Below are 53,937 nucleotides of genomic sequence, written 5' to 3'. Positions count from 1 at the left end.
GGCGGCAGAAGCGGTTCCATCTGCTCCCAAATCTCATCTGGCAAACGCCAGCCATCGTCTTGCTTCAGCATGCCCATGATAGTTCTCCTGATCATGGGCTTAGACTCAAAAATGCGTCAGATGTCCCCCTGGATGAGCTCTACTGGGATACGCTCTTAGTACCAAAATCCCAGCAAGAAGCGGTAGCGGACGGGGCGTTCTCTTTATCCATGACTCGTTAGGTGTCGAGTGTCGGCTGGACGGGAAGGTGGCAACGAGGCGACCATGTTAACGACGTGGCGAGAACGCTCGAGCCGGGAACGGTGATCGCGAATTTCATGCTCAAGGATGGCAGATGGTTTATCCGAGCGCCCACGGATACCATGCTGCGCTATTCATCGGAGGGGAGTCGTACAGTGGAGGCAAGGCAATGCCCATCCGGATGTTCGATCAGTGGCGCGGCAAATGGCCCAGCTTTGCCACAGCCCGCAGGGAACATCGGGTTAATCGGGATGCATTGGATTCTGTTCTGTACGCCTGCTTGATTTACCTTTTGACGCAAGATTTTTGTCGTTCGTATGGCTAACGCTACTAGGCGTCCAAACAGTCCCGATGGCGATCTTGGCAAGCTTCTTCTTGCGGCCGTACCACAGGTTGACCACCCCGCGGGAAACGAACACCGCCGAGAACATCGAGGTCAGGATGCCCAGGCAGTGCACGATGGCGAAGCCGCGCACCGGACCCGAGCCAAACACCAGCAGCGCCAGGCCGACGATCAGCGTGGTCACGTTCGAGTCCAGGATGGTAGCCCATGCGCGCTCGAAACCGGCCGCGATCGCCGCCTGCGGCGTGTTCCCGTTGCGCAGTTCCTCGCGGATGCGCTCGTTGATCAGCACGTTCGAGTCGATCGCCATACCGAGCGCCAGCGCGATTGCCGCGATACCCGGCAGGGTCAGCGTCGCCTGCAGGCGCGACAGGATGGCCAGCAGGAACAGCAGGTTGCAGGCCAGCGCCACCACGCTGAAGAAGCCGAACAGCCGGTAGTAGACGATCGTGAAGACCGCAATCGCGACGAAGCCCCACATGGTCGAGTGCAGGCCTTTCGCGATGTTTTCGGCGCCCAACTGCGGGCCGACCACCCGTTCCTCGACGAAGTCCATCGGCGCCGATAACGCGCCGGCACGCAGCAGCAGGGCTAGCTCGGCTGCTTTCTCAGGCGTGCCCAGGCCGGTGATCTGGAAGCGTGATCCCAATTCAGTCGTGATGGTCGCGTTTGACAGCACCGTGTACTTGCCCTTTTCCTTTAAGAGCACGGCCATTTGCTTACCGACACGCGAGCGTGTCGCTTCGCGCATCTTGCGGCCGCCGTCGCCGTTCAGGTCCAGGAGGACGATAGGTTGCTGATTCTGGTCGAAGCTGGCGGAAGCGCTGGAGATGTAATCTCCCGTCAGGAAAGTATCTTTTGATACAACAGCAGGAGCGCCAGGACCTTGGGAAAATAGTTCCGAGTTCAGCGGAATCGTCGAGGTCGATTCGGTGCCGCGGGTGACCGAATCGTCGACCATGCGGAATTCCAGGGTCGCGGTGCGGCCGATGATGTCCTTCGCATGGGCCACATCTTGCTCGCCCGGCAGCTCGACCACGATGCGGTCCTTGCCCTGCTGCTGGATCACCGGCTCATTCACGCCCAGCTCGTTGATGCGCTTGCCGAGGGTGCTGATGTTCTGCTTCACGCCGTCTTCCACCATGCGCTGCAGCGCCTCCGGCTTGAGGGTGACGATCAGCTTCATGTCGGTGCCGTCGGCGGCGTCCGCGAATTGCAGGTCGGGGTTCTGGCGCGCCAGCACGTTGCGCGCTTGGTCGCGGGCGGCGGCATCGCGGAAGCTGATCACGACGCGCTCGCCGACGCGGTCGATGCCGGCGTGGCGCACGTTCGCCTCGCGCAGCTGGCTGCGCGCCGCGGCCTGGATCGCCTTGATGCGGGTTTCCGCAACCGCCCTGGTGTCCACCTGCAGCAGGAAGTGCACGCCGCCGCGCAGGTCCAGGCCGAGGTTCATCGGCAGGGCGCGCAGCTTCTGCATCCACAGCGGGGTGTTCTTGGACAGGTTGACCGTGACGATGTAGTCCGGGTCGGTCGGGTCGCGGTTCAGGTCGCGCTCGAGCGCCGCCTTGGCCTTGAACTGGGCGTCCGGCGTGGCGAAGCGGGCGCGCACGGCGGTGCTGTCGCCGGCGCCTTCCAGCACCACGTCCTCGGCCGGGATGCCGTCGCGCTTGAGCGAGTCGGCCACCTGGGTGACGGTGCCGCTGTTGATGCGCACCGTTTGCTTGCCGGTCGTAACCTGCAGCGCCGGCGAGTCCCCGAAATAGTTAGGCGCCGTGTACAGCAGGCCCAGCAGCACTGTCACGAGGATCAGAATGTATTTCCACAATGGATAACGATTCATGTTCTCAACCTTGTTAAGCGATCGTGTAAGTCTCTACAGTTGACCGATCTTGGTCCTTCGACTCAGCATAGCAGCTTGCTTTCCCGAAAAATTCACAGACTGTCACGAAAAGTTGCTGTCGACCCATTGCGGACATCCGCAGGGACGCCGCAGCCCAATCGTAGAATTCCGTGCTACCGCGCGTACGATTCGAGGTAGCCACAATTCGTACAACGGAAAGTTCGCACGTTATATGTCACCTTGCCTTTGATAGTCATCCTCCCTAGGAATGACTTTTCATCAGGGCTACCCGACACCCAGACTTCCGATGACAAGTCGTTGTAATGACCCTTCTCCAGCAAAAATCCTTCTTCCATACTTGAATGGCATTTTGCACACTCATAAGACATACACGTTTTCCTTTAGCATCTTCAAATCGCTCGTGGTCGAACGACTGCTTCTGGCCGAACTCCGCTGTTCAGCCCAGAATCACATTTAGTCGAGCCGCAAAAACCATGAGTGGCATGACAGGCAGCACCGAACCAAAAACGGTCACGCAGCCACCGATAACGCATCCTTGCCTGCTTCCAAACCTCAGGTTTTTGCCTGTTGACCACAATCGCCCGCGAAGCGAGACTGGTAATCGCGCGGCAGGACGCCCAGTTGTGCCACGAACGCGCGCCGCAAGTTGTATGCAGTGCCATGGCCGCTCTCGCGCGCAGCTTGCTTGACCGTCATCGCCGGTTGTTCGAGCAGCAGGCAGGCGGCTTCCATGCGTAAGCGCGCGAGGAGCTGGGCCGGTGTCAGGTCAGCCTCCTCCCGCAATTTGCGATGCAGCGATCGCACGGACAGTGTGCACGCCATCGCCATCATGCCGACGTCGATTTTTTGTGCCAAACGTGGACGAAGCCAGGCAGTCAGCTGCGCAGCGACGCCGCGCGGACGCGATTGCGCCAGCAGCTCGGCGCTGAACTGACGCTGGCCGCCAGGACGCTTCAGGAAAAGCACCATGCGCTTGGCGACCGCCAACGCCACCTCGCGCCCCAGATCTTCTTCGACCAGGCTGAGCGTGAGATCCATGCCTGCACTGATTCCGGCCGAGGTATAGAACTTGCCGTCGCGGACGTGCAAAGCGTCGTTCTGCACAAGCAAGGATGGGTGCTCGCTGCGCAGCGCCGCGATGTCGGCCCAATGCGTGACCGCGCGCCGTCCTGCGAGCAGTCCTGCCCGCGCGAGCACGAAGCTCCCCGTGCAAACGGCGCAGCAGCGTGCGGCCGCGTTACCGGCTTGCCGAACCCAATCCAGCATGGCGCGCTCGTCGGGATGGCCACAGGATGGCAGATCCTCAACCCGGCCGCCGGCCACGATCACGGTTGCCCCGGCCAGGTTCTGGCTCGGCAACGGATCGGCGACAAGGTTCACGCCGGACGAAGATACGACGGCGCCGCCACGGACGGCGACGAGATGAATGCGATATGGAAGCGGCAGGCCGGCATCACGCGCTTCGTCGTTTGCCGTGGAAAACACCTGGATCGGACCGGTTGCATCCAACAGCAGGAAATTCGGGAAAACCAGCAGCCACACATCGATCGCTGCAGCGGGGATGCCAATGCCTTGTGATACAGAATGTCTGCTCATATTGGCAGATATTCATCCATAACTGACATTTGTGTCAAACGCATCGCAATTAATATCGACGCTATTGGTCTGGTCAGAAATCATCCTTAGGAAAAGAGCCATATGAAGTTTTTGCTGCGCCTTACGCTGCCGCTTCTATTACTCGGCCCAAGCGCCCACGCCATCGTCATACGTCACGATCAACCGGATGCGCGCTACCGCGTCGACACGCAAACCATTCCGGTGCTGGTCGATCTGCCCGACGAAGGCCATGGCACCCTCATCGCCCCGCGCTGGGTGATTACCGCCGCGCATGCGGTCGGCATGATGCAGTCCATGCCCGAAGAACACTTCGTGATCATTCATGGAACGAAGCGCGCGGTGAGCCGCATTGTCGTCTATCCCGATTACCCTGCTTCGCGAGACGCTTGGCGAGCGCTGTTCAAGCAAGTCAAAACCGCAAGGCCCGATGCATTTGTCCACCAATACATGGCGGCCATGGCTGCCATGCACGACATTGCCCTTCTGGAACTCGCAGAGCCCGTCAATGATGTTACGCCCATGCCCATCGATCGTGGTCACGCCAGGGTTGGCATGGTGGCGACGTTGTACGGCGCTGGCGCCACAGGCACCGATCTCACCGGCGCCGCGGACAATGCGAGCCATCGCACGCGATTGCGGCGCGCGCAGGATCGCCTGACTCGGACCGATGGCGCCTGGCTACGTTACGTGTTCGATTGCAGCGCCAACGCACCACCGCTCAGCGGCGCCACGGCGGGCGGCGATAGCGGCGGTCCGGTCACCATTGATGTGGACGGGCGCACCTATTTGGCAGGTGTCATCCATGGCCTGGATGGAACAGCCGAGGAAGTAAAAGATATTGTTCAGCAAATGCAGGACGGCACCTTCCGCATGGGGATATGCGGACAGCAGTTTGCGGCCGCACGAGTGGGCTTTTATGCGGAATGGATCGATCAGACGATAGCCGGTCATTGACGTCGCATGGCAATGACAGGTCGCTGGGAACAGCCTCGACCGAAGGGCCGCTCCTGGCCGAACTCGGCCGACCCAGACAGACGCTCATCGCTCTTGGCCGAATTTTGTCGGTCAGACGTGCGGTCTGAACAGGCCATGGTCTCCCCCAAACGACTCCCGTTTTAGTCACTTCGACCCGCCACGACGGACGCGCCGCAATGCAAGTCCGAAGACAGTCAGGCTGACTGCCAGTGCTGGCACCAAAGTCACGACGAGGTTGCCATCTGGTGTGGACCATGACACCACACCAGCTGTTATGAAGGCAGCGATAGACCCGAGGAGGATGGCTACGACTGGCAACTTGGGTGACAAGCGTTCGCCCTGATCCTCATTATTCACAGCCTTGTCCTCCAACATGTTCCAGGTGGCCGCTTCTGGCCCAGGCCGTGTAAAAACAAAGGCAGAACGCTGGGCCTCTAGAACCTGGTTGAGATTAGTTTCAGCACGCGACGGGCGCCCCAGTCGCGCCACACCTTCTTCTCAGTCTTCCGGCAAGGTGATCAAAATAATTGCCCGGAGTGGGCCATATAGTCGCAGAAAAAGGGCATACGCCCTGATCGCATCCATAACCGCCGCGATCCCGAGCAGTGCCATCAAGCGCTTGAGGTTATAGGCAAGCACGTGCAGGCTCATCTCGGTCTTCACGCGTTCCAAACCCTTCGTCAAGAAGTGCGCCGAACCCATCCACGCTTTGATCGTTCCGTACGGATGCTCGACCGTGGAACGCCGAATTCGCATGGCGTCAGGGCTTTGTTCAAGACGCGTCTGCATAGAGTCAAGTACGGCCTGGTGCTCCCAGCGCGTTACCCGTCTATTCGGGCTTGGCGTGCACTTTTCCTTGAGCAGGCACCCTTGGCAATTCGAGCTCCAGTACCGGTGGTTTGTCATGCCTTTCTCGACAGTCGCAAAACGCCAGATCAGTGCCTGGCCTGCCGGACAACGGTACTCGTTCTTTTGCGGATCATAAATGAAATCCGCCTTGTCGAACCGCCCGTCGGCCTTGGCGCCCGAGGTCTTCGTCGGTGGCACCAGGGCGAAGATTCCGGCCTCGTGACAGGCGAGGATTTCCTCACCCTTGAAGTAGCCACGGTCGGCAATAGCGGTCAATATCGGTGTGCCGATGACCGTGCGTGCCTTCTTGGCCATCCCGGACAGTTGATCGCGATCGCTGCCGTTGTTTGTCACATCGTGTTCGACGATCAAATGATGTCTGGTGTCGACCGCGGTTTGGACGTTGTAGCCGACGATTCCGCTGCCCCGTGTCATCATCGAGCGAGCATCCGGATCGGTCAGCGAAATCTGCGTTTCCCCTGTCTTTTCAAGCTTCGCTTCAATTTCCCGGAGCTTGACCATCTGCTCCTTCAACGACGCAATTTTGTCGTTGAGGCGGACAGTTTTTGCTTGTTTGGCAGTAGGTTCCTGCCGGTCGGCCGTGTCGAGCTCTGCCAGGTAGCGAGTGATGTTGGCCTCGATCTCCTCCATCCGGCGCTTGAGCTTGGCGTCAGTGAAGTTACGATCGCTGCTGTTGACGGCCTTGAACTTGCTGCCGTCGATTGCGACCACCGCATCCGAAAACAATTCGAGCTGCTGGCACACCACAACGAACTGACGGCAGACATTACGAATGCCCTTGCCGTTGTCCTTGCGGAAGTTCGCTATCGTCTTGAAGTCGGGGCGCAGGCGCTGCGTCAGCCACATCAGTTCGACGTTGCGCTGGGCTTCCCGCTCAAGCCGCCGGCTCGACTGGATACGATTGAGATAGCCGTAAACGTAGAGCTTCAGAAGCACGGCCGGGTGGTAAGCGGGTCGGCCCGTTTTCGCCGGGTGCACGCGTTTGAAGCCAAGGCCGGCAAGGTCCAACTCTTCCACGAAAACATCGACGACACGTACCGGATTGTCTGCCGCCACGTAGTCGTCCAGGAGCTCGGGCAACAGCGTCCCCTGTCCTCGATCCTCGCCTTCGATAAAGCGCTTCATGTCGCATCCGTATTGATGAGATACTGGCTCAACGTTTACTGGGTCGGTTCCGCTTACCTGAGCCTATGTTTTTACACAGCCTGGGCCGATAGCGGACGATCAATATGGCTCAGTGTACGAGCTTGTTGTTGACAGGACAAGTCGGACGGCGCCGGCAGCTCTTGGTTGTTGTGGCGGACCTTATTGGTTTGTGGCGGACTTTATGAGCGCGCCACATCAGCCTAAGCCACATCAGCCTAATGTTGGCGGTTTTTGCCTCGTCTAGCGCGACCGCCATCGAACCACGCATGCGCGAACACCTGGCGCTCCCTGGACGAAATCGCTTGTACAAGGATGTAATTTCAAAGGTCCGATATTGTCACATTTGCACTATATTTCGTTGCATACTTCGCAAGTTGTAAAAACGTGACGGGCGTTTCCGTGCTAGTTGCCAAGCCTTAACTGTTATACTGACGCCCCCGCGCCCGTGGCCCAGAAGGCCGCGCGCGACAGCAGACTGGTAAGCCTTACGATGATCGACAACCTGGCCGCAACCGCCGCCGACCCCCATTCTCCGGTGCAAGACGAGATCGACCCGCTGCAGGCCCACTTTCAGGAGGGCGTGGCGCCGGACGAGGTCGAGCAGGTGTACCACCTCAAGCGTGCGCAGCCCATGCTGCAGGCGTTCACGGCGCTGTTCCACGGCTCGCAGGACGGCGTCATCGTGCGCCTGCTCGTGCTGCGCGAACTGGCGTCCGACGCGATGGACTCGGCGTTTTCGCGCGCCGACATCAACACGAAATTCGCCTACCTGATCCCGGAAAGCCTGGAGACGGTGCTCGGCCGCCTCCGCAGCCACGGCCTGCTCGCCTGGGACAACCCGGCCGCCGTCTACCGCATCACGCCGCTGGCGCGCAACGTGCTGGCCGCGCTCGACACCTTGCTGGCGCTCGGCAAGCCGGAAGAGGACGAGGCCGAGATGGGCTTCCTGCTGTCGCAGGTGGCGGGCGCCCAGGCCGTCGGCGGGGTCACCGTCGACCAGTTGAAGCACCTGCTGGGCCGCCTCGTCGAATTGCACGAGGAATTCCGCGACGCCATCGCGTCCGGTTCCGAATTCCGCCTGCGCGCCTCGCAGGCGAAGTGGCACATGGCGTGCGACTGGGTCGAGAAGGGCTCCGTGATCCTGCGCGCCATCACGTCCGACGAGCGTGCCGATTCGGCCACGCACCGGGCCGCGCAGGCGATCGGCCGCGCCCAGTCGCAGCTGCTCAACATGCAGGGGATGTTCTCGCGCGCGCTGAACCAGATCGAACGCCAGCGCGTGCACCTGGGCCAGTCGGGCCTGTCGACGACGGACATCAAGCGCTGGCTGCTCGCGCACGACGACCTCGCGCGCCTGGCCGAGGATGCGATCGACCGTCCGGTCGTCCCGCTGTTCGCGACGCCGGCCGAGATGATCGACGTGGCCGAGACGGAGCTCATGATGGAGCGCGCCGTGAACGTGGCGCCGACCGGCCTGCCGAGCGGCGAGGACGCGGCCATGACCATCAACGACAATCCGGCGATGCAGGCGGAGCTGGACGACTGGATCCGGCGCCTGGCCGATTTTGCCAACCTGGACAACTTCCCCGTCATGGCCGAGGGCGCGCCACGGAGCGTGCCGATCGAGGAATCGCTGCTGCCGGCCAGCTTCGCCGTCGCGTCGTACCGTGCCTCGCTGCTACCGCTGCTGGGCGACCCGGCCGAAGCGAACCTGCAGGGCCCGACCGCCGACCTGGCGCGCCTGCCCGTGCGCTTCGACTCGGCCGACGAACTGGTGCCGCTGGACGATCCGCATATCGCGGCGATCTCGCGCGCGACCCTCTCACTGAATCTCGATCTACCGAGTACTCCGGAAAGCAAGACGCAAGATGAATGACGATGCACAAATCCTGATCGCGCGACTGCTCACGCACCAGACGCTGCGCCGTGACGACAAGATGGTCAAGCGCGCGCTGTCCGACGACCTGTTCCGCACTGAGCTCGACAAGCGCCTGCTCGAATGCGGCCTGAAGCTGCTCGACAACGTGTACGCCGACCACGTGACGCTGGCCCTGCACCGCAACGTCGAACCGAAGATCTTCGGCGCCAAGGACATCTGGCAGAACAATAATTTCGGCCTCACGCGCGACGGCGTGGCGCTGCTCGTCGTGCTGTGGGCGCAGATCATCCTGCCCAAGCGCCAGCGCCAGGAAACGCACCAGGCCATCGACGTCGACCAGTCCGACATGTTCGACAAGGACAATCCGATCCCGCGCGCCGAGGATACCTCGATCGGCATCTCGTACACGACGCTGCTCGCGGACTTCGGCGACAAGCTGGGCAAGAAGACCCGCATGGACATGAACCTGGGCCTGTTGTCGAAGCTCGGCTTCATCGAGCGCCGCGGCGACGTGATCCTGGAAGGTCCGCTGCTGGACCTCTTGATGGACACCGACGTGCTCAAGGAACGCATCATCAACGGCGCGCTGGCCGACGTGTTCAAGCGCGCGCCGCTGGCCGCCGCGCCGCGCCGCCACGTCAGCGAAGCCGCCAACGACGAGCCGCAGGAAGCGCCCGAGGCCGCCGCCGCCGCCGACACCGACATCGATACGCCCCAAGCCTAAGATACCCGCATGTTCCACATCAAATCACTCGAGCTGGTCCACTGGGACTACTGGCAGCGCATCAAGAACATCCCGCTCGACGCCAAGATCATCACCATCGCCGGCCAGAACGGCTCCGGCAAGACGACCTTGCTGGACGCGCTGCGCACCTTGTTCGGCCTCGATTGCTCGATGGGCCGCACCTATAAACACTACGCGCGCCACTCGGGCCAGCAGAGCGCCTGGCTGCGCGCCGTCGTCGACAACAAGCCGGTCGGCCGCCAGCTGTCGAACCGGCCGTTCCGCCACTCCGGCTTCTTCAGCGACGACGAAGTCACGCTGTTCTGCCAGGTGCAGAAGAACGGCGGCGACTGGAAGCGCCAATACCTGATGCGGCCCGGGAATATCCAGATCGAGGAAGTGACGGAAGCCACCGACTGGCTCGGCGTCGAGAACTACCGCAAGCGCCTCGCGTCGGCCGGTCTGTCGCCGGCGATGTCGAAGGTCCTCGCGCTGGAGCAGGGCGAGACGGATAAACTGTGCGAATACGCGCCGCGCCAGCTGCTGGATCTCGTGTTCCAGGTGTTCGGCGACAAGGAAGTGCTGGACGCGTACGACGAAGCGAAGCGCCACCAGCGCGACACCGAGGCGGAACTCAAGCGCTTCGAGGCCGAGCTGGAAACCTCGCGCATCAACCTGGAAGGCCTGCGCCTGCGCGTGGCCAACTACCATCAGTGGGAAGACCTCAACAAGGAACGCCGCGCCCTCGTCGAGGAAGTGTTGCCGAGCCTCGAATACCACGAGGCGCGCGAAAAGGCCGCGAACGTCAGCCGCGCGCTGCGCGAGGCGAAGAAGCCGCTGATGCAGGCCGACAGTCTTCTGAGCGAAAAGCGCAACGCGCTGGCCGCGCAGCAGCGCGCGCTGACCGAAGCGCAGCAGCAGGAAGTGAAGCTCGAACAGGAAGCCAATGAACTGGCGGGCCGCCTGACGCAGGTGAACGCCAAGCTGAAACCGCTGGAAAGCCTGCTCGAACAAAAGGAACGCCTGAATAAACTGGCGGCCGATGCCGGCGCGGACATCGCGGAAGTGGCGAGCCAGCTGGAAGCGAAAGAGGCGGAACTGGCGAAGAAGAAGGCCGAGCGCGAGGCGCTGGCGACCAGGATCGCCGGTGAACTGGCGACGATCAGCGCGCTGCAGGGCAAGACGACGATGCCCGAGCCGGAAGCCCAGCGCCAGATGCGCCGCGCGCTGCGCGACGCGGGCATCCCGCACGCCATGCTGTCGGACATCGTCGAAGTAACGGATCCGAAATGGCAGGGCGCGGTCGAGGGCGTGCTGGGCGGCTACGCGTCGGTCGTGCTGCTGGAGCGCGCGAAGGACGCGCCGGCCGCGTATAAACTCGCGGAGAAGGAGCGCTACCGCCACTTCATCGTGCCCGACTGCGTCGACGCCCCCGTCGTGAAGGACGACACCTTGCTGTCCGTCGTGCGCTTCTCGTCGAAGGCGCCGTCCTGGCTGATCGACCAGCTGGAGCGCATCGAGCGCGTGGAGTCCGTCGACGCCGGTTTCAAGAGCGACGCGGACGAGTGGATCACGCCGGACGCGTACCACCGCGAACGCCGCGGCGGCCGCTCGCTGTTCGTGGAGCCGTCGCGCTACCGCTTCGGCGCGGCGGGCAAGACGCAGCGCCTGGAAGCCATCCAGAAGGCGCTGCCGTCGCTGGAGGCGCAGGAAGACACGTTGACGCTGGCGATCAGCAAGCTGGCGGCGGAAGTGTCGGCGCTGCGCGTGCGCATCGCCGGCGTGGACGCGGCGAAGGAACTGTCCGCGCGCCAGGCCGAGTTCGAGGAAGCGACCCGCGCGCTGGAACCGCTGAAGGCCGAACGCCTGCAGGTCGGCGCGCGCCTGGGCGAGCTGCAGGTCCTGATCAAGAACGCGACCGTCACGCGCACGCGTGCCGACACCGTCTGGCAGAACGCCCGCATGGCGCTGTCGGAAGCGGAAGCGGGCATGCGCCTGAACAACCGCCGCGTGATCGAGCAGCGCAGCGAGCACGCGCGCGAGCTGCTCACGTTGCGCCGCTCGTGGCGCCACGTGCCGAAGTCGTGGCGCAGCGCGCAGCAGCGCGCGGCCCTCGTCGCGACGCACCAGAACGCGCACCAGGTCAAGCTGCGCATGAATTCCCTCGACGCGTCGCTGGCGCGCAGCGACTGGGAGCAGGACCCGACCGTCATCGACCAGTACGGGCGCCTGAACGACCAGCTGTCCGGCCGCCAGGTCGAGACGGAGGAGCGCCGCTACCAGAACAACCGCGCGATCGAGGCGACGGACAATGCGCGCGGCGCCTACATCGAGCGCCTGCGCTACACGATCAAGACCTATTCGAAGAACATCCGGGAGCTGGGCGAGCTGGCGAACATCGACGTCTCGGTCGACCCGGTCCGGCTGGAGAACGACGACGTGCAGCTGGCGCAGGCCGGCCTGCACGTGCGCTTCAAGTTCGACGGCAAGGGCCAGATCGGCATGAACGACGGCGAGGCGTCGGGCGGCCAGCAGGTCATGAAGTCGCTCGTGCTGCTCATCGGCCTGTTGAAATCGGAAGAGGGCTCCGGCGGCTTCGTGTTCATCGACGAACCGTTCGCCCACCTGGACATCCGCAATATCCAGCTGGTCGGCGAGTTCCTGAAAAACACCGACGCGCAATACCTCATGACGACGCCGCTGACGCACAACACGGACGTCTACGATCCGTCCGACCTCACGCTCATCACGAGCAAGAAGAAGAAGGACGTGCAGTGGGCGCAGCCGATCTTCGTGCTGCAGCGACGGCAGCAGGACGATCCAGACGCGAAGGCGGCTTGATCCGCGTCCGGCCCCGATGAAAAACGGCCGGCGTCCGCGAGGGCGCCGGCCGTTCGTTCATGCGCGCCCGACTCAGGCCGTCGGCAGCGTCAGGTGCCCGTTCGCGCTGTTGACGAAGGCGTGCGCCACGTCGATCGCGCCCACGATCTTGACGACGTAGTCGGCGCCGTCGATCGTGCCGTCGGCATTCGCGTCGACGACGAGAAAGTTCACGTCCTGCGTGCCCGTGCCCGTGCCGAAGTCGACGAACGCCGCCTCCACGGTGCCCACGTGGAAGCTGTGGCCGACCGCCGTGTTGATGAGGCCCAGCAGCGCCGTCCCCGTTTCCGTTCCCGTGAGCGCCGTCTGGCTCGCCAGCGTGTAAAAGCCGGCGATGCTGGCCGCGCCGAAGTCGAACACCTGGTTGTGCGCGGCGGTTCCCGTCGCGTTCACGGTGATGGTATCGAAGCCGGAGGCGAGGGTATCGCCCGCCACGACGGTCGATTCCTGCGCGGCGCGGTAGACGAAGGTGCTGCCGCCGGCCGTGGCGGTGATCGTGTCCGCGCCGGCGCCGCCGTAGATCGCGCTGGTCACGTGGAAGTCCGAATTGTCCGCCGTGCCGAGGGCGGTGATCTGGTCGTTGCCGTCGTAGCCCCAGACGTACTGGCCCTGCAGCGTGTCCGCGCCGGCCGTGCCCAGGGCGTAGGTGATGCCGTTGTCGGTATGGACGTCCGCGCTCGGGCCGACGCCGAGCGTGCCTTGCACGGCCGTGGCCTGCACGCCGAACGTGACCGTGCCGGCGGTGGCCTCGCCGATCTGCACCGACGCATTGCTGCCGTCGGTCAGGTAGACGTGCGCGGCCTGCATGCTGGTCAGGGAGATGCCCGTATCCATCGCCTGCGCCGAGTACGCGACGAACGGGCCGTCGATGATCACCGGCTTCGTGTAGGTGGCGAGGCCGCCCAGCGACGTGACGCTCACCGCGATGCCGGGGTCCGAACCGGACAGGTCGACATCGTGCAGCGTGACCGTCCTCGCCGTCGTGTCGACGGTGGCGCCCGGCGCCGCGACGAAGGCGGTGTCGCCGATCTGGACGGCGACGCCGGCGCCTGCGGCTATGGTGCCGGTATAGGTGAAGACCAGGTCGGCCTTGGTCGACGTCGTCTGGGTGCTGCCCTGGGCGCCGCCCGCGATGTGGTCGAAGGCCAGGCCCTGCGCGGGTGGGGCGCTCTCCAGCGTGTACGGCATGTCGGTGACGGCGCTGACGTTGCCGGCGGCGTCGACGACGCGAACCTGCAGCGTGTGCTGGCCATTGGCGATCCAGGCCGTCGCGTGGCCGCCGGCGTCCGGCGCGGCGCCGGGCACCCAGTTGGTGCCGTCGTCCGTGTACTGCCACGTCGCGCCGGCCTCGATGCCGCTGACCTGGATCTGGCCGGAATAGGTCACGTGGTCGGTGGCGCTCGCGCCCGTGTCGTTCACGAAGGCGACCGTCGGGGCGGCGGGCGCGGTCTTGTCCATGTCGACTTCGAGCGCGTTCGTCGTGCCCGTGTTGCCCGCGAGGTCGGTGACGACGTAGCGGATGAAGTGGGTGCCGTCGGCCAGCGGGTCGGAGTCCTTGGCGTCGGTCCAGGTGCCGTCCGCGCCCGTGTCCGACACCTGGAAGCCGACGCTGGCGGCGTTCTTCGCGCCGTACAGGTTGACCCAGTAGTTGTCCGTGTTGGTCAGGAGGCTGGTCGCGGCCAGGTCCTTGCCGTCCGCGCCCTGGAACGCGAGCCGCGCGTTCACCGACGTGAGGACCGTGTAGTCGAGCGAACCGACACTGAACGTCTCGGCACCGTTGACCTGGTCGAACGCGCGCACCAGCAGGCTGTGGGCGCCCGCGCCGAGGTCCGGCAGGACCACGCCGTCGGTGGTCGCGGCGGGACCCGCGGTCCAGGTCTGGCCGGCGTCCGTGCTGTACGACCAGACGGCCGTCGCATCCAGGCCGCCGACCTTGACCTGGCCGTTGCTGGTGATGTGGTCGGTGGCGCTCGCGCCGGTGTCCTGGACGAGCTGCACGGCCGGGGCGCCGGACAGCGCGTGGTCCATCACGATCGTGAGCGCGTTCGTCGGGGCCGTGTTGCCGGCCGCGTCGGTGACGACGTAGCGGATGAAGTGGGTGCCGTCGGCCAGCGGGTCGGAGTCCTTGGCGTCGGTCCAGGTGCCGTCCGCGCCCGTGTCCGACACCTGGAAGCCGACGGCCGCGGCACCTTTCGCGCCGTGCAGGTTGACCCAGTAGCCGTCCGTGTTGGTGGTGAGGCTGGTGACCGTCAGGTCGGTGCCGTCGGGGCCCTGGAAGGCGAGCTTCGGCGCGAACGACGTCTTCAGCGTGAACTGGAGCGAGCTGACGGCACTGACGTTGCCGGCCGCGTCGGTGCTGCGCACCTGCAGCGTCTGGGCGCCGGTCACGGTGCTGTCGAACATCGCGAACCCGCTGGCGTTGGCGGCCGGGCCCGTGTGCCAGGCCTTGCCGTCGTAGCTGTATTCCCACGTCGCTCCGGCTTCCAGGCCGCTGACCTTGATCTGGCCATCGTTGGTGATGTGGTCGGTGGCGCTGATGCCGGTATCGGCGACCAGTGCGACCTTGGGTGTGGCGGGCGGGGTGGTATCGGCGGGCGGCGGGTTGGTGATGGCGCTCACCGCGGTCAATCCACCCTGGTCCGCGGCCTTGGCGACGTCATGCAGGCTGGCGCCGGCCGGCAGGGTGTCGACGAGGCCGGCCATGCCGCCGCCATGTTTCAGCGTCGCGAGCTGGCCGGCATCGCCGGCCGCGGCCTTGCCCACGCTGGCCAGCGCCTCGACCATCGCGACCGGATCGGCCTTGCCGTTGGACGAGGCGAGCAGCGTCGTCAGATTGCCGCTGTCGGCGAGGGCGGTGATGACGTCCGGGTTGTCGTGGGCCGTCTGGACGAGCGATTTGGTGGCCGTGATCAGCGACTGGAGGTCGGCCGCGCTCGTCGTGGGCGTGATCGCGGCGATCAGGACGCGCGCGGCTTCGACGGCGGCGTTGCCGTCGTAGGCCACGCCCGAGGCCGCTACATCGGCGGTGAACTGGGCCGCGGCTTGCTGGCGCAGGGTCGACAGTTGCGCGTCCGTGTTCTGGGCGGCGTTCAGGATCGCGATGGCGGCATCGGCGATGGTCATCGCACCGGTCTCGATGGCCTTCGTCCAGTAAGCGAGGCCGGCCTGGTCGGGGGCGCGGTTGAACAATTGCTGGTAGATATCGGCGATGCGATCGCTCGCGGTGGCGTTGCCGAACCGGGCCGTCGCTTCGGCGGATGTCGAGAACCCATCGATGATCGTGCTGAAGTCGCCGTTGTTGTGCGCGAGCACCTGCGACCAGTACGCCAGGCCCGTGGGATCGGCAGGACGGCCGTAATACGCGAGGTAGAAAGAATTGACGGCGGCGTCGTAATTGGTTGCCATGAAATAGTTCCTTGGTGTGGGCGGAAGACCGCTTATTTCCGCATGGAACTAAAACTATAGCATTGTGGAAATTAAAATTAACTTGAGGAAACTTAATATTGGCAAGATGTGGTTTTTCGTACATATCGCCGATCGTGCCGGTCCGGACAAGACCTGACCGGCGACCACGCGGGGAAGCAGCCCGCGCCCGACATCAGCCGGGCAGATCCTGGCGCAGGAATTGCGCGAGCGTGTTGCCGAAACCGTCCGGCGCGAACTGCGGTCCCGTTTCGACGTCGAGGATGCGGTCCGAATTCCAGCAGCGGCCGACGGCGAGTCCGGTGTTGGCCACCCCCTGGACGTTGAGGCCCGTACCGGCGAGCGAGTACGTGGCCTCCTCGACCGGATACAGCGCCGCCAGTTTCAGGTCGAGATCCCGGGTCAGGCCGCCCAGCAGGTCCATCATGCCGCTACGCAAGCCGATGACGGAGCGGCAATCCTGCGCGACGAAATTGATCAGCTCATCCTGTTTCAGCTTGACCGTGCGCATGCCGCGCGTATCCCAGTCGATGAAGGTCGAGTCCATGACCGGATTGAGTCCGTGGCGGTCGAGGTGGTCGTAGATGCCGTACCAGAATTCCGGCGCGAGGGGCCGGGCCGTGGTGGCGGCCGGCATGATCAGCGCATGGCCGGTGCCGCGCTGTTGCATCGACCGCCTGTTGGCCGCCAGTTCCGGGGCGTGAGCGATGTTCAACGGTTTCAGTTCGGCATTCAGCGGCAGTTCGAGGGCAAAGGCATACGATTCCGCCAGCGTGATCCGGCCTTGGCGGACCAGCTCGGTGTTCAGCCGGCCGTTGCCGATGACGTCGGTCCACACGACGTAAGGACACCCGGGTGTCAGGGAAGAAATCTCGAGCAGCTCTTCGTACAGGTCCTGGTACATGTCCGGAATATGGATCACGAAATCGGCGGCATCCGGAAAGTATTTGTGCATCCACATCTTGCTGTCCTTGAGCACCAGGCAGATCTTGTACCGGGAACGCAGCAGGCGCAGGAGGCCGAGCGTGTACGTGTGCTCGCCAAAATTCCCCCACGGGAAAACCAATACATAATCCTCGGCCTGCAGTCCGCTGCCGATCAGGGTCTTTTTCAGCGTCAGCAGCAGGTCGAGGGCTTGGTCCCTCCTGAGTTTGTGCATCGTACGGTACATTCGTTTCCCTTCAAATTTCGTTCGATAAGTGCACGTCGACGGATTGCAGGCCCGCGTCGCGTTCCAGATTGACGCTGTGCGCGGTCACCAGCCCGCCCGGTTTCCTGTCGTTGACGAGGACGCGTTCGCCTTTGGGCAGGTCATACAGGATCCGATCGTAGCGTAATCCGAATGCGCGCAGCGCCGCGGCCGTCTGCTCGGCTTCGTTGCTCATGCGCGCACTGAGGAGGATGATGCAGTCGTGCTCCGGGATGGCATCCCAGAATTCCTTCACGCCGGGCAGCAGCTGGTCCGGCCCGGTCTTGTGGCCGTTGTGCAGGAAAATCGTACCGTCGATGTCGATCAGCCAGGTATGGGGCAGGCAACTGAGGGTCAGCCGGGTCATAGGCGCGCCATGCCGCTTTCCAGCCAGTACAGGCCCAGGTAGAACGAGCCGATGACGGAATCGATGTCGTCTTTTACGTAGCCCGACAGGGCCAGCCAGATCAGACCGTGCAGGATTTCGATCCGCGCTTTGTCTTCGCCAAAATAGTCCGCAAAAATCTCGTGGGCCGTCTTCGAGAAATTCGTCTCGTCCATCAGGATCTCCACGGTTTCGTCGTCGACGTGGAGCTTGAATTTGCGGCGGTTGAATGCGTCGTAGCCGCCGACGGCCGAATAATAAACCTTGGCGAAGTCGTACCAGGCGTCGCCGAATACCCCCGGCTTGGCAAAATAGCCGCGCGGGTCGATGAACCAGACACGCAGCTTGTCGTCGACGAGCGTATTCGAGAACGTGGCGTCGCCGTGGATCGGCACGAACCGGGACGGCTGCAGCCGGGGCAAGAGCGACTCAAGAATGCCCGCATATTTCTCCGAAAAGAAGTTGCGGCACTTCTTGCCGTTGACGGTCATCGCGGCATGTTCGTAGCCGGGAATGATGCTGGCGACGCTGTGCACCCGGTCGAGCGTCTTCGAAATATAGACTTCCTTCACATCGTCCTGGTTCGCATCGATGGATGCCGTGTCGTGCAGGGCGATCAGGGAATCCAGGTAATCGGCCAGCACTGCGCGCTTTTCCCGCTCCGTCAGGTCGTTCATTTCGAAGGCATGTTGGCCGCGGATGCGTTCCATGACGAGCGGTTCGGTCGACATGATTTTCGGAATCCGGCGGAAGCCGAGCCGCTGCGCTTCCTCGTACCATCTGACTTCGTTATGGTGGACTTTTGCGTAGGCCGGATCGACGACGATTTTGCGGACGACGTCGCCCTCGATGTCGACCTGGTTGAAGAAACGGCAGAATCCCGCGCGGTCGTTGTTTTCCTCGATCGAGGAAAAGTCGCCCAGTTCTTCCAGCTGCGAGACGTCGAACAGCTCGAAGTCCGTGATGTTCGCGGCGAACCACTTGACGAATTCGCCGCCCTTGGGCGGTTGCGGCATCAGCGCTGCTTGCTTGAAATAGAACAGGCCGGGGATGCCGCTCACGGTCGAGGTGACCTCATGCAACTGCCCTTCGGGTGTCGCGGACCAGCGGCAGGTGAATGCGGAGGTCGTGGCGACGACGGGATGGTCCACTTCCGGCCAGTCGGGCTTGGCGCCGAGAATCAGGTCGCTCCAGGTCAGCATCAGCGGCAGTTCGGGGTCGGTCTGTTCCAGGGCGGCGGCGATACCGGACGCCGTGCCTTTTTCATCCGAACGAATCAACGTGTAATCGACGCCGGGCGGATTCACCTTCAGATATTTGACCAACTGGTCGAACGCGTAATCGCCGATCACGAAGAACTTGGCGTCGCGATACTTGTCGAACAAATGATACAAAAGCGGCTTGCCGCGTACCGAGACCAGGCATTTCGGCTTGTTCCACGTGTGATGCCGTAACCGGCTGCCGCGGCCGCCGGCCTGCACGATGATTTGGAGAGGGTGAGGGGTCATGCGGATTCCTTTACGACGAACAGGCATGTGCGGGGGCGTCCACATGGCGGCGCCGGCCCGTGACGCATCGGTCGATTCGGTAGCGCAGCTGATATGCGCCGGGCCTTCTGGACCGCCGTCATTCTGACCGCCTTGTCCCGAAACTGCAATAGCTGGTTGTTTCTCAAGAAATGGCGCCCGTGAAGATGATCACGACAGCGGATGCTCGCTCGCCGTTTCGCGGCCAGCCTGCAGGGACGTGGCCTCAGGCGCGCCGGTCCGATGGTCCCCCTGCGTCATCCGGCCCTGCAGCGCCTGGCACGCCGACTCCGCGATCGCGCGCCATTGCTCGCGCCGGACCATGGCACGCTTGCGGTGCTTGGACGGCATCTCGGCCAGCGGTTTCATGTAGAAGGGCAAGGTGATATGCCAGGCGCGGCCGGGCAGCTCGCGGCCGCCGAGGATGCGCCAGAAGCCGTCGTAGGCGTTGGCAAAGTGTTTTTCGTCGGACGGATCGTAGGCGCAGTGCCAGGCCGACTTGACGGCCATCACCTGCCCCATGCCCAGGGCCTGCGCGATCCCCTGCAAGGCGGCAAAGCAGAAGAAGCCGGGCGTGGTGACGAGCGGCGAGTTGCCCGGGAAGGCGCGCCGGAAGGCGTCGACCGCGTCGAGCGCACCAGTGCGGGGGCCCTGGTTGCGGGCGATGAAGGGCAGCATCCCGGGCCCGCCCGGCGCCGCGGTGCCGGCGAAGCGCTCGTCGACCCAGCTGAAGGACAGGCGATGCACGCACTTGCCGTCGGCCAGCAGGGACAGCGTCAGGTCGCCTTCCGCATTCAGGCGCTGCGCCATGCCGAGCCGGACTTCGACCCGGCCGCCGTCCGCCTCGTGGCACCACAGCACGAGACCGCCGTCGCGGTAGACGGCGTGCTTGTACGTTGCGTCGAACGTGGCGTCCTCGAAGCGGTAATGCGTGAGGACGCAGCGCACGCGCTGGCGCAGCGACAGGCCCTTGGCGAGATAGTTCCGGTGGCTCAGGTGGTGAAACACGTCGTCGTGGACCTGGGTCACGTAGTTGCGGTAGACGTCCATCGCGAGCAATTCCAGATGGGCGCGGCGGAACAGCAGCACGCGCAGGCTGCGCGCGATGCAGGCCGCCCAGGATGCGAACGGGTAATGGCGCCGCGCCATCCAATGGCGGGTGAGGAGGGTAAGGACCATGCGTGCTCCAGATGGGTGACTGGAGCCACGGAATACACGTCAATACGTGCGCGGCCCCGGCGGCCATTCTCCGCACGGTTATGCATGACGTATTGGAGGTGCGACAAATGCCGGCGGCGTGGCGCGACGGACGGTCGACCTATGCGATGTGGATCAAGATTTCGAGATGCCGGCCGCACGCGGTGCGCGTCCGGCGGTCGAATCACATGTCGCCGATTTCCTTGCGCATGCGCTGGCGCCAGCGCATCAGGCCGACCGAGAAGGTGGCGAAATACGCGGCCGTCAAGCCCAGGCACAGCATGGTGACGGGGCTGTCCGTGAAGCGCGGGTTAGGCCGGTTGCTGCCCTGGTTCATATAGATCTCGATGCCCAGGTAGATCACGCGCGCCACGAGCACCATGGCGACGAGGACACCCATGCGCGAGGGCGGCGTGAAGAAATAGCCTTCGGGCGTGTCTTCGAAACGCGTGCGGCGCAAGCCGTAGCTGCCGAGGGCGATGCCGGCGATGGCGCCGGCGGCCAGCGCGGCCAGCTGGAACGGCCGGTCGCCGAGTTCCGTGCCGGGGACGAGGACCATCGCGGCGAACACGATCACGCCCGTGTAGTGGCGCGACACGATCGAGCGCTGGCGCGTCATCTGGTTCTTGAGGCGCGAATAGATGCGCCAGACGAGCAGGGGGACGAGGGCGATGAGGGCGAGGGTGGTCAGACTCATGCGATGCGAATCACGGGTTCGTTGCGGCCGGTGCGGTGCGGCGGCGCCAGGAGAGCAGGCCGAACGCAAAACTCATGTAATAGCCGGCCAATACGCCGAAGATGACGAGGGTCAGCGGGCTCGACACGAACTCGCGGTGCTCGAACGAGCCCAGCGTGTAGAGCTCGTAGGCGCGCCAGGCCATGCGGCCCATGAACAGCAGGGCCACCGCGAGCCCGATCGGTGCGTGCGGGGTGAAGAAGAAGTCGGCGCCCACCTGTTCGAAGCGCGTCTTGCCGATCGCGATCCGGCCCAGCACGGCGCCGACGGGCAGTCCGGCCGCCATGCCCGCGAGGGCGATCGGATTCGTCTTGATGCTGACGACGGTCAGGAGCACGAGCAGCAGCGGAAAGAAGACGAGGGTCGTGCGGTGACGCCACGTCTTCGACCGCTGGCGGGTCGTCAGGCGCTTGACGCGGCTGACGATGCGCCACAGCACGAGCGGCGCGAGAACGACAACGACGGGAGCTGGCAACATGAGTTTCCTTGGGGTTCTTTCTGTCGAATCCGCCATTGTAATCCAGGCGCGCGTCGACATACCGCTGCCCATGGTAATGTTTTGGCATCTTCAGCAGGAGCCTCCCATGATTCCAGACCTGATCGCGACGCGGCGTACGATCCGGCACGACGCCCACCGTGCTCCCGATCCCGCACCCGTCGAAGAACCGCCGCCCGACCCGTTCGAGAATTCCGATCCGCACCAGCCGCCGATCCGCACGCCGCAGAACGACGAGCCGCCCATCGATCCGAATCCGAGCATCCTGCACTGACGCAGGTTGGGCGCCGGCCCAGCGGAGCACGCTAAGCCAGCAAGGCCGCGTGTTCCTGCAGCATGGCGGCCAGCAACTCCGCCATCAAGGTCACGCGTGGCGCACGGCGCACGTCCGGATGCACTGCCAGCCACAACGGGCGGCTCAGCACCTGGCCGTGTTCCGGATGCAGCACCAGCATCGGATCGCCGCGACCGAGGAAGTGCGGCAGCACGGCGACGCCCAGACCGGCGCGGCATGCGGCCAGCATGGCGGCCGCGTCGTTGGTCCAGAACGCATAGGGCCGGCCGGCCACGAATTTCGCCAGCCATTTCTGCTGGGGCGTGTCCTTCATCGCCTCGCCGTGGCCGATGAATTCCCATTCCTGCGCGGGCCGCTCGAACCAGCCGGGCGCCGCGTACAGGCCGTAGCCGGTCTGGGCCAGCGGCCGGGCCGCGAGGCCGTCCTGGCTTGGCCGCGCCATGCGCAGCGCCAGGTCGGCCTCGCGCCGGTACAGGTCGGCCTGGCGCACCTCTCCGATGATCTCCAGCGCGATCGCGGGCCAGCGCGCGCGCAATGCGGCCAGGCGCGGCACGAGGAAGGCGCTGGCGAAGACCGGCGGCGCCGACAGCCGCACCACGCCCCGCAACGTGGACGCGCCCGCGCCGGCGCGGGCAAACGCGAGCGCCTCGTCCTCGACGCGGCGCGCCTGGGCCAGCAATTCCTCGCCTTCCGCGGTCAGTATCCAATTCTTCGGCAGACGGTCGAACAGGCGCACGCCCAGGCGCGTCTCGAGCATGCCGATGCGGCGCGCGACGGTCGAATGCTCGACGCGCAGCACGCGCGCCGTCGCGCTCAGCTTGCCCTGGCGCGCCAGTTCGACGAAATAACGGATGTCGTCCCAGTCGAGGGTGCCGGCGTCGGGCTGACTTATGGATTTTTGCACGGTCATTGGCGATTTTTTGGGATTTCGGGCGATTTTTGATCAATCTACCATGGGAGCCTCTTACACCACGAACATCGGGAGAATGAAATGGACGAATTGATCGAACACGTGCGCATCCACCGCCAGGGCGGCGCCGACGAACTGGAAGTCGAGCGGATCGCGCTCGCGCCGCCGGGGCCCGGCGAAGTGCGCGTGCGCCAGCAGGCCGTCGGCGTGAATTTCGTCGACGTGTATCACCGCAACGGGCTGTATCCGCTGGCGCAGCTGCCGGCCACGCTGGGCGTCGAGGGGGCGGGCGTCGTCGAGGCGCTGGGGCCGGGCGTGAGCGGATTCGCGCCGGGCCAGCGCGTCGCGTACACGGGGCTGATCGGCGGCTACGCGGCGGTGCGCAACGTACCGCTCGAGCGCCTCGTCGCCGTGCCGGACGACGTGGACCTGGACGCAATCGCCGGCGGCCTGCTGCGCGGGCTCACGGCGCACATGCTGTTCGCGCACGTGCGCCAGCTTCGCCCCGGCGACACCGTCCTCGTGCATGCCGCCGCCGGCGGTCTCGGGCTCGTGCTGACCCAGTGGGCGAGCGCGCTCGGCGCGCGCGTGATCGGCACCGTCGGCAGCCGCGACAAGGCGGCGCTCGCGCTGGCGCACGGCGCCGAACGGGTCGTGTTGTATCGCGACGAAGATTTCGTGGCGGCGGCGCGCGACTTCGGCGGCGGCCGCGGCGTCGACTTTGCCATCGACGGCATCGGCGGCGCGACCCTGCTGCGCACCTTCGACGCCGTGCGGCCCTACGGCATGGCGGCCAGCGTCGGCCAGGCCGGCGGCAGCATCGAGCCGGTCGACCTGATGCAGATCGGACGGACGCGCGGGATCGCGTTCTCCCGCCCGAGCGTGATGCAGTTCATGACCGAGCCCGGCCTGTACCACGAGGGTGCGCAGGCCACGCTGGCGCGGCTGGCCGCGGGGCTGCGGGTGCCGGTCGGCCTGGACCTGCCGCTCGCGCGCGCGGCCGAGGCGCATGCCGCGATGGAGGCGGGGCGGACGAGCGGCGCCGTGCTGCTGCGGCCCGATACGGGTCGTTCAAAAAACGCTTGACCAACGCATAACCGGCTGGTTATGATTAAACCCATAGCCAACCGGTTATAAATAGCCATGACAGAAGCCCACGATATTCTTTTCCGGACACTCGGCGACCCCACGCGGCGCGCCATTTTCGAGTCGCTGTGCCGCGACGGCGAGCAGACGGTCGGCGCCCTCACGGCGCGGGCCGGCATCTCGCAGCCGGCCGTGTCCAAGCATCTGGGCCTCCTGAAGCAGGCCGGGCTCGTGCGCGATCGGCATGAAGGACGCCAGACGCATTACACTGCACAGCTCGGCGCGCTCGCACCGCTGACCGATTGGACGACGCAAATGGCCCGGTTCTGGGAGAGCCGGTTCGATGACCTGGAAGACCTGTTGAAAAGGATGGACCAATGAACGATACCTCGCTCCAAACGCGCACCGTCACCGTCGAACGTGAATTTGCCCACGCCCCGGAAAAGATCTGGCGCGCACTGACCCAGCCTCACCTCATCGAGGCGTGGCTGATGAAGAACGATTTCGTGCCTGCCCTGAACCACCGCTTCAAGCTCAGCGGCGACTGGGGTTCCGTCGATTGCGAGGTGCTGGAGATCGAGCCGAACCGGTCGTTGTCCTACACGTGGGCCGCGATGGGCCTCGACAGCGTCGTCACCTGGACCCTGACCCCGACGGGCGCGGGCACGCACCTCAAGGTGGAACAGACGGGCTTCCAGCCGGGCCAGGATGCGGCCTACAATGGTGCAAAATATGGCTGGAACAAATTCACCACCGCCCTCGACGAGGTGCTGGCGAAGCTCGACGATTAAGCCAAAGGAGGCGACATGAAGCAGGAGAATGCGTCCACGGACATGCCGGCGTCCGCCCTGATCGACCGGCGCATTGCCGACCTGGGCGACTGGCGCGGCGATACGCTGGCCCGGGTCCGGGCACTCATCAAGGAAGCGGTGCCGGGCGTCGTCGAAGAGTGGAAGTGGATGGGCACGCCCGTGTGGAACAGCCAGGGTATCCTCTGCACGGGCGAGTCGTACAAATCGCACGTGAAGCTGACCTTCCTGAAAGGCGCGTCGCTGGACGATCCCTCCGGCCTGTTCAACTCCAGCCTGGACGGCAACGCCCGGCGCGCCATCGACATCCACGAAGGCGAGCAGCTCGATGCCACCGCGTTCCGTGCGCTCATCCGCGCCGCGGCGGCCCTCAACGCGGCCGCCAAAGCGAAGCCGAAACGCGCGAAAGCCGCCGCCTGAATTCGGGGTCAGAGCACTTTTTCGCGCAAATTCGGGGTCAGAGCACTTTCTCGAGAAATGTCTTGGCGAATTCGTCAGCGCGGGCCGGAGCCTTGGTCTGCGCTGAGCACGTGGACGTTCGCTACTTCCCGCAGGGGCAGGAACACGCGTTATCGCGACCAAGAATCGAGCAAGGTTCCAACGGAAATTGCGCGAAAATGTGCTCTGACCCCCGAATTTTCGACAATATGTGCTCTGACCCCGAATTTTGGGGTCAGTCGAACGACCAGGAATACAGGATGTCCAGCGCCGTGTTCGTGCCGGTCTGCAGTTGCAGGGTGATGCGCGGATTGATTTTGTAGCGCACGCGCACGATGCTCGACGCGGTGGCGGCGCCCTGTTCGAAGCTCAGGTACAGGCGCGACGAGATGCGCTTGCCGACCGTCACCACCGTGTTTTCCAGTCCGGACGCCTGGCCGGCGCCCTGGCGCACGCCCAGTTCGTCGACGCCCAGCGAGTTCGCCAGCTTGCTCGTGATGCCGCCCGTGCCGCCTTTGCCGCCCAGCAGGGCGCCGGCGGCCGCGCTCAGGACGTCGGCTTCGTTGCCCGTCGTCGCTTCCATGCCGTGGCCCAGCACCAACCATGAGAGCTTGTCGCTGTCGGACACGTTCGGCGTCGACACGAGCTTCGCCGTCGGCGACAGCGCCGTGCCGCGCACCTGCACGCCCGCCTGGACGTTCGTCTCGCTCAGCTGGTCGCCTGCCGGGGGCTTGCGCACGGCGAGGATATCCAGCGACGGGTTGTCGTACGGACCGCTGAACGTGATCACGCCGCGCTCGATCGCCAGGCGCTGGCCGTACGCGGCATACGTGCCGCTGACGGTGCGCACGGTGCCGTTGATGTGCGGCGGACGGGCGCCTACCTTCTGCACCTGGACGGCGCCCGCCAGGTAGGCGTCGACGCCCATGCCGCGCAGGTGGAAGTCGTCGCCCAGGTCGGCCGTCAGGTCGATCGTCAGCGGCACCGCCGCTTCCTTCCTGGCCTGCGCCGGCGCGGCGTTGCCGCGGCCCAGCACGATCACGTCGTCCGAGATCGTGGGACGGTCCTGCGGGGCCAGTTCGACGAGGGCGCGGTCGGCCTTGAAATTGCCTTCGACCCGGAACTGGTGCGCGTCGCGCACGACGCTGGCCTGGCCGCTGAGGACGACGGTGCGGTCCGGCCGCGACAGGGCTTCCAGCTTGTCCGCGACGAGGTTCAGGTTCATCGTCGCCTCGCCGCCGGCAAAGCGCACGAAGCCGGACGCCGTCGCGTGGCCGCTGTTGCCTTCCAGGGCCAGGCGCTGCAACTGGAGCTCGTCGCCGGCGAGCACGGCGCGCAACTGGCCGTTGCGCAGGCGCACGCCCTGGTCCGGCCAGCGCACCGCCAGGCCGTCGCCCTCGATGCTGCCGTTGAGGGTGGGCGCGCCGACCGTGCCCGTGCCGTTGATGGCCAGGCGCAGCGCGCCGTCCACCTCCAGGCCCGGCTGGCCGAGCAGCGGCGACATCCAGGCGAGCGAAGCGAGGTTCGCGCTGGCCGTCAGCTTGAGCGGGCTGTCGTTGTCGACGCGGCCCTGCAGCAGTTGCGCGGTGGCGTCCACGCGGGCGTTGCCGACGCGCGCGCCGTCCACCGCGAACTGCGCGCGCAGGGCGCCGCCGCCGACGTCCGCGCGCAGGTCGAGCTGGCGCAGGCCCAGCGCCACGGGCGTGACGTCGCCCGCGATCAGGTCGCCCTTTTCGCGGAACACGTGCACGCTGCCGTTCAGTGCGGGCACGGCGCCGGGGACAGTCGGCGCGCGCAGGTCGATGGCCCATTGCGCGCCCAGGGTCAAGTCGCCGCGCAGGTTGTCGCGCACGGCATCCGACGCTTGCCCGAGGTAGCTGACCGGCACCCCGCTGGCGCTGCCGCGCGTGTTCCAGCGCGGGCCGGTCTTGACCAGCGAGTCGATCGTGACGGCGCCGGCCGGCAGCTTGATCGTCGCGCCGTTGAACGCGATCTGCTCGGGCTTCGCCAGGCCGGCGAGACCCGTGCCGGGCGCGCCCGCGATGCGCAGCGGCGTGGGCGCGGCGAGCGTCATGGCGTAGCGGCCGCTGTTCTTCAGCGTGTCGACGGTGCCGTTCCACGTATTGCCCGACAAGCCGCCGTGCACGGCCAGCGCGGCGTCGAACGTGTCGCCGCGCGCGGACGCCTGGATGGTGTGCGCGCCGCGCGTGCCCGTCGACGTCAGCCGCGCCGCGGCGATGTGCGTCGTGTTGACGTTGCCTTGCTTGTCCGTCGTGCTGCTCGTGTAGTCGGTCACGGCGACGTCCAGCGCGAGCGGATCGGCGGCGCCGCGGCCCGCGCCGAGCTTGGCGGTGGCATGCAACTGCTTGACCGATTGCGTGCCCATGGCGCGGATGTTCTGGCCGTCGATGGATGCCGTCAGCGACGGCATGTCCATCGTGCCGGACAGCGTGCCGGACCCGCGCAGCACGCCGCCGAAGTCCGGGCCGAGGGCCGCCAGCTGCGGCGCGTCGATGCGCCAGTCCAGGGTTTCATGGCCGCTGCCGAAGGCGCCGCGCGCGGCGACGACGTTGCCGCCCAGGTGCAGGTCGACGTCGGCGTTCGCTACGTGGCGCTTGTCCGCGGCCAGCTTCGCATGGCCCCACAGCGGCGATTTCGACAAGGTGGAATCCTGCAGCGCCAGGTCGACGGCGCCTCCCATGTTCGCGCCCGTGCGGCCGCTGGCGGTGAAGCTGCCGTTGATGCTGCCGGCCAGCGGCGAGCCGAAGGCGGCCGGGTTCAGGCGCTGCATGTCGCCCTGCGCCTTGACTTCGACGACGCGCGCGCCCGCGCTGCCCGCCAGCCAGGCCTCGCCGCTCGCGTGCACGGAACCGTTGTCCTGCTTGCGCTCGCGCGGCACCCAGCCGAGGCCGCGCGCGTCGACGTCGAACGTCGTGCGCGGCGCCTGCATCGTGCCGGTGACGACGCCGCTCGCGAGCACGGCGCCATACAGGCCGCCGCGCAGGGCGGAGAGGTCGTTGCCGTCGACCTTCCATGCGAGTTGCTCGCCCGGCTTGCCGAACGCGCCGTGCAGGTCGACCGTGTTCCGGCCGAGCGCCAGCGCGGCGTCGACGTCGTGCACGTGGACGGCGTTCGCATCGAGCTTGCCGTGGCCGGACAGCGGCTGGCCGAACAGCCGGCTCGGACGCAACGCGAAGTCGGCCGCCACCTTCCACTGCGGCGCCAGCGCGCCGGCCGCGTTGATCTCGGCATTGATGTCGGCCTGCGGGAACGCGCCGAAATCGGCCGGATCGAAGCGGCTCGCGACAAGCGCCGCCTTGAACGGCTTGTTGTCCTTGAGGTGGGCGCTGCCCGTCACGCGCACGCTGCTCTTGCCGGCCGACAGGCGCGCGTCGCGCACCGTGAGCACGTCGTTGGCCAGCGCGGCCTGCGCGGCCAGGCGCATGCCGGCGTCCGCCAGGTTCACGTCCAGCGTCTGCGTGTCCTTCGTGTTCGCGACTTTCAGGTCGCCCGCGATCTTCGTCGGCTTCATGCTGCCGTAGACCTGGTGCAGGTCGAAGCGGTCGGTGTGCAGCGCGAATTGCGCGGTGCCGATGCCCTGTTCGTCCGGGCCGCGCTGCACGCTGCCGCTGCCCGTGAAGCGGCCGGCGGCGCCCACGTCGATCAGCACGTCCGTGATGCGCATGGCCGTCAGGCTGCCGCCCAGCCGGCCGCGCAGCGCGCGCAGCGGCAGGCGTTGCTGGTCGAGCGTGCCCACGGCGCCGTCGTTCGTCAGGTCGACGGTGCCGGCGATGTTGCGGTTCGCGTCGAGCCGCACCGCCACGGCCAGGCTCAGGTCCGCGCTCGGCAGGGTGGGGCTGAAGAAGCCGGGGTCGATGTTCCGCGCATCGAGCGTGAAGGCCTGCAGCGGGATGTCCGCGAACGGCGCCATCACGATCTGCGCCTTGCCCTGCGCGCGCGCGGCCTGGCCGGTGGCGTCGATGACCGTCTTCTGCAGGTCGCCGCCGGCATGCAGCGTCAAGTGCGCGCCGAGGCTGGGCGGTTCGCCGGGTTGCGCCGGCGCGGCGCTCTGCGCTTGCGCCAGGCTCGCGTCCGCATCGAGCTTGTACGGCAGCGTGTTGGCGATCGCCCCCTTCGCTGAGACCTGTCCCCAGGGCGTGCTGGCGGCCGCGTAGTCGAGCTTCCACTGCTGCTTGTCGCCGTGCAGGCGGGCGCGGATGGCGTCGATTTCCGTCGTCGCGCCCTTGTTCACGAACAGGGCTTTGTCCAGGCGCGCATCGTCCACCGCCACCTTGAACGGCGGCGCGAGGCGCGCGGGCATCGTCATCGGTTGCTGCGACGGCTTGAGCGTTTCCACGCGCAGCAGCCGCGCATGGAGCTTGTCGATTTCGACGCCGCGCGACAGGTATTGCCAGGGCTTCCAGTCGATGTCGATGTCGTCGGCCGTCATGACCGACGTCTCGGTGCGGTACACGGCGTGGCCGATGTGCATGTGGCCGTACAGCGAACCCGTGACGCCGGACAGCTGCAGCTTGCCGCCGCTGGCATTCGCGACGCGCCGGGCGATCGTCTGCAACGTCGTCTCGCGCCCCAGGTACCAGACGGCGCCGCCCAGCACGACGCCGACGACGACCACGCCGATGGCGACGCGGCGCGGCCAGCGGCGCGGGTGCGCGGGTTCGGGCGCGGGGGAAGGTGTTGGCTGGTCGGCTTCCATCAGAACGTGAATCCCAGTGAGAAGTGCAGACGGACTTTATGCACGGCCTTGCCGTAGGCGACGTCGACGTTGATCGGGCCGACGGGGCTGCGCCAGCGCGCGCCGACGCCGTAGCCGACCTTCGGTTTCAGGTCGTGGAAATTGTCGCCCGCGTTGCCGACGTCGTAGAACACGGCCACGCCCCATGGCGGCTTGAACCAGTAATCGTATTCGGCGCTGCCGGTGAGCAGGTAGCGGCCGCCCGTGATGGCGGAACCGACCGGCACGCCCAGTTGCTGGTAGCCGTAGCCGCGCACGGACTGGTCGCCGCCGGCGCGGAACAGGAACGTGGACGGCACGCCGTTCTTGTCCCTGGAACCGACGGCGCCGAATTCGCCGCGCACGATCAGGGTGCCGGCCTCGCCGACCGGCTTGTAGGCGAGGCCGCGCGTGTAGATGCGCACGAATTTTTCGTCCGTCAGCACGGGTAAAAAGGCGCCGCCGACTTGCGCGTTGACGATGTAGCCGCGGGTCGGCTGCACGAGGCTGTCCAGGTGGCGCTTCGTGATCGAGAACGTCAGCGGCAGGCTTTTCACGCGCGTCGTCGGCAGGTCGTCGATGGTTATTTGTTCGGTCAGCGCTTCCAGGGTCAGCGTCTTTTCCAGCAGCGGCGAGCCCCATGCGCGCTTGGCGTGGACGCTCGTCGTGCGCGTGATCTGGCCGTTGGCGTCGAGACGGTCGTAGCCGGCGCCGAAGCTGTTGTTGTAGCCGCCCGTGGTCGTGGGCAGGTAGAAATCGGCGCGTGCGGCCTGGTGCTTCTGCTCGTACAGCACATTGCTCTTCAGGCGCTTGCCGAACACGTTCAGGTTATCGTACTCGGCTTGCGCACGGGCACCCGTGTTGGTCGAGTAACCGAGGCCGAGCGCCACGTTCTTGCGCTTGTTCTCGGTGACGCGCACAAGTACGGGCAGCACCGCCGGAGGACTGGGCGGCTGCGGCGTCGCGCCCTCGTTCTCCTTGAGGTCCTTGACCTGCGACGCGATCACGGACGACATGTCGGCGCTCACCTCCACGCTGCTGAAATAACCCGTGTCCTGCAGGCGGCCCTGCAGCGCCTGCAGCGCGGCCTCGTTGTATTCGTCGCCGGGGGCGATGGTGTTCAGGTTCGTGATGACGCTGGCCGGATACCGCTTCAGGCCCTGGATATCGAGGCGGCCGAAGCGCGCCTCCGGACCGCTGTCGATGACGACCTTGAGCAGGGCGCGGTGCGTGTCCGGATCGACGGTGGCGGTCGATTCGAGCAACTGGGCGCGCGGAAAGCGCGACTGCGCCACGTGGCGCACGAGGCCGCGCTTGGCCGCCTCCCAGTCCGCCGTGCGGAAGCGCGCGCCGACGGGCAGGGTCCAGCGGTTGCGCAGGGCCGCCGCGTCGATCGGGGCGCTGCCCTTGTCGAACGGGACGAAGCCGCGCAGCTCGATGTCGACGTCGCCCACCACGACGGGCTCGCCCGGCGCGACGTCGATCAGGACCAGCGGCTTGTTGCCGGACGTGTCGAGGTCGGCGGACACCTTCGGCGAGTAGTAGCCCTCGGTGGCGATCAGGGTCTTGATCTGTTCTGGGGCCGCGCGCACGAGGCGCAGCAGCTGTTCCCGGTCGACGCGCGGGTTGCCGCGCCAGCGCATCAGGTCGAGGTTGTCGTCCAGCAGTTCGCGCAGCTGGCGCGGCGCGTCGATGCGTACATCGTAGTCGACGGCGCCGGACGGCGCTTGCGCTTCCGGTGCCGGCGGTGCCGGCTGATCCTGCGCGGCCGCGACCGGGGCGAGGCACAGCGCGTTCACGATCAGCACGATTTGTGCCAAAATTCGTGATCGCGCCGGCGCCATCGCCGTGCATGGGTCGGGTCGTGCGGAAATCATGTCGCTCCATTCGTCAATATGCCGGCCACATCTTAACTGATTGTCAAATGTGGTGGCGGACGACTCGGCCGCTAATTACCTCAGGAAACTCAACATGCACAATCCCGATACCGCGCTCGTCCTGTTCAGCGGCGGACAAGATTCCACGACCTGCCTGGCGTGGGCCCTGCAACGCTACGAGCGCGTCGAGACCATCGGCTTCGACTACGGCCAGCGCCACGCGATCGAACTGGACGTGCGCGCGCCCGTGCTCGCCAGGATGCGCGCGCTGTCGGCCGCCTGGGAGCAGCGCCTGGGCGAGGACCACCTGATCGACCTGTCGCTGATCGCGCGCATTTCCGACACGGCGCTGACGAGCAACGTCGAGATCCAGATGCAGGCCAACGGCTTGCCGAACACCTTCGTTCCCGGCCGCAACCTGCTGTTCATGACGGTGGCGGCGACGGTCGCGTACCGCCGCGGCCTGACCGTGCTCGTGGGCGGCATGTGCGAGACGGATTTCTCCGGCTACCCGGATTGCCGCGACGACACCATGAAGGCGCTGCAGGTGGCATTGAACCTGGGCATGGCCACCCGGCTGAAGGTCGAAACGCCGCTGATGTGGATCGACAAGAAGCAGACCTGGGAACTGGCCGAGCAATGCGGCGGAGAAGCGCTGGTCGACCTGATCCGCTTCGAGACCCACACCTGCTACCTGGGCGAGCGCGGCGCGCCGCATGCCTGGGGCCACGGCTGCGGCAAGTGCCCCGCGTGCGAGCTGCGCGCGCGCGGCTACGAGCAATACGCCCGGGCGCGCGCGGGCGCTTGACGTCCTCTCGATCGCCATGCGCCTCGCCCTGCTGACCGACCTGCACGCGAACCGCGAGGCCGTCGAGGCCTGCCTCGCGCACGCGCAGCAGCAGCGCGTCGACCAGTACGCGTTCACGGGCGACTTCGTCGGCTACGGCGCCGATCCGGCCTGGGTCGTGTGCACGGTGATGGACTACGTGGCGCACGGCGCCGTGGCGGTGCGGGGCAACCACGATCACGCCGTCACGCAGCCGGCGCGCCCGCAGATGCATGCGGAAGCGCGCGAAGTCATCGCCTGGACCGGCGGCCAGCTGGACGCCGGGCAACTGGCCTTCCTGGCCGCGCTGCCGCTGACGCACAAGAACGGCAACGCGTATTTCGTGCACGCCAGCGCGCACGCACCCGAGCGGTGGGAATACGTCACGGACCTCGACGCGGCCGAGCGCAGCATCCGCGCCAGCGGCAGCCGCATCGTGTTCTCCGGCCACGTGCATGCGCCGGCGCTGTACCGCCGCGCCGACGACGGCCGCATGGGCCGCCACGTGCCGGCGGCCGGCGAGGCCGTCCGCCTGCAGCCGCAGCACCAGTATCTCGTGCTGCCCGGTGCCGTGGGGCAGCCGCGCGACCAGAACAACGCGGCATGCTATGCGATCTTCGACGACGCGGCGCGGGAAATCCAGTATTTCCGGGTGCCGTACGACCACGGCGCGGCCGCGCGCAAGGTCATCGCGGCCGGCTTGCCGATCGTGTTTGCCATGCGCTTGATCGAGGGAATTTGACGGAACGGCAGAGTTGACAGCCGGTCGGGATTGCCGTATTTTTCGGACAACCATGAGACTGACCCGTTCCTGCCGTTGGCACGCCGCCGTGATCGCGTTGATCAGCATGCTGTTCATGCAGCTTGCCGTCGCCGCCTACGCGTGCCCGCAGTCGACGGTCGCTTCCCCGAACGAGGGGGGCCAGGCGATGGAAATGGCCGATGGCCAGGTGATGTCCGGTTGCGAGAAACCCGACCCCGTCCAGCCGGCCTTGTGCCATGCGCACGGCCAGGCCGGCAAGCAATCGCTCGACAAGCCCGAATCCCCGCCCGTCCACCCGTTCAGCGCGGTCGGACTGGCCATTCCCCTGTACGCTGTCACCACCTGCGACATCCCCGCCGGCGCACCCGCCGATGGCGTGTCGCTGTCGCGCACCACCGCGCCGCCTCTCGCCATCCGGAACTGCTGCTTCCGTATTTGACACTCCCGATTGCTTCCTTCGCCATCGGTGCGCAGCGTGCGCACACGGTGCGGTTTTACGCAATCTGGAGATCCCATGTTCCTTCGTTTTACCGCGCCCGCGGCCGGGCGCACACTCGTCCTTGACGCCGTCGGACGGCGCCTGGCGACGGCCTCCGCGCTGCTCGCCATGGCCGCCTGGGCGCATATTGCGCTCGCCGCCGATGGCCCATTGTCGCTCGCCGAGGCGCAGCGCCTTGCCGTCGCGCGGTCGCGCCAGCTCGCCGCCCAGGATGCGGCGGTGGATGCCTCGCGCGACCTCGCGGTGGCGGCGCGCCAGCTGCCCGATCCGGTCCTGAAGATCGGCGTCAACAACCTGCCGGTCAACGGCCCCGAGCGTTACCGTCTTGCCGACGATGCCATGACCACGCGGCAGGTCGGTGTCATGCAGGCATTCACCGGTTCCGACAAACGCCGCTTGCGGGCCGAACGGTTCGAGCGGGAGGCGGACAAGGCGATGGCGGAAAAAGACCGCTTGACCGCCGACATCGAACGCCGCACCGCCGCCGCCTGGCTCGATCGTTACTACGCCGAAGCGATGGTCCGCGTGCTTGCCGAGCAGCGCGCCCAGGCGCAACTGGCGGTCGAAGCGGCCGAAGGCGCGTATCGCGGCGGGCGCGGCGCCCAGGCGGACATCCTGGCCGCCCGCACGGCCGTCGGCATGATCGACGACCGCGCCAGTGAATTGGACCGCAAGCTGCGCAATGCGAACGTCCGCCTCGAGCGCTGGATCGGCGCCGCCGCCGGGCAGCCGCTGGCCGACAGGCCGGACATCGACACGGTCCGGTTCGACCTGGCCGCGCTCGATACCGCCGGCTTGCGCGGCCACCTCGACCACCACCCGGAGATCGCGGTGCTGGGCAAGCAGGAACAGATCGCGCAGACCGAGGCCGACCTGGCCAAGGCCAACGAGAAAGCGGATTGGTCGGTCGAAGTCAATTACCTGCGCCGCGGCGCGCGCTTTGCCGACATGGTCTCGGTCGGCGTCTCGGTCCCGTTGCAGTGGGATCGGCGGCACCGGCAGGACCGCGAGCTGGCCGCGAAGCTGGCCGCCGTGGAGCAGGCGAAGGACGAGCGCGACGAGATGCTGCGCGCCCATGTCGCCGATACGCGCGCGCTGATCAACGAATGGCAGAACGACCGCGAGCGGCGCGGGCGCTACGAGCGCGAGCTGATCCCGCTGGCCGTCGAACGGAGCGCCGCGGTCCTGGCCGCCTACCGGGGCGGCAAGGGCGGCATCGGCGAGGTGCTGGCCGCGCGCCGCGACGAAATCGACCTGCGCCTGCGGGCGCTCCAGCTGGAAGCGGCCACCGCCCAGCTTTGGGAGCAACTCAACTACCTGTTCCCATCCACGCATTCGATGTCCCGGCGGGACGCCACGGAGCACAAATGAAAACGACAATGATGGTGGCCCTGCTGGCCGCCGGCGTCGCCGTCGCGGGCGGCTATGGCCTCTACCGGGCCGGGATGCACGAGGGCATGGCGATGGCCAGGCCCGGCCCGGCGCCGGCCAAGGCCAAATCCACTGAGCGCAAGGTGCTGTACTGGCATGACCCGATGGTGCCGGGCCAGCATTTCGACAAGCCGGGCAAGTCGCCGTTCATGGACATGCAATTGGTCCCCGTGTATGCGGACGACACGCCCGATGGGGGCGGCGTCGCCATCAGCCAGGGCATGCGGCAGAACCTGGGCATCCGCACGGCGCAAGTCGAGCAAGGCACGCTCGGCACGACCGTGGAAGCGGTCGGGAACGTCGCCTACAACGAGCGCGACCTCGCGCTGGTCCAGGCGCGCGCCAACGGCTACGTCGAAAAATTGTACGTGCGCGCCCCGCTCGATCCGGTCAGGAAGGGCCAGCCGCTGGCGCAACTGTATGTGCCGGACTGGGTCGCCGCGCAGGAAGACTATCTGGCGGTCAAGCGCATGGGGCAGGGCGCCGGCGCCGCCGGACTGCTCGACGCGGCGCGCCAGCGCATGCGCCTCGCGGGCATGAACGACGAGCAGATCCGCCTGGTCGAAACCACCGGCCGCGCGCATCCGCGCCTGACCGTGACGGCGCCGATCGGCGGCGTCGTCGCCGAACTGGGCGCCCGCGAGGGCATGACCGTGATGAACGGGGCGCCGCTGTTTCGCATCAACGGCTTGCGCACGGTGTGGGTGAATGCCGAACTGCCGGAGAACGTCGCGGCGCTGGTGCGCCCCGGCACGAAGGTCGAAGCGCGCACCCCGGCGCTGCCGGGCATCACGTTCAGCGGGCAGGTGGGGGCGATCCTGCCCGAGATCAGTCCCGACACGCGTACCATCAAGGCCCGCATCGAGCTGGCGAATCCGACCGGCGCGCTCGTGCCGGGCATGTTCGCCACCGTCGACCTGCGTCCTGCCGCCGGCGGCGAGGTGTTGCTGGTGCCCAGCGAAGCCGTGATCCAGACCGGCCGGCGCAGCCTCGTGATCGTCGAGCAGGGCGACGGGCGCTTCCGGCCGGTCGAGGTCGAACTCGGGGCGGAAGCGAACGGGCGCACCGAAGTGCGCAAGGGCTTGCAGGCCGGGCAGAAAGTCGTGGCGTCCGGGCAGTTCCTGATCGATTCGGAAGCGAGCCTGAAAGGCATGGAAGAACGCATGGGCGGCAACGCGGCGCCATCCGCGCCGGCGGCCGCGCAGACGCACCACGGCGTCGGCAAGGTCGAAAGCATCGCCAAGGACGAGGTCACGATTTCGCACGGGCCGATCGCGTCGCTGCAGTGGCCGGCGATGACGATGGGCTTCAAGCTGCCGCCGTCCGGCTTGCCGAACGCGGTCCGCGTGGGCGCCAAGGTGGCGTTCGACATCCGCGATACCGGCGACGGCAGCTATGGCATCGTCCGCATCGTCCCGGCCGGAGGCACGCAATGATCGCGCGCCTCATCCGCTGGTCGATCGCGAACCGCTTCCTGGTGCTGCTGGCGACCGTGATGCTCACCGGCTGGGGCGTCTGGGCGCTGGCGCGCACGCCCGTGGACGCCTTGCCCGACCTCTCCGACGTGCAGGTCATCATCCGCACCAGCTATCCGGGCCAGGCGCCGCAGATCGTCGAAAACCAGGTCACGTACCCGCTCACCACGACCATGCTGTCGGTGCCCGGCGCCAAGACGGTGCGCGGCTATTCGTTCTTCGGCGACTCCTTCGTCTACGTGCTGTTCGACGACGGGACCGACCCGTACTGGGCCCGTTCGCGCGTGCTCGAATACATGAACCAGGTCGCGTCGCGCCTGCCGCCCCAGGCCAGGACCTCGCTCGGGCCGGATGCGACGGGCGTGGGCTGGGTGTACGAATACGCGCTCGTCGACCGCAGCGGCACGCACGACCTGGCGCAACTGCGGGCCTTGCAGGACTGGTTCCTGAAGTACGAACTCAAGACGGTGCCGAACGTGTCGGAAGTGGCGAGCATCGGCGGCATGGTCAGGCAGTACCAGATCGTGCTCGACCCGGACAAGCTGCGCGCGTACGGCATCACGCACGGCAAGGTCATCGAGGCCGTGCGCAAGGCCAACCAGGAAGCCGGCGGCGCCGTGCTCGAACTGGGCGAAGCCGAGTACATGGTGCGCGCGTCCGGCTACCTGGCGTCGCTGGACGACTTCCGCAAGATCCCGCTGGCGGCGTCCGGCGCCGGCGTGCCCGTGCTGCTGGGCGACGTGGCGCGCATCCAGGTGGGGCCCGAGATGCGCCGTGGGATCGCCGAGCTGAATGGCGAGGGCGAGGTGGCCGGCGGCGTGATCGTCATGCGCTCCGGTAAAAACGCGCTGGAGACCATCGACGCGGTGAAGGCCAAGCTGGCCCGGTTGAAGGCGAGCCTGCCGGCCGGCGTCGAGATCGTGCCGACCTACGACCGCTCGGCGCTGATCGAGGACGCCGTCGGCAACCTGCGGCACAAGCTGGTCGAGGAATTCATCGTCGTGGCGGTGGTCTGCGCGTTGTTCCTGTTCCACTCCCGTTCGGCGCTGGTGGCGATCGTGTCGCTGCCGCTGGGCGTGCTGGCCGCGTACATCGTCATGGTCTACCAGGGCGTGAATGCGAACATCATGTCGCTCGGCGGCATCGCGATCGCGGTCGGGGCCATGGTCGACGGGGCGGTGGTCATGATCGAGAACGCGCACAAGCACATCGAGGCCTGGCACCACGCCCATCCCGGCCGCCGGCTGGCCGGGGATGAGCACTGGCGGGTGGTGGGCGACGCGGCGGCCGAAGTCGGCCCGGCCCTGTTCCTGTCGTTGTTGATCATCGTGCTGTCGTTCGTGCCCGTGTTCACGCTCGAAGCCCAGGAAGGGCGCTTGTTCGCGCCGCTCGCCTTCACCAAGTCGTACGCGATGGCGGCGGCGGCGGCGCTGGCCGTCACGCTGGTGCCGGTGCTGATGGGCTATCTGATCCGGGGCCGCATCCCGGACGAGCAGAGCAATCCGATCAACCGCCTGCTGATCGCCGCCTATCGTCCGCTGCTCGAACGCGTGTTTCGGTATCCGAAGGCGGCGCTGCTGGTGGCCGTGCTGGTGGCCGGCGCGTCCGCCTGGCCGCTGTCCCGGCTGGGCGGCGAGTTCATGCCGCCGATGAACGAAGGCGACCTGCTCTACATGCCGTCGGCCCTGCCGGGCCTGTCCGTCGGCAAGGCGGCCCAGTTGCTGCAGCAGACCGACCGCCTGATCAAGACGGTGCCCGAAGTGCAGACCGTGTTCGGCAAGGCCGGCCGCGCCGACACCGCGACCGACCCGGCCCCGCTGGAAATGTTCGAGACGACGATCCAGTTCAAGCCGCGCGACCAGTGGCGCCCCGGCATGACGCCCGAGAAGCTGGTGACGGAGCTGGACCGCGCGGTCAAGGTGCCGGGGCTGTCGAACGTCTGGGTGCAGCCGATCCGCAACCGCATCGACATGCTCGCCACGGGCATCAAGAGCCCCGTCGGCGTCAAGGTGGCCGGCGCCAGTCTCGACGAGATCGACCGCATCACGGCCGCCGTCGAACACGCCGTCAAGCAGGTGCCCGGCGTGTCGTCCGCGCTGGCCGAACGGCTGACGGGCGGGCGCTATGTCGACGTCCGGATCGACCGGACGCAGGCCGCGCGCTACGGCATGAACATCGCCGACGTGCAGAGCGTGGTGGCGGCGGCCATCGGCGGCGACAACATCGGCGAGACGGTCGAGGGCCTGCAGCGCTTCCCGATCAACCTGCGCTATCCGCGCGAGATCCGCGATTCGCTCGACAACCTGCGCCGACTGCCGATCCTGACCGACCGCGGCGGCCAGATCCGGCTGGGCGACGTGGCGACGATCGCCATTGCCGACGGGCCGCCGATGCTCCGGTCCGAGAATGCGCGCCTGTCCGGCTGGGTGTACGTCGACATCCGCGGGCGCGACCTCGTCTCCGTGGTGCACGACATGCAACGGGCGGTGGCGCAGGAGGTCAAGCTGCCGCCGGGTTACTCGCTGTCGTGGTCGGGCCAGTTCGAATACATGGAGCGCGCGGCGGCCCGGTTGAAGATCGTCGTGCCGGCCACGCTGCTCATCATCTTCGTGCTGCTGTACGTGACCTTCGGCCGCGTCGACGAGGCGGCGCTGGTCATGGCGACGCTGCCGTTCGCGCTGGCCGGCGGCATCTGGCTGATGTGGGCGCTCGGCTATCACTTGTCGGTCGCGAGCGGCATCGGCTTCATCGCGCTCGCGGGCGTGTCGGCCGAATTCGGCGTGATCATGCTGTTGTACCTGAAGCGGGCGTGGGAGCCGTGCGTGGACGCCGGCCGCACCACGCGCGCCGACCTGCTCGACGCGATCCGCGAAGGCGCCGTCCTGCGCGTGCGCCCGAAGGCGATGACGGTGGCCGTCATCATCGCCGGCCTCGTCCCGATCATGGTCGGCGCGGGCACGGGTTCCGAAGTGATGCAGCGGATCGCCGCGCCGATGGTCGGCGGCATGATCACGGCGCCGCTGCTGTCGATGTTCGTCGTGCCCGCCGCCTATCTGCTGCTGCGCAAGCCGAAGGCCGCCGAACCCAGAACCACCGCTCCAAGCAGCACTTTGACTTTAACCCACCAGGAGGACTTATCATGAAATCTCTGAACGCAGCAATCATCACCCTGGCGCTGGCCGCCGCGGCACCCGTCTTTGCCCAATCGGGCGCCATGCACGGCATGGGCATGCAAGGCATGGGCATGGACAAGGCCCCCGCCAAGGGCGGCCAGGCCACCGTGCACGAGGCGACCGGCGTCGTGAAAAGCGTCGACGCGGCCGCCGGCAAGGTCACGCTGGCGCACGGGCCGGTCAAGACCCTCAACTGGCCGGCGATGACGATGACCTTCGGCGTCAAGGACAAGCGCCTGCTGGACAAGCTCGGCGCCGGCCAGCACGTCCACGTCGGATTCGTGAAGCAGGGCGCCGCCTACGTCGTCACGTCGGTGCAATAAGACGGGCGGGGGCGCCGCCCCCGCAATGCGTTACACCGGTTGCTGCATGATGCGATGCTTGCGCGACCGGCTCACCAGGTACCACACGATCGCGACCGGCACCAGCAGCGGCAGCAGCAGCGGCGAAATCATCAGCGCGAGCACGCAGGCGCCGATGGCCAGGCCGCCGATGCACAGGATGCCCACGCCGGCGAACACCAGCGCCAGCACGCCGCCCACGAACAGCATGATCACCCCGGCCAGCAGGATGCCGCCGCCCGCGAAGACCGTCGCCAGCACCGCGCCCAGCGGCCCACCGATCTCGTCGCCGTCGAAGCTGACGACGCTGTCGCCGAACGTGAAGACGTTCCAGGCGAGCAGGGCGAACAGGAACAGGATGATGATGGCGGCGGTCTTTTTCATGATGGGTCCTCTGGATGTCTGGTTGATCGGGTCATGTCGTTGTCGGCATGGTCGTACTGTATCCAACCGTCCCGGGCGGCTCCACCGGACTGCGACAGGCTGCATGTTTCGGGGGCCGGAGGGTTGCTTGCGGCGACGAACGGCGCTGGTCCAACCAGGCGCCTATTCCTCTTCGTCGTCGAACCGGCTGCGCACGTAATCGATGTGCGTCTGCATCGCCGTGCGCGCCTCTTCCGGGCGCCGGGCGCAGATCGCGTCGCAGACCGTCCGGTGCTGCAGCAACAGGATTTCCGACACCGATTCGTTCAGCTCGCGCAAGCCGTCGACGTTGCGGATGATGTGCTCGCGCATCATCTTCGTGATGCTGCTGTGCAGGTGCAGGAACATGCTGTTGCGCGAGGCCTGGGCGATCGCCTCGTGCAGTTCGACGTCGATGCGCGATTCGCCCGACAGGTTGCCTTGGCGGCGCGCCTGGTCGAGCCGGGCCATCGCGCCGCGGATGCGCTCGATGTCCTCGTCCGTGGCGCGCAAGGCGGCGAAATAGGCGGTGGCGCCTTCCAGCACCCGGCGGAATTCCAGGATGTCGGCGCGCCGCGCGGGGCTGTCGGCGATCAACTGGCCCCACGGCGACGGCGCGCCCGTGCGCAACTGGTCGGACACGAACACGCCGCTGCGCGGCCGGATGTGCACGAGGCCGCGCGCCCCCAGCTGCTGGATCGCCTCGCGCACCGTGTTGCGCGACACCCCGTAACGTTCCGCCAGCTCGCGCTCCGACGGCAGCTTCGAATTGGCCGGGAAACTGCCTTCAAGCAATGCTTCTTCCAGCCTGCGCGTGACCGACGCGACGCGCCCGCCGGACTGCCGGCTCCATGTGACCACGTCTTCTCCTTCTCTGGCCCAACCAGTTTGTCGTCCATACAGAATACTGGAAATATCTGCCGGCCAGAAGAAAAAAACCTCGACTATTCCGGAGACATTGCATGACTCGTAACGTGTATCTGTTCGGCACCTGTGTCATCGACCTGTTCATGCCGCAGGCCGGGCTCGACGCCGTGCGCGTGCTGGAAGCGGCCGGCGTCACGGTCCACTATCCGCGCGGGCAAAGCTGCTGCGGGCAGCCCGCGTGGAGCAGCGGCAATCCGGACGAGGCGCGGGCCGTCGCGCGCGCCCAGCTGGACCTGTTTCCCGAGCCCTGGCCCATCGTCGTGCCTTCGGGATCGTGCGCCGGCATGATGTGCAAGCACTGGCCGGAATTGTTCCGCGACGACCCGGTCCTCGGCGCGCGGGCGCGGGCCGTGGCAGCACGCGTGGTCGAATTCGCCGCCTACCTGTTGCACGAACTGCGGTGGACGATGCCCGCCGAGGCGGCCGCGCCGTCCGAGAGCGTCGTCCTGCACACGTCCTGCTCCGCGCGGCGCGAGATGGGCACGCGCGCCCATGGCGTGGCGCTGATCGACGCGGTGCCCGGCGTGACGCGCGTGGAGCACGAGCGCGAATCCGAATGCTGCGGCTTCGGCGGCTCGTTCTCGATCAAGCACGCGGACATTTCCGGCGCGATGGTCAACGACAAGGTCGCGTCCATGCGCGCGACGGGATGCCGCCGCGTGGTGTCGGCCGATTGCGCGTGCCTGCTCAATATCGGCCACGCCGCGCGGCACCAGGAGGCGCCGCTCGAGGTGGAGCACCTGGCCAGCTTCCTGTGGCGCCGGATGGGCGGCGCGGGAGAGCCGGCATGACGGCGCGCGACCGCATCCTGGGCCGCCTGCGCGCGGCCGGCGCGCGCGCGGCGGACGCCGGCGATCTCGAACGCCGCATCGACGCCCATTTCGGCGCCCGCCGCGAGGATCCGCCGCCGGCGGCGGACGTACTGGCCGGGCGCATGCAGGCCGCGCTCGAGGCGGTGCGCGCGCAGGCGTGGTGCGTCGGTGCCGACGCGTGGCCCGCGCTGCTGGCGCAGCGGATCGCCGAGGCGGGCGTGCGCCGCATCGTCGTCGACGCGGTGAGCCCGGAAGGCCGCGCGCTGCGCGCCGCGCTGCCGGACGGCGTCGAGGCGCTCGCGTTCGAACGGCCGCTGGAAGACTGGAAGGAAGAATTGTTCGGCACCGTCGATGCCGGCTTCACCGTCGCCCGTTCCGGCATCGCCGCCACCGGCACGCTGGTGCTCGCGCCCGATGCGAACGCGCCGCGCACCGTGTCGCTGGTGCCGCCGCTGCACATCGCGCTCGTCTACGCGCACACCTTGCACGCCGACCTGCACCAGGCGCTGCACGTGGAGCGCTGGCAGGACGGCATGCCCACGAACCTGGTGCTGGCGACGGGCCCGTCGAAGACGTCCGACATCCAGCAGACCCTGGCCTTCGGCGCGCACGGTCCGCGCTGGACGTGGGTCGTGATCGTCACCGACGCCGGCGACGCCGAGGAGGCAGCATGAGCACGTCCCCATTGCAATTCGTGCCGCCGCAGGATTTTCACGCGCGCAGCCGCGCCGCGCTCGACGATGCCCAGCTGCGCCAGAGTTTTCGCGGCGCGATGAGCTTCCTGCAGGACAAGCGGCGCAGCCAGTTCGGCGACGACGACGAGCTCCAGCGCCTGCGCGACCTCGGCGAGGCCGTGCGCAAGAACGCGCTGGCCAAGCTGCCCGCGCTGCTCGAACGCTTGGAAGCGCAACTGACCGCGGCCGGCGCGCACGTCCACTGGGCCGGCACGCCGGAGGAGGCGAACGCGATCATCCACGGCATCGCGACCGGCCGCGGCGCCAGGCGCATCGTCAAGGGCAAGTCGATGGCGAGCGAGGAGATCGAGCTCAATCACTACCTCGAACAGCGCGGCCTCGCGTGCCTGGAATCGGACATGGGCGAATACATCGTCCAGCTGGCGGGCGAAAAGCCGTCGCACATCGTGATGCCCGCGATTCACAAGACCCGCGCCGACATCGGCGCCCTGTTCGCCGAGCACATTCCGGGCACGGACTACACGGAAGACGTCGACCTGCTGATCCAGACCGGCCGCCGCACCCTGCGCAATGCCTTCGTCGCGGCCGACATCGGCCTGTCGGGCGTCAACTTCGCCGCCGCCGACACGGGCACACTGTGGCTCGTCGAGAACGAGGGCAACGGCCGGCTGTCGACCACCGTGCCGGACGTGCACATCGCCATCATGGGCATCGAAAAAGTCGTGGAAAAGCTGGAGCACATCGTGCCGCTTGCGAGCCTGCTGACGCGGTCCGCCACCGGGCAGGCCGTGACGACGTATTTCAACCTGATCTCGGGCCCGCGCCGCACGGGTGAACTGGACGGGCCGCGCGAACTGCACCTCGTCCTGCTCGACAACGGCCGCACCCAGGCCTATGCCGACGAGGAGCTGCGCGCCACGCTGCAATGCATCCGCTGCGGCGCCTGCATGAATCACTGCCCCGTCTACGGCCGCATCGGCGGGCATGCGTACGGCACCACGTATCCGGGACCGATCGGCGCGATCCTGTCGCCGCATTTGCTGGGCCTCGAATCGACGGCGGATCTCGCCACGGCGTCGAGCCTGTGCGGCGCGTGCGGCGACGTCTGCCCCGTGCGGATCCCGATCCCGCAACTGCTCGTGCGCCTGCGCACGGAGGCCAACCGCAACCCCCACGCCGAGGTCGAGCATCCGCTGCGCGGGCAGGGCGCCAAGTACAGCCGCGGCGAGCGGCTCGTCTGGCGCTTCTGGCGCGGCGCGTTCGGCCGGCCCGCCGTCTACCGCCTGTTCCGCTGGGCCGCCACGCGGCTGCGCGGGATGGCCCCGAAGGACCAGCTCGGCTGGACGAAGTACCGCACCCCGCTCCAGCCGGCGCCGCGCAGCCTGGCGGACCTGCTGCGCGAGCGGGGGCAGCCCCAATAAGAGCGTACTCCAGTAGGCGCGAACGGGTAGGGTGGGCACCCCGTGCCCACCATGCGTTCGCGGACCGGCTTGCGTTTGGTGGGCACGCATTTCATGCCCCCGGCATGAAATGCCCCACCCTACTGGGGTAGGTTCCAAGAAAACATAAAAATTCAATCAATCAAGGAGACGCAACATGGTATGGCAACAGATTTATGATCCGTTCGGCAGCATGGCCCTGTCCACCTTGCTGGCCGCGGTGCCGGTGGTGGTGATGCTGGCCGCGCTCGGGCTCTTCCACATCAAGGCGCACATCGCGGCCGCGCTCGGCCTGGGCGCGGCCCTGCTCGTCGCCGTCCTCGGCTACCACATGCCCGTCGCGATGGCGGGCAAGGCCGCGCTGTTCGGCGGCTTCACGGGCCTGCTGCCGATCGGCTGGATCGTCCTCAACATCATCTTCCTGCAGCAGTTGTGCGAGCAGAACGGCAGCTTCAAGGTGCTGCAGGCGTCGCTGTCCGGCATCACGGACGACCGCCGGCTGCAGCTGCTGTTGATCGCGTTCTGCTTCGGCGCGTTCTTCGAGGGCGCGGCCGGCTTCGGCACGCCGGTCGCCGTGACGGCCGGTATCCTGATCGGGCTCGGGTTCTCGCCGCTGGCCGCGTCCGGCCTGTCGCTGATCGCGAACACGGCGCCGGTGGCGTTCGGCGCGCTCGGCACGCCCGTGATCACGCTGGCCAAGGTGCACGGCTACGACCTGATGGAAGTGACGGCCATGATCGGCCGCCAGCTGCCGTTCTTTTCGCTGCTGGTGCCGTTCTGGCTGATCTGGGCGTTCGCCGGCCGCAAGGCGATGTGGGACATCTGGCCCGCGGTCCTCGTGACGGGCGTGTCGTTCGCGATCCCGCAATACCTGGTGTCGAACTTCATCGGGCCGGAACTGGTGGACATCATCGCTGCCCTCGTGTCGATGGCATCGCTGATCCTGTTCCTGCGCGTGTGGCAACCGAAGACCGTCTGGACCTCGGCCAGCCTGAAGGGCCGCGAACCGGAAGGCGCGACCGGTAAGGCCGGGCGGCCCGCCGCCGCCGCGCAGTATTCGCGCGGGGAGATCGTGCGCGCCTGGACGCCCTGGATCATCCTCACCGTGTTCGTCTTCGTCTGGGGCCTGCCGCCCGTGAAGAATTATTTCAACGGCCTGTTCGCGCCCAAATTCCCGATGGACGGCTTGCACAACCTGATCGTGCGCGTGCCGCCGGTGGTCGCCAAGCCGAGCCCCGAGAGTGCCGTGTACGTGCTCAACCTGTTGTCGGCGACCGGCACCGGGATCCTGCTGTCGGCCGTCGCCGGCGCGCTGTTCATGCGTTACGGCGTGGGCGCGATCGTACGCACGTTCTTCCGCACCCTGTGGCTGGTGCGCTATTCGCTGCTGACCATCGTGTTGATGCTGGCCCTGGGCACGCTCACGCGCTATTCCGGTTCCGACACGACGCTCGGCCTCGCGTTCGCCAACACCGGCGCCCTGTACCCGTTCTTCGGCACCTTGATGGGCTGGCTGGGCGTGGCGATGACCGGGTCGGACACCGCGTCGAACGTGCTGTTCGGCGGCATGCAGAAGGTGGCGGCGCAGCAGCTCGGCCTGGCGCCCAACCTGATGGGCGCCGCGAACAGTTCCGGCGGCGTGATGGGCAAGATGATCGATGCCCAATCCATCGTCGTCGCCTCCACGGCCACGCGCTGGGTCAACCACGAAGGCGACATCCTGCGCTTCGTTTTCTTTCACTCGCTCTCACTGGCCGCGCTGGTCGGTGTCATGGTCACGCTGCAGGCGTACGTGTGGCCGTTTACTTTGCTGGTCATCCGATGAATGCTTCCACGTCTCCTGAAACCCGGGCCGCCGGCAAGAGCGAAGCGCTGGCCGCGCTTTTGGCCGTCCTACCCGACCGCTGCGTGCTGTGGGACCCCGAACAGACGCGCGCCTACGAATGCGACGGCCTCGCCGCCTACCGCCAGATGCCGATGATCGTGCTGCTGCCGGAGAACGAGGCGCAGATCGTCGCCGCCATCGCCGTCTGCCGGCAACTGGACCTGCCGATCGTGCCGCGCGGCGCCGGCACCGGCCTGTCCGGCGGCGCCATGCCGATCGCCGGCGGCGTCGTCCTCTCCACCGCGCGCCTGAACCGCATCGTCAAGCTGGACCCGACTGCCCGCACGGCCGTCGTGCAGCCGGGCGTGCGCAACCTCGCGATCTCGGAAGCGGCCGCGCCGCACGGCTTGTATTACGCGCCCGATCCGTCGTCGCAGATCGCGTGCACGATCGGCGGCAACGTCGCCGAGAACTCCGGCGGCGTGCACTGCCTGAAATACGGCCTGACCGTGCACAACGTGCTGCGCGTGCGCATGGTGACGACGCTTGGGGACATCGTCGAACTGGGCGGCGAGGCGCTGGACGCGCCGGGCCTCGACCTGCTGGCCGTCGCGATCGGATCGGAAGGCATGCTGGGCGTCGTCACGGAAGTCACGGTCAAGCTGGTCCCGAAGCCGCGCGTGGCGCGCGTCGTGATGGCGTCGTTCGACGACATCGTGAAGGCCGGCGACGCCGTCGCCAGCGTGATCGCGGCCGGCATCATCCCGGCCGGCCTGGAGATGATGGACCGGCTGTCGACGCAGGTCGCGGAGGAATTCGTGCACGCGGGTTACGACACGCAGGCGGCCGCGGTCCTGCTGTGCGAATCCGACGGCATTCCCGAGGAAGTCGACGAAGAGATCGCGCGCATGAGCGAGGTGCTCAGCCAGTGCGGCGCGACGGCGCTGGCCGTGTCGCGCGACGAGGCGGAGCGCCTGCGTTTCTGGTCCGGCCGCAAGAACGCATTCCCGGCCGTCGGCCGCATCTCGCCGGACTACTACTGCATGGACGGCACGATCCCGCGCAAGCATCTGGCCCACGTGCTGCAGCGGATCGAACAGATGGAACAAAAGTATGGCCTGCGCTGCGCCAACGTGTTCCACGCCGGCGACGGCAACCTGCACCCGTTGATCATGTTCGATGCCAACGTGCCGGGCGAATTCCACCGCGCCGAGCAGTTCGGCGCCGACATCCTCGCGCTGTGCGTGGAAGTCGGCGGCACGATCACGGGAGAGCACGGCGTCGGCATCGAGAAGATCGATTCGATGTGCGTGCAGTTCTCGCGCGCCGAGCTGGATGCCTTCCTTGACGTCAAGCGCGCGTTCGACCCGGCCGGCATCCTCAATCCCGACAAGGCGATCCCCACCTTGCACCGCTGCGCCGAATCCGGCCGCATGCACGTGCAGCGCGGGCAGATGCCGTTTCCCAACCTCTCGCGCTTTTGACGATGACGACGACACTACAGGAATTCAGCGACCGCATCGTGCAGGCCGCCGCCACACGCACGCCGTTGTGTATCCGCGGCGGCGGCAGCAAGGACTGGTACGGCCAGGACGTGCAGGGCACGGTGCTCGACACCACCGCCTACCGCGGCATCACGGACTACGAACCGACGGAACTCGTGGTCAGCGCGCGCTGCGGCACGCCGCTGGCCGAGATCGAGGCGCACCTGGCGCAGCACGGCCAGATGCTCGCCTTCGAGCCGCCGCACTTCGGCCCCGGCGCCACCATTGGCGGCACGGTCGCCGCCGGGTTGTCCGGGCCGCGCCGCCAGGCGGCGGGCGCCGTGCGCGACTTCGTGCTCGGTGCCGTGCTGGTGGACGGGCAGGGGCAGGTGCTCCACTTCGGCGGCAAGGTCATGAAGAACGTGGCCGGCTACGACGTCTCGCGCCTGCTGGCCGGATCGCTCGGCGTGTTCGGCTTGATCGCCGAGGTGTCGCTGAAGGTGTTGCCGCGGCCGGTCGCGGAATGCACGGTGCAACTGCAGATCACGCAGGACGACGCGTTGCGCCGGCTGAACGAATGGGGCGGGCAGCCGCTGCCCGTGTCGGCGTCCAGCTGGCACGACGGCGTGCTGACGGTGCGCTTGTCCGGCGCGCGTTCGGCCGTGGACGCGGCGCGCACGCGCATCGGCGGCGAAGCGCTGGACGATGCGGATGCCTGGTGGCGCGCGCTGCGCGAGCACGAGGGTGCGTTCTTCACGGACCCGGGCGGCCTGTGGCGCCTGTCGTTGCCGACCGTCGCCCCGTCGTTGGCCGCGCCGGGCACGCAACTGATCGAATGGGGCGGCGCCCAGCGCTGGCTCAGGACCGACGCCGATGCCGGCGCGATCCGCGCGGCGGCAGCGCGGGCCGGCGGCCACGCGACGTTGTTCCGCGGCGGCGACCGCCGCGCCGGCGTGTTCCAGCCGCTGGCACCCGCCGTCCACGCGATCCACCGCCAACTCAAGAATGCGTTCGACCCGGCCGGGGTGTTCAACCGCGGCCGCATGTACAAGGATTTTTAGCCGTGCAAACCAATCTCGCCGATTTCATCCGCGGCACGCGCGACGGCTTTGACGCCGACGCGATCCTGCGCAAATGCGTCCATTGCGGCTTCTGCACCGCCACGTGCCCGACCTATCAACTGTCCGGCGACGAGCTGGAAGGGCCGCGCGGACGCATCTACCTGATCAAGCAGGTGCTCGAAGGCAGTCCCGCCACCGGCAAGACGCAGGCCCACCTGGACCACTGCCTCACGTGCCGCAACTGCGAATCGACCTGCCCGTCCGGCGTGCAGTACGGACGGCTGGCCGACATCGGCCGGCGCGTGGTCGAGCGGCAGGTGGCGCGGCCCGCGGGCCAGCGCCTGTTGCGCACCCTGCTCAAGGAAACCCTGCCGCGGCGCTGGCTGTTCACGCCGGCCATGAAGGCGGGCCAGATGGTGCGCCCGCTGCTGCCGCAGGCCTTGCGGGACAAGGTGCCGGCACGGCAAGGCGCGGGCGTCTGGCCGCGCACGCAGCACGCGCACAAGATGCTGTTCCTGGAAGGCTGCGTGCAGCCGGCCATGTCCCCGAACATCAATGCGGCGACGGCGCGCGTGTTCGATGCCGTCGGCGTGCAGATCGTGGCGGCCCGCCGCGCCGGCTGCTGCGGCGCCATCCGCTGGCACATGAACGACGCGGATGGCGGCCGCGCCGACATGCGGCGCAACATCGACGCGTGGTGGCCGTATCTCGAGCAGGGCGTCGACACCATCCTGATCAACGCCTCCGGTTGCGGCGCGATGATCAAGGAATACGGCCACGCGCTGGCCGACGACCCGGCCTACGCGGCCAAGGCGGCGCGCGTGTCCGCCGCGGCCAGGGACGTCAGCGAAGTGCTGCCGCGATTCGAGGAACGGTTGCGCGCGAAGCTGGCGGCGCGCCCGGGCGGACAGCGGGTCGCGTATCACCCGCCGTGCACGCTGCAGCACGGCCAGCAGGTCCGGGGCAAGGTCGAGGCACTGTTGCGCACGGCCGGCGTCGACGTGCAGCTGTGCGCCGACAGCCATTTGTGCTGCGGCTCGGCCGGCACGTATTCGGTGCTGCACAAGGACGTCTCGCTGCGCCTGCGCGACGCCAAGCTGAAGAACCTGGAAGCGACGGGGCCGGAGCGCATCGTGTCCGCGAACATCGGCTGCATCGCGCATTTGCAGTCGGGGACCGAGGTGCCGGTCGAGCACTGGATCGAGCTGCTCGATCGGGCGTTGGCGTAGGGAAAAGTGGCCGGAAATCAAGCCTTGCAATGCTCGACTCGAGGTCTATACTGACAGCCTGCTCTGTTGCAGGAGGCATTTTATGCAATGTGTTTTGAAGTACCGCAACCAGAACGCGGCCGGCCACAAGAATCCGCCTTCGGCACCGCCGGCGATTCCGCCCATCATCATCAATCCGTTCAATCGCCAGGCCCCGACACCGTCGCCGGCCATCGATCCGCGCAACACGCCGCCCGGCCCGCCCATCATGCCGCCGCGCCGGCCCGATCTGCGCATCATCTAGCTTCTTGCGTTCGTGGGGAAGCGGCGCTTGTCCAGTGCGCCGCGAGCGCCTATGATCTTGCTTCTGGGCGGAAGCCCGCACGACCGAGAATGCAAGAATGAACGACCAATTCCCCGACCACACGCCGGAACAAGACAACGACGCCCCCGTCCAGGAGGCCCGGCTGTGGCAGGGCAACGGCTGGACCGCGCGCGTCATCAAGAACGAGGACGATGAGGGCTGGGCCGTGGCCATGTACAAGGACGGCGAATCCGAGCCGGCCCTCGTCGGCCCCTGGACCATGGGCCGCGACAAGAAAAACCCGAAGCCGCTCGACGTCAACGCCTTCCACACGCTCGTCAAGACGGCCTCCGAAGTGATCCGCCGCCACGAGCAGCAGTTGCACGCGCAATTGCACAAGAGCACCGTCGTGTCCACCGCCGAGGGCGAACTCAAGGTGACCTTGGACATCGTGCCGGACGAGGACAACCCGTACGCGCTGCTGAGCGCATTCGACCAGATGGGCGACCGGATGGCGCAGGTGCGCGTGGAGCCCGGCTTCAAGCTGTCGCCGGCGTCGGCGCAAACCTGGGTCGAGAACGATTTCCGCGCGCCGCGGTAATGTTTTTCCGCGACACAATCCCCGCAAGCGGAGCCTGAGCTGATAAGATTTCCCGAGCGCAATTTTGTTCGATAAGGGGAATCGATGGAAGACCGTCTCGCCCGCCTGGAAGCGGTCCAGGCCATGTTGCTCGACATCGGGCACTTGTCCGCCAGCTGTACCGACATCGGCGAATTCATCGGCGCCGTGCACCGTGCGCTGGGCCGCATCATGTATGCGGAGAATTTCTACGTCACCCTGGCCGAGCGGGAAGACAACACGGTCCGCTTCGTCTACTTCGCCGATTCGCGCGACGAGGGCCCGAGCCCGGACGAACGCGTGACGCTCGCCTCGGCCGAGCAGTCGCCGACCGCGTGGGTCATGCTCAACAAGCAGCCGCTGTCGATGACGGCCGACGAGATGCGCGAGCGCGGGACCGGCATGGTGTGGGGCACGGGCAGCCTCGCCGAGCACTGGATGGGCTGTCCGCTGCTGGACCAGCAGCACGAGGTGCTGGGCGCCATCGTCATCCAGAGCTACCGTCCCGAACAGAGATACGGCGCGGAAGACCAGGCGCTGTTCGAATTGATCGCCAACCACGTGTCGAACGCGCTGCAGGGCTTGCAGAGCATGGACCGCCTCGAGCGCGCCGTGCAGGAGCGCACCCTGCTGCTTGCCCGCGAGGTGGCCGAGCGCCGCCGCGCGGAGCAGGTGCAGCATGCGCTGTACCAGATCGCGGACCTGTCGGCGTCCGCGCTCGAGACGGAGGAGCTGGCGTCGAACCTGCACGCCATCATCGGCGAACTGATGATGGCGAAGAACTTCCTCATCGCGCTCACGCATCCGGACACGGGCGAGATCAGCATCCCGTACTTCGCCGACGAAAAGGACGGCGCACCGCCGCACAAGCGCTTCCCGTTCGGGATGGGCATGGTGTCCTACGTGCTGCAGACCAAGCAGGCGCAGCTCCATGACGCCGGCAGCTTCGCGCGCCTGCACGCGGCCGGCAAGGTGAAGCAGCCGCTGGGGAACACGGACATCGCCAGCTGGATCGGCGCGCCGATGCTCGTCAACGACAAGGCGTACGGCGTGCTGGTCGTGCAGAGCTACGACCCGACCATCCTCTACACGAAGGCCGACCTGGACCTGATGGCCTTCATTTCCAGCCACGTGGCGGTCGCCATCGCGCGCATGCAGGCCGACCGCGCGATCCGCAAGGCGAAAGAGCGCCTGGAACACCAGAACGCCGCCCTCGAACAGGCGCTGCACCAGTTGCAGGAAGCGCAGTCGGAACTGGTGCGCAAGGAAAAGCTCGCGTCGCTGGGCCAGATGGTCGCCGGCGTCGCGCACGAGATCAACACGCCGCTGGGCATCTGCGTGACGGCCACCAGCCACCTCGTGCAGGAACTCAAGCTCACGCGCGAGGAACTGGCGGCCGGCCAGATGACGGAGGACAGCCTGGAAGCGTTCTTCGACATCGTCGACCAGTCGCTGCGCATCATGACCACCAACACGCAGCGCGCCGCGACGCTCGTGCGCAGTTTCAAGCAGGTGGCGGTGGACCAGTCCTCGGACGACATCCGCAGCTTCAACCTGGGCACCTACCTGAACGAGGTGCTGCTGTCGCTGCAGCCGAAGCTGAAGGGCCGGCCGATCGAAGTCGCCATCGACTGCCCCAAGGATCTGCTGCTGGAGAGCTTTCCCGGCGCCGTCTCGCAGATCGTCACGAACATGGTCGTCAACTCGCTGATGCACGGCTTCGAGCGCGACCAGCACGGCCACATCACGATCCACGCGGCGCTCGACGGCGACCAGGTCGTCTTCGACTACGCCGACGACGGCGCGGGCATGGATGCGGAGACGCTGGCCAAGCTGTTCGACCCATTCTTCACGACGAAGCGCGGCAGCGGCGGCAGCGGCCTCGGTGGCCACATCCTGTACAACCTCGCGACCGGGGTGCTGGGCGGTTCGCTGCGCGTGGAGAGCAGCCCGGGGCAGGGCCTGCGCTACCACCTGCGCTTTCCGCGCAAGGCCACGCGTCCCGCGTCGAAGGCGGCCTGAGTCCTACCGGAGCACGTCGGCGACGGCCGCGCACACGCGGTCGACGTCCGCCTCGTTCATCCCGCAGTGCAGGGGAATCGTGACGGTCTCGCGCCTTCGTGCGCGTCGTGATGGCGGCCGCCGAACGATGCCGACAGCGCGCGTTCGAATGCCAGCACGCGCGGGCCGCTGGCGATCCAGCCGCTCTTCGTCGTGTCCGCCATGGCGGCGATGTTGCACGTATGCGCAACGTCGTTCATGACACCTCTTTTTGATGGGGTGACAACTATAATGCTACGCCGAAAGCACTGACTGCCACCAGCAAAGCCGCAGTTCCTGTTGAGCTTCGGTTCAGTGCACGTGACCGCAGCTCTACACCGCCAGTAGAGGTCTTGCGTCTCCGCGATCAACAGATCAACAGATCAACGTCCGTTCAGTGTGGCGTGCTCGTAGTGCGCACCGGAGTGGAACACGTGCACAGCGTTCTCCGCGTCAGGGTTGCCGGAGATGACCTGGTACTGGCCAGGGTGCTCGTCGTGCTGGCGGTAGAGCACGGCTTGACGCCCGTATATATCAGCGAGCAACATCACGTCCCGGTCACGCAGGTAGTAGCCGGGCACCAGCACGCATCGTGAGTAGGCGGCCAGGAACTGCTCGGCGTGCTCGACGACGAGCGGGCGGAAGGTGGCGACCGCCGCGTTCACGTTGTGGCCATATTGCCGCTGGCTTTCGATGAGCTTCTGGAGGGCCGGGACCTCGGCTCCGGCCCGCGCCAGTCCGTCGAGGTTCGCCTCCACCAGACCGCGCAGGTAGACGTAGGGAAGCGCCCGCAGTTGCGCCGAGCGCGCCGGGCCGGCGTTGGCGCGACCAATCACGGCGCGCGCTTCGGCGTCGGACTTCGCGCCTGAGCGCAGCACCTCTTGCACCAGGAACTGGCGCAGCGGCTCGAAGGTCGCCGACTCTCCCGCGATCCCTTCGAGGTAGGCCTGCGCGATCCGCCCGCGCTCGACACCGA

Annotated in this window: 42 protein-coding genes and 1 pseudogene (1 of these 43 cut by a window edge); 26 read left to right on the top strand and 17 right to left on the bottom strand. The window is 66.9% G+C overall.

The window, feature by feature from the left end:
• Positions 1 to 482 precede the first annotated feature (482 nt).
• Both secD and ISF28_RS27130 read right to left on the bottom strand, forming a co-directional pair.
• The gene (gene secD, locus ISF28_RS27135) at positions 483 to 2,423 is read right to left on the bottom strand and encodes a protein translocase subunit SecD (RefSeq protein WP_198120305.1); all 1,941 of its coding nucleotides are present in this window, start codon (positions 2,421 to 2,423) and stop codon (positions 483 to 485) included.
• Between the two features lie 573 nt (positions 2,424 to 2,996).
• Positions 2,997 to 4,040: a GlxA family transcriptional regulator gene (locus ISF28_RS27130; protein ID WP_198120304.1), complete on the bottom strand. Its 1,044-nt coding sequence runs from the start codon at positions 4,038 to 4,040 to the stop codon at positions 2,997 to 2,999.
• Positions 4,041 to 4,142: 102 nt separating this feature from the next.
• Between ISF28_RS27130 and ISF28_RS27125 the strand changes: the two genes are divergently transcribed.
• Positions 4,143 to 5,015: a S1 family peptidase gene (locus tag ISF28_RS27125; RefSeq protein ID WP_198120303.1), complete on the top strand. Its 873-nt coding sequence runs from the start codon at positions 4,143 to 4,145 to the stop codon at positions 5,013 to 5,015.
• 588 nt (positions 5,016 to 5,603) lie between these two features.
• Here ISF28_RS27125 and ISF28_RS27120 read toward each other — a convergent pair.
• Positions 5,604 to 7,031, bottom strand: a pseudogene (locus ISF28_RS27120) (IS1182 family transposase); the annotation flags it as partial.
• Positions 7,032 to 7,542: 511 nt separating this feature from the next.
• Between ISF28_RS27120 and ISF28_RS27115 the strand changes: the two are divergent.
• Genes ISF28_RS27115 through ISF28_RS27105 form a run of 3 tightly spaced genes read left to right on the top strand, consistent with a single transcriptional unit; the run spans position 7,543 to position 12,496 of the window.
• Positions 7,543 to 8,928, top strand: coding sequence for a hypothetical protein (locus ISF28_RS27115; protein ID WP_198120302.1), 1,386 nt, complete (start codon positions 7,543 to 7,545; stop codon positions 8,926 to 8,928).
• Entirely contained in the window at positions 8,921 to 9,655 is a 735-nt protein-coding gene (locus ISF28_RS27110; RefSeq protein ID WP_198120301.1) for a hypothetical protein, read from the top strand. Before ISF28_RS27115 ends, ISF28_RS27110 begins: the two co-directional genes overlap by 8 nt.
• Before the next feature lie 9 nt (positions 9,656 to 9,664).
• Positions 9,665 to 12,496 (top strand): ATP-binding protein, encoded by a 2,832-nt coding sequence (locus ISF28_RS27105; RefSeq protein WP_198120300.1) that lies wholly within the window; start codon positions 9,665 to 9,667, stop codon positions 12,494 to 12,496.
• Between the two features lie 72 nt (positions 12,497 to 12,568).
• On the opposite strand, the gene ISF28_RS27100 is transcribed toward ISF28_RS27105, so the two are convergent.
• The 7 genes from ISF28_RS27100 to ISF28_RS27070 all read right to left on the bottom strand — a co-directional run bounded on the left by ISF28_RS27100 (position 12,569) and on the right by ISF28_RS27070 (position 21,469).
• Positions 12,569 to 15,940 (bottom strand): Ig-like domain-containing protein, encoded by a 3,372-nt coding sequence (locus ISF28_RS27100; RefSeq protein ID WP_198120299.1) that lies wholly within the window; start codon positions 15,938 to 15,940, stop codon positions 12,569 to 12,571.
• A gap of 193 nt (positions 15,941 to 16,133) precedes the next feature.
• On the bottom strand, positions 16,134 to 17,129 hold the full coding sequence (locus ISF28_RS27095; protein ID WP_198120298.1) for a hypothetical protein: 996 nt from the start codon (positions 17,127 to 17,129) through the stop codon (positions 16,134 to 16,136).
• Positions 17,130 to 17,139: 10 nt separating this feature from the next.
• The gene (locus ISF28_RS27090; protein WP_198120297.1) at positions 17,140 to 17,514 is read right to left on the bottom strand and encodes an HAD family hydrolase; all 375 of its coding nucleotides are present in this window, start codon (positions 17,512 to 17,514) and stop codon (positions 17,140 to 17,142) included.
• Positions 17,511 to 19,040: an NTP transferase domain-containing protein gene (locus ISF28_RS27085; protein ID WP_198120296.1), complete on the bottom strand. Its 1,530-nt coding sequence runs from the start codon at positions 19,038 to 19,040 to the stop codon at positions 17,511 to 17,513. Before ISF28_RS27085 ends, ISF28_RS27090 begins: the two co-directional genes overlap by 4 nt.
• 189 nt (positions 19,041 to 19,229) lie before the next feature.
• A complete protein-coding gene (locus tag ISF28_RS27080) occupies positions 19,230 to 20,237 on the bottom strand; it encodes a DUF535 family protein (RefSeq protein ID WP_198120295.1) in 1,008 nt (335 codons plus the stop codon).
• A gap of 202 nt (positions 20,238 to 20,439) precedes the next feature.
• On the bottom strand, positions 20,440 to 20,952 hold the full coding sequence (locus ISF28_RS27075) for a CcdC protein domain-containing protein (RefSeq protein WP_198120294.1): 513 nt from the start codon (positions 20,950 to 20,952) through the stop codon (positions 20,440 to 20,442).
• 10 nt (positions 20,953 to 20,962) lie between these two features.
• Complete coding sequence (locus tag ISF28_RS27070) at positions 20,963 to 21,469, bottom strand: CcdC protein domain-containing protein (RefSeq protein ID WP_198120293.1); 507 nt, start codon at positions 21,467 to 21,469, stop codon at positions 20,963 to 20,965.
• Positions 21,470 to 21,575: 106 nt separating this feature from the next.
• On the opposite strand from ISF28_RS27070, the gene ISF28_RS27065 reads away from it, so the two are divergent.
• Entirely contained in the window at positions 21,576 to 21,761 is a 186-nt protein-coding gene (locus ISF28_RS27065) for a hypothetical protein (RefSeq protein ID WP_198120292.1), read from the top strand.
• A gap of 31 nt (positions 21,762 to 21,792) precedes the next feature.
• Here the strand turns inward: ISF28_RS27065 and ISF28_RS27060 are convergent, their stop codons facing one another.
• Complete coding sequence (locus ISF28_RS27060; protein WP_198120291.1) at positions 21,793 to 22,692, bottom strand: LysR family transcriptional regulator; 900 nt, start codon at positions 22,690 to 22,692, stop codon at positions 21,793 to 21,795.
• An 81-nt stretch (positions 22,693 to 22,773) separates the two neighbouring features.
• On the opposite strand from ISF28_RS27060, the gene ISF28_RS27055 reads away from it, so the two are divergent.
• The 4 genes from ISF28_RS27055 to ISF28_RS27040 are packed head-to-tail and all read left to right on the top strand — an operon-like array spanning position 22,774 to position 25,007.
• Positions 22,774 to 23,778, top strand: a complete 1,005-nt coding sequence (locus ISF28_RS27055; RefSeq protein WP_198120290.1) for a quinone oxidoreductase family protein — start codon at positions 22,774 to 22,776, stop codon at positions 23,776 to 23,778.
• Positions 23,779 to 23,835: 57 nt separating this feature from the next.
• Positions 23,836 to 24,159, top strand: coding sequence for an ArsR/SmtB family transcription factor (locus tag ISF28_RS27050; RefSeq protein ID WP_198120289.1), 324 nt, complete (start codon positions 23,836 to 23,838; stop codon positions 24,157 to 24,159).
• A complete protein-coding gene (locus ISF28_RS27045; protein WP_198120288.1) occupies positions 24,156 to 24,569 on the top strand; it encodes an SRPBCC family protein in 414 nt (137 codons plus the stop codon). The genes ISF28_RS27050 and ISF28_RS27045 overlap by 4 nt, the downstream gene beginning before the upstream one ends.
• A gap of 15 nt (positions 24,570 to 24,584) precedes the next feature.
• A complete protein-coding gene (locus tag ISF28_RS27040) occupies positions 24,585 to 25,007 on the top strand; it encodes a DUF1801 domain-containing protein (protein ID WP_198120287.1) in 423 nt (140 codons plus the stop codon).
• Positions 25,008 to 25,260: 253 nt separating this feature from the next.
• Here the strand turns inward: ISF28_RS27040 and ISF28_RS27035 are convergent, their stop codons facing one another.
• The gene (locus tag ISF28_RS27035; RefSeq protein ID WP_198120286.1) at positions 25,261 to 29,742 is read right to left on the bottom strand and encodes a translocation/assembly module TamB domain-containing protein; all 4,482 of its coding nucleotides are present in this window, start codon (positions 29,740 to 29,742) and stop codon (positions 25,261 to 25,263) included.
• A complete protein-coding gene (locus ISF28_RS27030; protein WP_370663505.1) occupies positions 29,742 to 31,568 on the bottom strand; it encodes an autotransporter assembly complex protein TamA in 1,827 nt (608 codons plus the stop codon). Before ISF28_RS27030 ends, ISF28_RS27035 begins: the two co-directional genes overlap by 1 nt.
• Before the next feature lie 163 nt (positions 31,569 to 31,731).
• On the opposite strand from ISF28_RS27030, the gene queC reads away from it, so the two are divergent.
• From queC to ISF28_RS26995, 7 genes are all read left to right on the top strand, one after another.
• Complete coding sequence (gene queC, locus ISF28_RS27025) at positions 31,732 to 32,445, top strand: 7-cyano-7-deazaguanine synthase QueC (RefSeq protein ID WP_198120284.1); 714 nt, start codon at positions 31,732 to 31,734, stop codon at positions 32,443 to 32,445.
• Between the two features lie 16 nt (positions 32,446 to 32,461).
• Positions 32,462 to 33,205 (top strand): metallophosphoesterase family protein, encoded by a 744-nt coding sequence (locus tag ISF28_RS27020; RefSeq protein ID WP_198120283.1) that lies wholly within the window; start codon positions 32,462 to 32,464, stop codon positions 33,203 to 33,205.
• A 52-nt stretch (positions 33,206 to 33,257) separates the two neighbouring features.
• Positions 33,258 to 33,665 carry a hypothetical protein gene (locus ISF28_RS27015; protein ID WP_198120282.1) on the top strand — a complete coding sequence of 136 codons (408 nt, stop codon included), beginning with the start codon at positions 33,258 to 33,260 and terminating at the stop codon, positions 33,663 to 33,665.
• A gap of 75 nt (positions 33,666 to 33,740) precedes the next feature.
• A complete protein-coding gene (locus tag ISF28_RS27010; RefSeq protein ID WP_229519417.1) occupies positions 33,741 to 35,096 on the top strand; it encodes a TolC family protein in 1,356 nt (451 codons plus the stop codon).
• On the top strand, positions 35,093 to 36,592 hold the full coding sequence (locus ISF28_RS27005) for an efflux RND transporter periplasmic adaptor subunit (protein ID WP_198120281.1): 1,500 nt from the start codon (positions 35,093 to 35,095) through the stop codon (positions 36,590 to 36,592). Before ISF28_RS27010 ends, ISF28_RS27005 begins: the two co-directional genes overlap by 4 nt.
• Positions 36,589 to 39,774 carry an efflux RND transporter permease subunit gene (locus tag ISF28_RS27000; protein WP_198120280.1) on the top strand — a complete coding sequence of 1,062 codons (3,186 nt, stop codon included), beginning with the start codon at positions 36,589 to 36,591 and terminating at the stop codon, positions 39,772 to 39,774. Before ISF28_RS27005 ends, ISF28_RS27000 begins: the two co-directional genes overlap by 4 nt.
• Positions 39,771 to 40,127, top strand: a complete 357-nt coding sequence (locus ISF28_RS26995) for a copper-binding protein (protein ID WP_198120279.1) — start codon at positions 39,771 to 39,773, stop codon at positions 40,125 to 40,127. Before ISF28_RS27000 ends, ISF28_RS26995 begins: the two co-directional genes overlap by 4 nt.
• 30 nt (positions 40,128 to 40,157) lie before the next feature.
• Here the strand turns inward: ISF28_RS26995 and ISF28_RS26990 are convergent, their stop codons facing one another.
• Together ISF28_RS26990 and ISF28_RS26985 are read right to left on the bottom strand one after the other, a co-directional pair.
• Positions 40,158 to 40,529 (bottom strand): hypothetical protein, encoded by a 372-nt coding sequence (locus tag ISF28_RS26990; protein ID WP_198120278.1) that lies wholly within the window; start codon positions 40,527 to 40,529, stop codon positions 40,158 to 40,160.
• Positions 40,530 to 40,691: 162 nt separating this feature from the next.
• Positions 40,692 to 41,408, bottom strand: coding sequence for a FadR/GntR family transcriptional regulator (locus tag ISF28_RS26985; protein WP_198120277.1), 717 nt, complete (start codon positions 41,406 to 41,408; stop codon positions 40,692 to 40,694).
• A gap of 101 nt (positions 41,409 to 41,509) precedes the next feature.
• Here ISF28_RS26985 and ISF28_RS26980 point away from each other — a divergent pair, with 101 nt between their 5' ends.
• From ISF28_RS26980 to ISF28_RS26935, 10 genes are all read left to right on the top strand, one after another.
• The gene (locus tag ISF28_RS26980) at positions 41,510 to 42,265 is read left to right on the top strand and encodes a (Fe-S)-binding protein (RefSeq protein ID WP_198120276.1); all 756 of its coding nucleotides are present in this window, start codon (positions 41,510 to 41,512) and stop codon (positions 42,263 to 42,265) included.
• Positions 42,262 to 42,960 carry a LutC/YkgG family protein gene (locus ISF28_RS26975; RefSeq protein WP_198120275.1) on the top strand — a complete coding sequence of 233 codons (699 nt, stop codon included), beginning with the start codon at positions 42,262 to 42,264 and terminating at the stop codon, positions 42,958 to 42,960. Before ISF28_RS26980 ends, ISF28_RS26975 begins: the two co-directional genes overlap by 4 nt.
• The gene (locus tag ISF28_RS26970; protein WP_198120274.1) at positions 42,957 to 44,402 is read left to right on the top strand and encodes a LutB/LldF family L-lactate oxidation iron-sulfur protein; all 1,446 of its coding nucleotides are present in this window, start codon (positions 42,957 to 42,959) and stop codon (positions 44,400 to 44,402) included. The genes ISF28_RS26975 and ISF28_RS26970 overlap by 4 nt, the downstream gene beginning before the upstream one ends.
• A gap of 175 nt (positions 44,403 to 44,577) precedes the next feature.
• Entirely contained in the window at positions 44,578 to 46,245 is a 1,668-nt protein-coding gene (locus ISF28_RS26965) for an L-lactate permease (RefSeq protein ID WP_198120273.1), read from the top strand.
• Positions 46,242 to 47,729 (top strand): FAD-linked oxidase C-terminal domain-containing protein, encoded by a 1,488-nt coding sequence (locus tag ISF28_RS26960; protein WP_198120272.1) that lies wholly within the window; start codon positions 46,242 to 46,244, stop codon positions 47,727 to 47,729. Before ISF28_RS26965 ends, ISF28_RS26960 begins: the two co-directional genes overlap by 4 nt.
• A gap of 2 nt (positions 47,730 to 47,731) precedes the next feature.
• Complete coding sequence (glcE, locus tag ISF28_RS26955; protein ID WP_198120271.1) at positions 47,732 to 48,790, top strand: glycolate oxidase subunit GlcE; 1,059 nt, start codon at positions 47,732 to 47,734, stop codon at positions 48,788 to 48,790.
• Between the two features lie 2 nt (positions 48,791 to 48,792).
• Complete coding sequence (glcF, locus tag ISF28_RS26950) at positions 48,793 to 50,019, top strand: glycolate oxidase subunit GlcF (protein ID WP_198120270.1); 1,227 nt, start codon at positions 48,793 to 48,795, stop codon at positions 50,017 to 50,019.
• An 82-nt stretch (positions 50,020 to 50,101) separates the two neighbouring features.
• On the top strand, positions 50,102 to 50,302 hold the full coding sequence (locus tag ISF28_RS26945) for a hypothetical protein (RefSeq protein ID WP_198120269.1): 201 nt from the start codon (positions 50,102 to 50,104) through the stop codon (positions 50,300 to 50,302).
• Positions 50,303 to 50,399: 97 nt separating this feature from the next.
• Complete coding sequence (locus ISF28_RS26940; protein WP_198120268.1) at positions 50,400 to 50,903, top strand: hypothetical protein; 504 nt, start codon at positions 50,400 to 50,402, stop codon at positions 50,901 to 50,903.
• Between the two features lie 84 nt (positions 50,904 to 50,987).
• The gene (locus tag ISF28_RS26935) at positions 50,988 to 52,943 is read left to right on the top strand and encodes a GAF domain-containing sensor histidine kinase (RefSeq protein WP_198120267.1); all 1,956 of its coding nucleotides are present in this window, start codon (positions 50,988 to 50,990) and stop codon (positions 52,941 to 52,943) included.
• Between the two features lie 56 nt (positions 52,944 to 52,999).
• Here ISF28_RS26935 and ISF28_RS26930 read toward each other — a convergent pair whose 3' ends face one another.
• Positions 53,000 to 53,182 carry a hypothetical protein gene (locus ISF28_RS26930; RefSeq protein WP_198120266.1) on the bottom strand — a complete coding sequence of 61 codons (183 nt, stop codon included), beginning with the start codon at positions 53,180 to 53,182 and terminating at the stop codon, positions 53,000 to 53,002.
• A 162-nt stretch (positions 53,183 to 53,344) separates the two neighbouring features.
• On the bottom strand, positions 53,345 to 53,937 hold the end of the coding sequence (locus tag ISF28_RS26925; RefSeq protein ID WP_198120265.1) for an eCIS core domain-containing protein. It continues 4,276 nt past the right edge of the window; 593 of the gene's 4,869 nt are visible here — the last part of the coding sequence; its start codon lies beyond the right edge, outside the window — the gene reads right to left on this strand; the stop codon is at positions 53,345 to 53,347.

Source organism: Massilia rhizosphaerae (genome assembly GCF_016093545.1).
GTDB classification, from domain to species: domain Bacteria; phylum Pseudomonadota; class Gammaproteobacteria; order Burkholderiales; family Burkholderiaceae_D; genus Telluria; species Telluria rhizosphaerae.
Note: the sequence above shows the minus strand (reverse complement) of the source record. Positions and strands in the feature narration are given on the sequence as shown.

Excerpts from the sequence above, each read along its gene's own strand:
- secD (WP_198120305.1), bottom strand. The coding sequence starts at position 2,423 with ATGAATCGTTATCCATTGTGGAAATACATTCTGATCCTCGTGACAGTG.
- ISF28_RS27130 (WP_198120304.1), bottom strand. The coding sequence starts at position 4,040 with ATGAGCAGACATTCTGTATCACAAGGCATTGGCATCCCCGCTGCAGCG.
- ISF28_RS27125 (WP_198120303.1), top strand. The coding sequence starts at position 4,143 with ATGAAGTTTTTGCTGCGCCTTACGCTGCCGCTTCTATTACTCGGCCCA.
- ISF28_RS27115 (WP_198120302.1), top strand. The coding sequence starts at position 7,543 with ATGATCGACAACCTGGCCGCAACCGCCGCCGACCCCCATTCTCCGGTG.
- ISF28_RS27110 (WP_198120301.1), top strand. The coding sequence starts at position 8,921 with ATGAATGACGATGCACAAATCCTGATCGCGCGACTGCTCACGCACCAG.
- ISF28_RS27105 (WP_198120300.1), top strand. The coding sequence starts at position 9,665 with ATGTTCCACATCAAATCACTCGAGCTGGTCCACTGGGACTACTGGCAG.
- ISF28_RS27100 (WP_198120299.1), bottom strand. The coding sequence starts at position 15,940 with ATGGCAACCAATTACGACGCCGCCGTCAATTCTTTCTACCTCGCGTAT.
- ISF28_RS27095 (WP_198120298.1), bottom strand. The coding sequence starts at position 17,129 with ATGTACCGTACGATGCACAAACTCAGGAGGGACCAAGCCCTCGACCTG.
- ISF28_RS27090 (WP_198120297.1), bottom strand. The coding sequence starts at position 17,514 with ATGACCCGGCTGACCCTCAGTTGCCTGCCCCATACCTGGCTGATCGAC.
- ISF28_RS27085 (WP_198120296.1), bottom strand. The coding sequence starts at position 19,040 with ATGACCCCTCACCCTCTCCAAATCATCGTGCAGGCCGGCGGCCGCGGC.
- ISF28_RS27080 (WP_198120295.1), bottom strand. The coding sequence starts at position 20,237 with ATGGTCCTTACCCTCCTCACCCGCCATTGGATGGCGCGGCGCCATTAC.
- ISF28_RS27075 (WP_198120294.1), bottom strand. The coding sequence starts at position 20,952 with ATGAGTCTGACCACCCTCGCCCTCATCGCCCTCGTCCCCCTGCTCGTC.
- ISF28_RS27070 (WP_198120293.1), bottom strand. The coding sequence starts at position 21,469 with ATGTTGCCAGCTCCCGTCGTTGTCGTTCTCGCGCCGCTCGTGCTGTGG.
- ISF28_RS27065 (WP_198120292.1), top strand. The coding sequence starts at position 21,576 with ATGATTCCAGACCTGATCGCGACGCGGCGTACGATCCGGCACGACGCC.
- ISF28_RS27060 (WP_198120291.1), bottom strand. The coding sequence starts at position 22,692 with ATGACCGTGCAAAAATCCATAAGTCAGCCCGACGCCGGCACCCTCGAC.
- ISF28_RS27055 (WP_198120290.1), top strand. The coding sequence starts at position 22,774 with ATGGACGAATTGATCGAACACGTGCGCATCCACCGCCAGGGCGGCGCC.
- ISF28_RS27050 (WP_198120289.1), top strand. The coding sequence starts at position 23,836 with ATGACAGAAGCCCACGATATTCTTTTCCGGACACTCGGCGACCCCACG.
- ISF28_RS27045 (WP_198120288.1), top strand. The coding sequence starts at position 24,156 with ATGAACGATACCTCGCTCCAAACGCGCACCGTCACCGTCGAACGTGAA.
- ISF28_RS27040 (WP_198120287.1), top strand. The coding sequence starts at position 24,585 with ATGAAGCAGGAGAATGCGTCCACGGACATGCCGGCGTCCGCCCTGATC.
- ISF28_RS27035 (WP_198120286.1), bottom strand. The coding sequence starts at position 29,742 with ATGGAAGCCGACCAGCCAACACCTTCCCCCGCGCCCGAACCCGCGCAC.
- queC (WP_198120284.1), top strand. The coding sequence starts at position 31,732 with ATGCACAATCCCGATACCGCGCTCGTCCTGTTCAGCGGCGGACAAGAT.
- ISF28_RS27020 (WP_198120283.1), top strand. The coding sequence starts at position 32,462 with ATGCGCCTCGCCCTGCTGACCGACCTGCACGCGAACCGCGAGGCCGTC.
- ISF28_RS27015 (WP_198120282.1), top strand. The coding sequence starts at position 33,258 with ATGAGACTGACCCGTTCCTGCCGTTGGCACGCCGCCGTGATCGCGTTG.
- ISF28_RS27010 (WP_229519417.1), top strand. The coding sequence starts at position 33,741 with ATGTTCCTTCGTTTTACCGCGCCCGCGGCCGGGCGCACACTCGTCCTT.
- ISF28_RS27005 (WP_198120281.1), top strand. The coding sequence starts at position 35,093 with ATGAAAACGACAATGATGGTGGCCCTGCTGGCCGCCGGCGTCGCCGTC.
- ISF28_RS27000 (WP_198120280.1), top strand. The coding sequence starts at position 36,589 with ATGATCGCGCGCCTCATCCGCTGGTCGATCGCGAACCGCTTCCTGGTG.
- ISF28_RS26995 (WP_198120279.1), top strand. The coding sequence starts at position 39,771 with ATGAAATCTCTGAACGCAGCAATCATCACCCTGGCGCTGGCCGCCGCG.
- ISF28_RS26990 (WP_198120278.1), bottom strand. The coding sequence starts at position 40,529 with ATGAAAAAGACCGCCGCCATCATCATCCTGTTCCTGTTCGCCCTGCTC.
- ISF28_RS26980 (WP_198120276.1), top strand. The coding sequence starts at position 41,510 with ATGACTCGTAACGTGTATCTGTTCGGCACCTGTGTCATCGACCTGTTC.
- ISF28_RS26975 (WP_198120275.1), top strand. The coding sequence starts at position 42,262 with ATGACGGCGCGCGACCGCATCCTGGGCCGCCTGCGCGCGGCCGGCGCG.
- ISF28_RS26970 (WP_198120274.1), top strand. The coding sequence starts at position 42,957 with ATGAGCACGTCCCCATTGCAATTCGTGCCGCCGCAGGATTTTCACGCG.
- ISF28_RS26965 (WP_198120273.1), top strand. The coding sequence starts at position 44,578 with ATGGTATGGCAACAGATTTATGATCCGTTCGGCAGCATGGCCCTGTCC.
- ISF28_RS26960 (WP_198120272.1), top strand. The coding sequence starts at position 46,242 with ATGAATGCTTCCACGTCTCCTGAAACCCGGGCCGCCGGCAAGAGCGAA.
- glcE (WP_198120271.1), top strand. The coding sequence starts at position 47,732 with ATGACGACGACACTACAGGAATTCAGCGACCGCATCGTGCAGGCCGCC.
- ISF28_RS26945 (WP_198120269.1), top strand. The coding sequence starts at position 50,102 with ATGCAATGTGTTTTGAAGTACCGCAACCAGAACGCGGCCGGCCACAAG.
- ISF28_RS26940 (WP_198120268.1), top strand. The coding sequence starts at position 50,400 with ATGAACGACCAATTCCCCGACCACACGCCGGAACAAGACAACGACGCC.
- ISF28_RS26935 (WP_198120267.1), top strand. The coding sequence starts at position 50,988 with ATGGAAGACCGTCTCGCCCGCCTGGAAGCGGTCCAGGCCATGTTGCTC.
- ISF28_RS26930 (WP_198120266.1), bottom strand. The coding sequence starts at position 53,182 with ATGAACGACGTTGCGCATACGTGCAACATCGCCGCCATGGCGGACACG.